The sequence below is a fragment of the Pseudomonas sp. DrBHI1 genome, assembly GCF_002205115.1.
Lineage (GTDB): Bacteria > Pseudomonadota > Gammaproteobacteria > Pseudomonadales > Pseudomonadaceae > Aquipseudomonas > Aquipseudomonas mosselii.
On the sequence record NZ_NIBE01000017.1, the window covers coordinates 1 to 56,289 of the forward strand.

Below are 56,289 nucleotides of genomic sequence, written 5' to 3' on the forward strand. Positions count from 1 at the left end.
ACAGCAGTGCTATGCAGCTGTCTCCAGTAGAGTATGAGAAACGCTATTTTCTGAGCTTGGAGAGTGTCTAGGAAACCAGGGGCGATTCATCATAAAGCCATCACGAAGTCAGCGGTGTCCGGTGCTTCACTCTGTCTGGGGAAAAAGCTATTTGCATTCACACCGTGAACGGACCGGGCGCCGTGAGCGGCGCATGTCTGCTTGAGAGCGGCGCGGTCGGTGGGAGCCGGCTTGCCGGCGATGGGCCGCAACGCGGCCCCGGGATCTAACAGACTGACGCCAGCCAAAGCGGCCAGCGCATTCCTACTCAACCCTCCGACCAACCATCAACCCATGATTCACATCCTGGGCCAGCGCCTTGGCCATGCCGCTGAGGTAGTGCACCGCTGTCAGCAACGTAGGCAGATGATCAGTCTCCACCATCGCCAGATCGCTGATCTTATGCACCGCACACATCAGCACGGTCGCCTGCTCCACGGCATGGTCCAGCGGATGCCCCGCCACCACGCGGAACAGCGGGTCTTGCACACCCACCTCCGCGCCTTCGCCGAAATGCCCGACGCCGGTGGTGGCGAGTTTCTTGATGTGCGGGATTTGCAATTCCTTATCCATACCATTCCTCCTGCGGCCCCGCGAACGGCGCGGGGCCTGATCGGTGAACATCAAGTGCGAGCTCAGGCTCGTCAGGTCAGTGCCGGGATTGCACACGGCTCAGCGCCACTTCCACCAGGGTGCGGGCGCTGTCGATTTCGTGCATGGCGGCGAGGGTCAGCACCTGGCCTGGGGGTTTGGCGTGGAGCAGGACGGTCTGCTGGCTGACGGTCAGGGCGCAGACGAGGTATTCGGAGATCTGGACCAGGAGGTCTTCGAGGGTGTGGGTGGTGTATTTGTCGTGTTGGGGTGGATCGGGGACGATCTTTAGCATGTTGTTTCTCCGTCTCGGTGGAGCCACCACACCCTGCTGTCAAACAGAGGGTGGCAGCTGTACGTGGGTTGACAGACCGAGGAGACGAAGGAAACCCGGCGCACACGAGGTGCCCCACGTACAGCCGCCATAACGGCTTGCTACGAGACTTCGTTCTACCTGCGGCCTGTCAAAGCCGGTCGCTGGGTTTGAAGCGACTTGCCGAGACTAGATGGCGGGTAGACGGGTGGCAACAGGCTGTAAGGGGCTAGGAGTATGTTTCGGAAATGGACTACAGAGAAGAGGGAAATTCCGATTCAGAGCGCATAAAAAGTGTTCTTTTGTCATCTACATAGGGCTGGTTGCGCCCCTGGATGTTCCCGGGCTGTACTACGGGTCAATCTTCTGCCTCGGGCGCCCGAAATGCTTTGCTGTAGTAGCCGGACGAGTCGAAACAGCAAACCTGCTTCTTACCGGTCGCCAGCATATCGCAGGCATCACCTATTCGCTTTTCACGCGTCTTGAGTTGCTTCGCTGAAGTAATCCAGTGGATCCAGTCCACCCGCGCGAGGGTCGTCGTACTGTTCCAAACCTTTTGAGCCTCAGGTGTGCTTGCCAGAGCTTCCTCGAAATCCGTTGGGATATCAGGCTCAGGCTCCTTCTTCACCGGGACTAGTTCGAGGGTAACGATATCGCCAACGACCACATCTGCCGCATCGAGCAAATCGCTACTGACCTTCAGCCAATGGCTCAGCTGACCATCGGGTTCCAGGGTTGCCCGGAAAGGATGCCCATTGATCGTGCCATCAACGGTCGTTCTTCCCCGCCTCGGAAGCCGTTCACTTGCGTCCCTTGGAAGAACTACAAACGCCCACGACCTGTCGTCACCGGGCTTTAACGGACGAAGAAGCTTGGCTTCGAATCGGGACCTCGCATCGTCTGTTGTCATTGCAAGTTCTCCCACCGAGCGCCTAGTTAACCATCACCTCGTCCAGCGCCTGCTCAAGGGTGCTGACCGTACGCTCGATATTGTGCAGCTTTTCCAGCCCGAACAGGCCGATGCGGAAGGTCTGAAAATCGGCCGGTTCGTCGCATTGCAACGGCACGCCGGCGGCAATCTGCAGGCCGTGGCTGACAAACTTCTTTCCACTCTTGATATCGGCATCATCGGTGTAGCTCACCACCACGCCAGGGGCCTGAAAGCCCACTGCGGCCACGCTCTTGATACCTTTGCGGGTCATCATTGCGCGCACCCGATCACCCAGGGCCTGTTGTTCATCGCAGACCTTGTCGAAACCGTAGGCTTGCGTCTCTTTCATCACTTCGTTGAACCGCGCGAGGGCATCGCTGGGCATGGTCGCATGGTAGGCGTGGCCGCCCTGCTCATAGGCCTGCATGATCTGAAGCCACTTCTTCAAGTCGCAAGCGAAGCTGGTGCTTTGCGTCGATTCGATGCGCTCCAGGGCCAAGGCGCTGAACATCACCAGGGCGCAGCAAGGTGAGGCGCTCCAGCCTTTCTGCGGTGCGCTGATCAACAGGTCGACCGCGCATTTGTGCATATCAACCCAGATCGCGCCTGAGGCGATGCAGTCCAGGACGAACAGGCCACCCACCGCATGCACGGCATCGCCCACGGCCCGCAGGTACTCATCGGGCAGGATGATCCCTGATGACGTTTCAACGTGGGGGGCGAAGACAATCTGCGGTTTCTGCGACTCGATGGCCGCCAACACTTCGTCCAGTGGGGCCGGGGCGTAGGCAGCCTGTCGCCCCATCTCAACCGGCCGGGCTTTCAGCACCGTTGTGGCCGCCGGGATGTTGCCCATTTCAAGGATCTGGCTCCAGCGATAACTGAACCAGCCGTTGCGTATCACCAGGCATTGCTGGCCGGTGGCAAACTGCCGTGCCACCGCTTCCATGCCGAATGTGCCACTGCCCGGAACCACCGCAACCGCCTGGGCGTTGTAGACCTGTTTCAAGGTGGTTGAAATGTTCTTCATCACACCTTGAAACGACTGGGACATGTGGTTGAGCGAGCGGTCCGTGTAGACCACCGAATACTCGACCAGCCCTTCGGGATCGATACCGGGATAGATCTTCGACATGGTGCGGTTCCTTTGGCAGAGAGGTCCATGGCATCGACCCTGCCCTAAGCCATTACAAATGACAAGATGCATCAGGCATACCGCATCGTCAGCCCGGCCCCTGCCTGACTCAAATCAGGGAAACGCATACTGGTTGAAGTCTCAACAGCTTCCCCTGCAGCCGAGTCCCGTACTGAACATCAGAGATGCCCACTTCCTTGCCTTGCAAGCAAAACTCCTTGTCTCACTCACCCTGCGGTCCCAGCGACGAAATCGGCGCAGCCAATATCAACCCAGTGGCCATCTACTGACGATCGGGTGCCGCTCACCCCGTCACCACCTCATACCTCACCCGATGCGCCTCCGTCGGCAGCGGCACCTCCCACTTGAACAGCATCCGCCGTATATCGTCATTGCGCAGCGATGTGTCCCGTCGCTGGTTACGCCGCATGATCTCGTCCTCCGGCCGCTCCAGGTAGACGATCTCCACCTGCGCCCCGTAGCCATACAGCAAGTCCAGGGTACGGCTGCGCATCTGCGCCGACAGGTGCGTCGAGTTCCACACAAAGGGCCTGCGCTCGCGCAACAGCGCCTTGGCCCGGTCGATGGCGTAGTGCGCGGCGGCGCCTTCGTTCTGGCCGTGGCGCAGGCCCAGTGCCTGGCGCGCGTCGTCGAACGACACCACCGGCAGGTCCGGGTGGTGTCGGGCGGTCCAGGTGTCCTTGCCGCTGGCCGGAAGACCCGAGAGCATCACCACCTGGGAACCCTGGGGTTCATGCAACGCATAGTCCGGATGCACACGGGCGCCACGCAGGTATTGAATGCGCGTGTAGTCGTCGGCAAACGCCCGTGGGCCGTACAGGCATCCCTCCTCCGCCGCCAGCTCGCGCCACAGTTCGATGGCGGTCAGCACATCGGCCTTGCCGGCATAGTGGCGGCCCTGCATGTCGGCCTCGGCCACCGCGCAGAGCATCCACACCGGCAGCTCCCAGGACAGCTTGTGCAGCAGGAACTCCGCGCTGCGCCCGCTGCGGTCACCCTGCAGGGCAAAGAACGGCAGTTGATGCACGGTGATGATCCGGCAGATCTGTTCGCGCAGCGCGAACGGCACGCCGGCGCGCCACAACAGCAGACGCGCATCCACCGCGCCTCGGCGCGAGTGGCCGGGTTGGCCGATGCGCCCGGTCTGCGGGTCGATCACCGTGGTGTCGGGCTTGGCGATGTCATGCAACAAGGCGGCGAAGAACAGCACGAAGCGCTGCTCGGCGCTGGCGTCGCGGTAGGCGCGCTGCGCCAGCAGCGCCTCGACCACCAGGCGGGTATGGACCCACACATCGCCCTCGGCGTGATAGGTCGGATCCTGCGGGGTGTCGGCCAGGCGTGCCAAGGCCGGAATGGCCGCCAGGCAAGCGGCGCTGTCCATGTCGTGCCCGGGGTCGGGCACCAGTTGTTGCAGTTGTCGAATATCCATTTCAGGAAGCTCCTTCAGTCGCCGCGGCGTACGCCGTGCCAGTCCAGGGACAGGCGCGGCGCGTAGAGATCGACGCCGGCGGCCAGTTGATTGGGTATGTACGGTTGGTTGGCATGGTGCTGGTCGGCGTCGAGGATGGCCTGGACGAAGTCCTGGCGCACCCACTTGAGCCGGCCCAGGGTCTGGCGCTCGTCTTCAAGCTTCAGGTACAGGCCCTCCATGCGGTTCGAGCGATCGCACTGGCGCCAGGCACGGGCCAGGTCGAGGCCTTCGCGGCGCACCACCTGCTCGAACACTTCGCGCCATTGCGCGGTCTTGGCCAGCGAGTCGCCGAGCAATGCCATCAGCTCGGCGTAACGGCGTGGTGCCGGGCCTTCGTACAGCACCGGCACCGACAGCACCGGGCCGTCGGCGAGCAGGCGGCGGCGCGCCGCGGTGGACAGGAACAGCCCCGTGGCGCGGTCCCACACGTCGAACTCGCAGAAAAAATGCGGCAGGTGGTCGTAGAACACCGAGTGCTTCTTGTGCAGCCACTCGCCATACAGCACGAAGCGGTCTTCAAGACGCTCCAGCAACCAGTGCTCGTGGGCGACGGCCCATTGCTTGAACAGGTTGAACTGGCGCTCGCGGCCACCGCCGGTGAGGTAGTGGCCACGCGACTGCAGGCGGAGTTCGCCACCGTTGCTAAAGCTGATGCCGGCGTTGGCGCCGTCGAGTTTCTCTTCCACCACCAGCCATTGGCCGGTCAACGTGCCATAGGCCACCTGGCCGGCATCGCTGTCGCCGTCCTGCAGGCGCGAGCCTTGCAGATGGGGTGTGCGGGGGTATTTGAGCAGTTTGAGGGAATGTGCGTCGGCACGAAAATCCATGTTCATGGGTTTCTCCTTGGAAATAGGGAAAAACCGACGACAGGATCAGGCAGGTACGAGGATGAAGCGCCGCCGCGCGCAGGCGCGGGCAACCATCAGGCACGATGGACCGTCGTCGGTATCAGGCGTGTTTGATGGCGCAGGGCACTGGCTTCACCACTTTGGGAAAAGGTTGCGGGGATTCGAGGGCGCGCATTCAACAGCAGGTGCCGTCAGCAAGTCAAGCCCTCAATGAAAGCAATGTGATAGCATCCGCGCGCCCCTGGAGGGGCAATCTTTTGAAATCCCGCAAGGAATAGGCTTCGTGAAAGACTTCGTCATCAGCGTCAACAACATCGTCCTCTACGTTTCCCTGGCCGTTATCTGGCTCTTCGCGCTCATCACGCTGTTCACCGGCGGGTTCCTGCCTGCCCTGGGTGTGTTCGTGGTCGGCAGCCTCGGCTGGTGCATCGTTTCCGGCTTCTGGTTCGTCCAGTCCGCCACCTACGAAGAGCTGCGCAAGCTCAACGCCAGCAAAGACTGACGCGTCCGGGCGGCGCGGCATCGGGTCTCGCGACCGCCCTACCCTTGCTCCTGCGCCGTGGCGCCGCGAAGCCATGGCAGCGTTGACCCATTCAGTCCGGCGCTGGTCCATTATTGATAAATATCAAGGCCACCCGGCGCGATAGCGTCACCCTGAGTCGTGAGTGCGAGACCAACGGTCCTGCTGGCTAAGCATGTAGACATGCACGAGACGAACCGCCCGTCCTAGAGTTCCTGCGATGCTCACCGTCACGCTGATCAACATGCTGGTCGTGATCCTGGTGGTGATCATCCACTACGAGTGCCTGCTGCGTCTGAATGACTGGCTACCGCGCCTCAAGCTCTGGAGCCGGTTTCGCATCGTGGCGGGCGTATTCGGCGCCCTGTTGGCCCATGCCCTGGAGGTCTGGTGCTTTGCCCTGGCCTACTACCTGATGGTCCATGCCAAAGGCTGGGGCACGCTCAACGGCAATTTCGATGGAAGTCTTCTGGACTGCGTGTACTTCTCCTTTACCACCTACACCACCATCGGCTTCGGTGATGTTGCCCCCAGCGGGCACCTCAAGTACCTCACGGGCCTGCAGGGATTGACCGGCCTGGTGCTGATTACCTGGACCGCTTCATTCCTGTTTCTGGAAATGCAGAAGTACTGGAAAGCCAAATAGCCGCTGGGGCCATTCGGCTAACCAGCCACGCCCCTGCACTCGCTACGTCTTCCTGCTGAAAGTGGCCGCCAGCCGCGCAGTTGACAACGATCAAGTCGGAGCGAGGCTGCGCACCGAAACTGTCTTCCCACTGTTCATTCCAGACGCATGAGGGCATCGCCATGACTCCCGTCAAACCTCCCCATCAACCTGCTGCCTCGGCGTTTCCTACGCCCGTTGGCGAGCACTGGATCGAAGCACTCGACAATGGTACCCATGTGCTTGTCAGGCCCTTGCAAGCCAAGGACCGGCAGCGTGAAAGGGCCTTCATCGAACGCCTGTCACCAGAATCACGGCACTACCGTTTTCTGTGCCAGATCAAGGAGCCTGGTGAGGCAATGCTCGACCAGTTGATGGCGGTCGATCAGGACCGCCAGGCCGCCTTCGTCGCGCTGGCGCATGTGGACGGCGAACTGCAGGAAGTGGGCATTTCCCGTTACGCCGCCTGTGCTGATCACGATGACTGCGAGTGCGCGGTCACCGTACTCGACAGCTGGCAACACCACGGTCTTGGCCGCTTGCTGCTCAAGCACCTGACTGATCAGGCACGGAGCAAAGGTTTCCGGCAAATGTATTCGATCGACTCAGCCGCCAACCAGGCGATGCGTGAGCTGGCCAAGGCCGCAGGATTCACCACGACAACCGACCCCGATGATCCGAGCCAGGTCATCCACCGGCTTGCACTGAGCTGACCTGAAGTCGCGCGCCATGACCCGTCGTGGCGCCGGCCTGGTTCAGGGCGTGCGTGCATGAGGCTCCTCGGGCAGCAGGTCGAACTGCTCGAGACAGCGCTGCTCATCATCGGGCGTGAGCGCTTTCAAACCGGTCACGCCCTGCAGGGGCGTTTCGAACAAGGCCATGCGCAATATCCCATTGCGTGTCATGAACCTTTGCGCCAGGCACGTGCAAACGGGTCTGCCGACCAGCGCGTTGAGCTTTTCATGTTCGGGTGTGTCGACTTGGGCCTGCAGATTGGCCTCGCAGTTCGCTGCGATCTGCGCCACCGAACGCCCCGCCAATCCTAAGGTGCCCGTGCCCAGCAAGGCCAGGCACACCAGCATCACCAGTAGGAGGTTCGATTCCCGGGCCACTGAGCGCAGGAACGCCAAGCGGTCCTGCCAGCCTGTCTCCTGGCCGTTGAAGATAGCCTTGCCGACCGTGCGCCTCACACCCCGCTGCACTGCCCAGCCTAGCGCCACGCTAAGGGCCAGTATGGCCAGCAGTACTGCCGGATCATGCATGATAAGGCGCCAGGTCGGGCTCAGTCCGCGGTAGACCGACGTGGCCAGCAGCAATACAACGATTGCCAGGATCCAGCCCAGGCTCCCCTTGGGACGTTGCATCCATGCCCTGAGCTTTGCCCTTGCTTGAATAGTCATGAGCACCTCCCGCGCCAGGCTAGCGCACAGGGTCGATGGCAACGGTTTCCTGATACTCAGGCACGCACACCTGCCAGCCGAGTTCGAGGCTTATCCGCCGCCGCAACGTGTCGGCAGCGTGGGGCTCGCCATGGATGACATAGGTCTGACGTGGCGGCCGGGTGAACCCGCGCAGCCATTCCATGATCTCATCGGCATCGGCGTGCGCAGACAGGTTCTCCATCGCATGCACCCGTGCACGAATCGGCACATCCTCGCCGTGCAGACGCACGCTGTGGGCACCGGCGACGATATCGGCGCCCCGCGTGCCCCCGGCCTGAAAACCCGAGAACAGGATACTGTTGCGTGGGTTGGGGGCCAGCGCCTTGAGGTGGTGCAGTACCCGCCCACCGGTCGCCATGCCACTGGCGGCGATGATCACCGCAGGCTCGCGCAGTTGGTCAAGGTGCCTGGACTCATCGACCGTGCGGACGATGTGCGTGCTCTTGCACAGGGCGGCGCACTCAGCCGCTGTCAGCCGATGTTCGCTGCAGTACCGTTGGTACAGGACAGTGGCATCGGTGGCCATCGGGCTGTTCAGGTACACCGGGATATCAGGAATCAACCGGTCGCGCTTGAGCGTGTAAAGGTAATGCATGAGCAACTGGGCACGGCCGACGGCGAACGAGGGCACAAGGATGATGCCATGGCGCAGGAGCGTTTCATTGATGACCTTGGCCAGGTACTGCTCGGTCGATTCCGCAGGGTGCTTGCGATCCCCATAGGTAGACTCGACCAACAGCACGTCCGCCGTTCTGACCAGCTCGGGCGCGCGCATGATCGGGTCCTGGGGGCGTCCCAGGTCACCCGAAAACAGCAAGGTCTGGCCTTCGGCGCTGATCTGGACCGTGGCCGCTCCCAGAATGTGTCCGGCGGTACGCAACAGCAGTTCCATGCCCTCGGCGATCGGCGTCGGGTGGTGCAGTTCCACGGGGCGAAACAGTGCCAGGGCCCGTTTGGCATCCTGCTCGGTATAGAGCGGTCGTGCCGGTGAGTGCCTGGAGTAACCGTGGCGGTTGGCATGCTCAGCCTGTTCTTCCTGCAACCGGGCGCTGTCGAGCAAGAGGATTTGCGCCAGGGCGCACGTCGCCGGCGTGGCGTAGATCGGCCCGCTATAGCCTTCCCGGACCAGTACCGGTAGATAGCCGCTATGGTCGAGGTGGGCGTGGGTCAGCACCACCGCCTCCAGCGCCCTCAGTGCCGGCGCCGGTGGCGCCCAGTTGCGCAGGCGCAATTGCTTGAAACCCTGGAAGAGTCCGCAGTCGACCAAGATCCGCGTGCTACCACGGGTCAGCAGGAACTTGCTGCCAGTCACCGTCCCGGTGCCGCCAAGAAAGGTCAGTTGCATGGCCAGGGCTCCCAGGTTTCGGCGACTTGGGGATGAACCGCGAGCACGCTGCACGGTGGACGGCTGACCAGACGTTCGGTGGTGTCGCCCAGTAATTTATCCAGCCCTTTGGGCTGTACCACGCCCATCACCAGGGCATCGATGTCCAGTGCCACGACCTGTTCACGGATCACTTGTACCGGACGGCCCTCAATGAAGTGCCTGCGCTGCGGCGCAACGCCTTCGGCGTCGGCCAGCGCTTCGAAGGGTGCCTGCAGTGCATCGCGCATCTCTTCGATCCAAACCTGGGTGACGTTCATGTCCGAGGCGAATACCCCAGCCAGGCTGTAAGCCGAAAGCAGATGCAACTGCGCGTCACATTGCAATGCCAAAGCCTGGGCAGCACGGATCAGTCCACGGTTGAAGCGGGCCTGGATGTCTGGCGTCTCGCTGAACGCCGTATCCACGGCGATCAGGATACGCCGCGGCACTGCGATGGCAGCCGCCGGCACGAATTGACTGGCACCCTTGAAACCACGCATCAGCGCACAATCCAACGGGATACCGAACAGCCGCCCCCAGGCCGATACAGCTTCGCTGTCCTTGATGACCATGTCCGGCCGCAGCTCACTGATGTAATCGATCGCCTGGCTAAGGACATCCTCTGCATTCAGGCTGTCGACCGTCAGCGCTATTGCGCTGCCGTGATACCGCTCGATCAAGCCTTTCAACTGCACGCGGTAGTGCTCGTATTGGCGCGTGATATCGGCCACATTCAGCCGCTCTTCGCGCAGCAGGTGCTGCTGGTTCGGCGTGAACAAGCCCAACACATGCACGCTGGCACCGCTGAGCTGGGCCAAGGCAAGCCCCCTGCGCAAAGCAGCGGAATGTGGATCGACTTCGGTGAGCAGCACCAGCAGATGTCGATACTGACCCATGGTGAACCTCCGCGCTCGTGGGCATGATGCCTTCAATGTTCCGCGCGAAGGGTCGGTGTTGCTTGATACAGATCAGAAAGCCGCTACCCAGCCTGAACTTGATGATTGTCAGAACCACGCTGGCCCGCCACGTTAAAACGGCTGCAACAGCTACTGATCACGTCATCAGGAGGCACCATGAACGGGCAGCAGGCCGCACAGCCGCAAACAGCTGAACACTGGGTCGAAAAACTCGAGGATGGCTCGGCGGTGCTGATCCGCCCACTACGCGAGGAGGACCACGAAAGGGACAGGCGCTTTCTCAGCACAATTGCTTATGACTCCCGGCGCTTTCGTTTCATTGCCGGACTGAGCGGCTGCTTGCCTGGTGTAAACACGCACTGCATGCCAGTCGATCATCCCCCGTGCATGGCCTATGTCGCCTTGGTGCATGCAAACGGTAAATTGCAACAGATTGGCATCAGCCGTTACGCCGGCATTGCTGGTAGCCAGTATTGCGAATGTGCGGTGGCGGTCAGCGAAGACTGGCAGCGCAAGGGGTTGGGCAGGCGCCTGATGCGACACCTGATCGCGGCAGCACGCCGCGAGGGATTTGAGCGCATGGTATCCAGGGATATGGCGAGCAACTATGCCATGCACCGGCTGGCCAAGGCTCTGGGCTTTACATCATGCTATCCGGGTGGAGATGTGCGCGAGATCCTGCACCAACTGGATTTGCGGCCTTGAGCAGGCGAGGCCCTTGCGGGCCTCGTGCTTCAGCATTGGGAGCGCTCGGGCGAAATTACCAGCACACTGCTGGACAACCGATGCAGAACCCGCTCGGCAGTGCTACCGATGAACCCGCCGACGCCATGATGGTGATAACTGCCCATCACCAGCACATCGATTTCATTGTTATCCATGAACAGCGCCAGGGCCTTTGCCGGGTCACCTATGCGCATGTGGCGGTGTTCGACGGCGATCCCGTTACGTTCAGCAAGCGCCTGGAACGCAACGCTCTGGGCTTCGTGGAGGGTCTGGGCGAGGTTCGAGTCGAACAGGAACGAGTGCTCACGACTACCGTCGACGCCCAGGTACAGGGTGCCCAGGTCGTAGGCGTACAGCAATTCGACCTGGGCACTGCATTGCAAGGCCAGTTTCAACGCTTCACTGATGATCTGATCGTTGAAGCCTTCATATTGTTCTTCCGGCCTGGACAGGTCCACCGCGGCCAGAATCCTGCGTGGCAATGCCTGGCTGGCGTTGTGTACCAGGTGCAAAGGGATTCGCGTTTCGCGTAGCAGCTGAATATCCAGCGAGGTGAACATGGCGCGCATCCACCAGGGCTCATGTTCGAGCGCCTTGATCAGCATGGCGAATGGCTGTTCACGCAAATGCACCAGGATCTCGTCCAAAGGATGCTGCACCCACACCACTTCGGTGGTGACGATGACGCCGTTGCGCCGCATCGACAGTGCCTGGCTTTCCAGCCATTCACGGTGTTGGCGCACGTAGCCCTCACGCATCACCGCCAGCGCCTGGTCGTTCACCAGGCCTGCCGTGGCAAGTCCTTCCAGATAGTCGAATGCCACGATGTGCAGTGCCATCCCCTTGGCCTTGGCCAGGGCCGCTGCACGGTCGTAGACCGGGGTTCGGCGCATCAGGGGCGATGCGATCAGCAGGAGTCTTTGCGGCGTTTGCATGGCTCACCTCCGGGATTGCGCTAGGAAGCAAGAGCATCTACTTCCCACGTCTTGCACGTTTGATGTTTGTCAACTGGAGGCGCCTGCAGACCAACGGCATTACCCAAGACGCGGGACATTGACACGGATCAATGCGGCGAGCGTTCGCTGGCGCACTTTATTCCCATATTCCAGACACATTCAGGTATCCGCAGATACTGCGCTGCGGGTCACGCACCGCTTCCGGCTCGCTGACACTGAGGTTGCCTGCGAAGTGTTCGCTCAACAGCGCGACGGTGTGATCCACGCCCCGCTGCCAGCATGGACGCTTTCATTACCTATCCATGCTTTGGAGGCGCTGATGAACATCCATGTCGAAAAAAGCTCCGAGCCGGAACGCTGGTGGGTGCATATGGATGACTGGCGGGTGGGGTTCAGTACGGCTGCCGAAGCCGAGCAATTTGTCGAGCGGCTCACAGGCCGCCTCGAGGCTCCCCATTCGCTTGACCTGCTGGTTGATTGTTCACCTCGCGGCACCCGCGGCATGCATACTGACGCAGGGGCCCAAGGCGATCAGCGACGAGCGAAGGAGGCCTGAAAATGTACGGCCAATTGAAGGTCAGGTCGCTCGACTCGCCCAACGTTTCGTGTACGACCAATCCCATCCACCTGAAACCCTCGGCGTCCCTGTGCAGGGATTGCCGGGTCAGCGGTCTGTGCCTTCCCACCGGTTTGCCTGTTCACGACAACAGCTGCCTGGGCGCATTGATAGGCCCGCGAATGCGCATGCAAAGGGGCGCCGCGCTGTTCAATGCCAATGACCCGCTGACCCTGCTCTATGCCGTGCGCTGTGGCAGTTTCAAGACCCGCATGAACACCGCCGAGGGCCAGGGTGTGGTGATCAACTTCTGGATGCCGGGTGACGTGCTTGGGCTCGATGCCATTGCCACTGAGCGCCATGTCTGTGACGCGATTGCATTGGAAGACAGCGAAGTCTGCCCGATCCCCTATCACCGCTTGCAAGCCCTGGCGCGCGACTTTCCTTTCCTGCAACAAAGCCTGAATCGCTTGATGAGCCGGGAGATCGTGCGCGAACACAAACGCGTGCTGATGCTGTGCAATCTCACTGCGGAACAACGGCTGGCGGGCTTCCTGGTGGAGTTGTCCGGGCGCTTCGCCTGTCGCGGTTACTCTGCCCATGGCTTCATGCTGCGGATGTCCCGGGAAGACATGGCCTCGTACCTGGGTTTACGCTTGGAAACCGTGTGCCGATCCGTCGCCCGCCTGCGCGCACTGGGTATCGTCGAAATCCATGGCAGGCTGGTGCAGATTCTCAATATGGCCGCACTGATCACGCTGCAACAAGGCGACGGTGAATGGGAGGCCAAGGCCATTATGAAGGCACCATGCTCGATACCGTGAATGTGGGCCACGGTGCCGTGGCATTGGGTATTGGCATGCTGGTGGGCCTTGAGCGCGAACGCAGGAAAGGACGTAACGAACGCCAAGCTGCCGCTGGCTTGCGGACCTTCGCTATCACCGCGTTGCTAGGCTACCTCAGCATGGTACTGGCAGGGGCGGTGCTGGTAGCGGTCGCGAGTCTCGCACTGGTGTTGATGCTCTGTGCGCATTACCGAAAGCATGTCGACAACGATCCTGACATTACCAGTGAAATTGCGCTGCTGCTGGTACTGACACTGGGCGCACTGAGCCTGAATGAACCTGAGCTTGCCGCCGCTGCGGGTGTGGTACTGACCGTGCTGTTGGCGCTGCGACACGAATTGCATCATTTCGTGCTGCAGCAACTGAGCGAAGAAGAGCTGCGCAATGGCTTGATGCTGTCAACGGTGGCATTGGTGGTGCTGCCGTTGACTCCGGACCAGTTTCTAGGCCCCTACAACGTACTCAACCCGCGTACGATCTGTAATCTGGTGGTCTTGCTGATGGCTGTCGGCGCTTTGGGACACATAGCCATGCGCCTGATGGGGCCTCGGTACGGATTGCCCTTGAGCTCAATCGCATCGGGTTTTGCCTCGAGCACTGCCACCATTGCCTTGCTCGCACACCGCGCTCGTCAGCAAGGCTCTGCTGCCAGGTCATTCGCCGGATCTGCCATATTGTCCAATCTCGCCAGCATCACCCAGTTTTCCCTGGTGTTGGGCATCATTGATCGTCGCTTGCTCGAGCCTTTATGGCCTTCGATCTGGCTCGGTGCGCTGGCCACGCTTGTGTATGGGGTACTTCTGCTGGCGCCCTGGCGTTCGACTCATGGCGGGTCGGCGGCGCAGCCGGGGGCTGGTGCGTTCAGTCTCTGGACCGCTATGGCCGTCACCGCTGCCATAACCGGTATCTCATTGTTCTCGGCGTTTCTTCTTCAGCACCTGGGACACTACGGCGCGAACGTCGCGGCGTTCGTCAGCGGGTTGGCCGACGTCCATGCGGCCACTGCCTCGATCGCCTCGCTGGTCATCGCCGGCAGGCTCGGTATTGATGACCTGGTGATATCAGGATTACTTGCATTGACCGCAAACGCGCTGACCAAATGTGCTCTGGCTCTGAGTAACGGCGGTTTCAGTTTTGCTCGATACCTCATTCCCGGCCAGTTGGTCATTCTTGGGGCGGTATGGCTGGGATTACTCTTGTAGATGTTCAGGGGCTATGCGTGTTCAGGTTCAGGGCGCGGGCTCCGGCAGCCGGCGGAAGAACAGCCACAGCTCCCCAGCACCAGGCAGGCGACCAGCAACAGCGCCCTGTACAGGTTCATGATCCTCCTCGGGGCTTGCCGGCCTGGCCGAGCAGCTGCAGGCGCAACTGGGCATCCCGAGCCCGCGGGTCCAGCCAGATGGCGAAGAACGCCCGGGCAAAGGCCGGGTCGGCAAGGGTGCGGGTGGGCAGGTCATCGACATAGAAGCGGCCGCCCTGCCCCGGCTGGTACAAGCCGGTGATGCGCATGCCGGGGCGCACATCCACGAATGCCTCCTGCAGTACCTTGGCCCAGGCTTCGAGCTGTTGCGGCGTCACGCGACCGGCGCCGAGGCGACGCATCTCTTCAAGGCTGGCTTGCACCAGCGTGTCCCGGGACAATGAGCGGTGGTAGGTCAGTTCCAGGGCGAACGGCTGGTTCCAATCATGGCGCGGTCCCTCGGTCCACAGGCGTGCGCTGTACAGCCGCAGGCCGAACCAGGTGAAGTCGCCACTGCCCAATTGCTGGGCCGCCGGCAGCGCTGCACGCCAGTCCGCAATAGCCGCTGGCATCGACGTCAGCAGCAGGCAGAGACAGGCCAAGCGCGCAAGGAATGCCATGACGATTCTGCAAGAAGACTTAACTTATACAAGAATAGTTTTTTGTACATATAAAGCAAATCTTGTATAGATTTAAGCTCACCTGCAGCTTACAGGTAGATTGCCCAATGAGCTTGATCCCCCATCACAATATACCCGCCAACGTGCTGGTCTGCGGCGCCAGCCAAGGCATCGGTCTTGCCCTGTGCTCGCAACTGTTGGCACGTGATGACGTCGGGCTGCTGCTCGCTGTTTCGCGACAGGCAAGCAGCAGCCCTGAGCTGGATGTGCTGGCCCAGACGCATGGCCGCCGTTTGCTTCGCCTCGACTGCGACGCTCGTGATGAACAAGCGCTGCAAGCACTGGCAGATCAGGTCCGTGGCTACTGCGATCAGCTGAACCTGGTCATCAGCACCCTCGGAGTGCTGCAAGCGCCGCCGGCGCGGGCCGAGAAGTCGCTGGCGCAACTGGGTCTGGCGGGGTTGCAGGCCAGTTTCGCCACCAACTGCTTCGCTCCAGTCCTGCTGCTCAAGCACCTGTTGCCGTTGCTACGCCGGCAGCCCGTTACCTTTGCCGCCTTATCAGCAAGGGTCGGGTCGATCAGTGACAACCACCTGGGCGGCTGGTACAGCTATCGCGCCAGCAAAGCCGCACTGAACCAGCTGTTGCGCACGGCAAGCATCGAGCTCAAGCGCCTCAACCCTGCTTCGACAGTCCTGGCCCTGCACCCTGGGACCACTGGTACCCTGCTTTCACGCCCGTTCCAGGGCAATGTGCCGCGCGACAAGCTGTTCGCGCCCGCGTTTGCCGCCAGTTGCATCCTCGAACGCGTTGGCCGACACGGACCGTCAGACACAGGTACGTTCTGGGCTTGGGATGGCAGCCCCGTTCCCTGGTGATCCGCAGGTGCTCCTCAGGGATGAGGCGCGACGGCGGTGGACACCGGGTCAAGGAAAATCAGTTGCAGCGGCTCGGCCAACAGCGGGTCGGCCTGCTCGGCAAAGCGCTGGAAATGCTCGGTGGCCAGGTGTGTGTCCAGGGCCTGCTGGTGGTCGAACGCCTCGCGCATGTAGAACGTCCCGGGCTCATCGCTGCGTTCGAACAGCATGTAGTCGCGGTTGCCGGGTTCCGCCCGGGTCGGCTCGATCAAGGCCAGCAAGGCCGCTTTCAAGGACGCTGCCAGGCCTGGCTTGGCCTTGAGGATGGCAAGGGAAACGAGGGGATGGTCTTGTGGGTTCACATCAAGCTCCTGGTCAATCGCAAGGGGCCGGATCGACCGGCCCGCCGTTGTCTCTCGGATGGGCTCAGAAGCCTTCCAGAACGATCTTGCCGCGCGACTTGCCACTCTCGACCCGCGCATGGGCACGGCGCATGTTGGCGGCATTGATCGCACCGAAATGCTCGCCCAGAGTGGTGCGCAGGATGCCCTGGTCGATCAGCCCGGCCACCCGCTCGAGCAGCTCGTGCTGGCGCACCATGTCGTCGGTCTGGTACAGCGAGCGGGTGAACATCAACTCCCAGTGCAGCGACAGCGACTTGCGCTTGAGCGGCATGACATCCAGGGTCTGCGGGTCGTCGATCACCCCCAGGCGACCTTGTGGCCGCAGCACCTCGACCAGTTGCGCGAAGTGTTGCTCGGTATGGGTAAGGCTGGCGACATGGCTGACCGACTCGATCCCCAGGGCCTGCAGTTGCCCGTGCAACGGCGCGCTGTGGTCGATGACATGATGAGCGCCCAGTTCGCGCACCCAGTCAGCGGTCTCGGCACGGGAAGCCGTGCCAATGACCGTCAGGCGGGTCAGTTGCCGGGCCAGTTGCACCAGCATCGAGCCGACACCGCCGGCGGCGCCGACGATCAGCAGGGCATCGCCCTCCCCGCCGCCTTCGACCAAGCCTAAACGGTCGAACAGCAGTTCCCAGGCGGTGATGGCCGTCAGCGGCAGCGCTGCCGCCTGCGCCGCGCCCAGGCTGCGCGGTTGGTGCCCGACGATACGTTCGTCGACCAGGTGGTATTCGCTGTAGCTGCCGGGCCTGGCGATGGAGCCGGCGTAGTACACCTGGTCGCCTGGCTTGAACAGGGTCACCTGAGGGCCAACTTCACGGACGATGCCGGCCGCGTCCCAGCCAAGTATTTTTGGCTCGGACGTGAAAGTGCCGGCGCGCACCTTGGTGTCGACGGGGTTGACCGACACGGCCTTGACCTCCACCAGGATGTCCCTGGGCCCTGGATTCGGCCTGGGCATGTCGATGTCCTGAAGGGACGCAGGGTCTTCGATGGGCAGGCCGTTCTGGGTGTAACCGATCGCTTTCATAGGCACTCGCTGCTGGATATGGTTTGATTCGTGAATCCAGTCTGGCGTGTTCGGTACTTTGGAAAAACGGGCTGAGCCCGTGAACACTTTCATTGCAGGAGTGAAAATGATCCGTCTCGACGACCTCGGCATCTTTGTGCGCAGCGCCGCGTTGGGCAGCTTTACCGCGGCCGCCCATGAAGCCGAGCTGCTGCCCGGCCAGGCGGCCGAGGCGGTCAAGCGCCTGGAGCGTGAGCTGGACGTACGGCTGTTTGCCCGCACCACGCGCAGCCTGCGCCTGACGGCCGAAGGCGAGCAGTACCTACCCTCGGCCGTGGCCGCCTTGGAAGCCCTCCGGCAAGGGCGGGACAACCTGCAGCGGGAAAGCGCCCAGTTGAGCGGTATTCTGCAGGTGGCCGCGCCGTCCGACCTGGGGCGCAACGTGCTGTTGCCCTGGCTCACGGCGTTTCGCCGCGAACACCCGCAGTTGAACCTGCGCCTGTTTCTCTCCGACCAGATCGCCGATCTGTTCCGCGACCCGGTGGATATCGCCATCCGCTACGGCCTTAACGCCGACGCCAACTACATTGCCCTGCCACTGGCGCCGTGGAACCGCAAGGTGCTGGTGGCTTCGCCCGAGTACCTGGCGCGACAAGGCACGCTGCACACTCCCGAGGAGTTGCGCGAGCACCAGTGCCTGCTGTACATGCAGCAGGGTCGGGTCTACGACAAGTGGCAACTAGGGACGCAGACCGTGCAGGTGCGTGGCGCCCTGTTCTGCGACGATGCCGATATCGCCCGGCGCTGGGCCGTGGCGGGCGAAGGGATCACCTACAAGTCCTGGCTGGATGTGAGTGACGACGTATTGGCGGGACGGCTCGTCGTGCTGTTGCAGGATCACCCCGGGCCGACCATGCCGCTGAGCCTGGTGTGCCCGCACCGCAAGCAGTTGTCGCCTGCGGTGAAACAGTTGCACGCCTGGCTGTCGAGCCGCCTCGCCGCGCTGGAACGCTACTGATCAGACGGCGGCAGCACACCCTGGATCGCCGATACCACCTGCTGCGTCGCCGCTTCGAGGGTGCCTTCATTACGGCACAAGACCCAGCCGTGATCGGCAACCGCTCGCTCGAAAGCTTGCGTGCACACCACATGCTCATGCAGTTCATGCATCACGGTACTGCTTAGCCCACGCGAGCGCGCCGCTGCCCTGCTCCACGAGATTTCGGGGTCGGTGACAACACCCACGTGCAGGTCCGGCACACGCACGCCGTGTTCGATGTTCAGCCGCAAGATCTCGGCAAACGGCACCAGCCGGCGAAATGCGGCTTCGGACGGGTACCAGCGATCGATCAGGATGATGCTGTCCTTGGGCTGCCTGGCCAGCACATGTTGGGTAATCCAGGCCCGGCTCAGCGCAAGGCGCTCACAGACCTTCATCTCCAGATCCCGGCAAGGGTCCCTGACGAACTGGTTGACCAGGGCCATGGTTTCGCCCCGATAAGGATCGCTTTTCTTCTCGCTGATGCGGATCACCTTCCTGTTGTCCGCCCTCAGCGCCTGGGTGACGGATTCCAGCAGCGTGGTCTTGCCGGTGCCCTTGGGCCCGTCGAGGGAAATGAACAGCGAATGATTCATGCGTCACACAACGGTTGGATTTCCTTCATCGACAGGCATTGGCTTACATCAGGCAGTAGAACTCGCTGACCTCTGCGACGATCTCCCGGGCGGCATTGTACAGCCTTGCCTCAGGTGTCAGGGCCATGGAGCGGGCTTCGAGCAGATAACGCTGGCCGGCCTGGAAGTGGGCGTAGTCGAGGGTCAGATAGCATTGGCGGACGGTGGTGCCGCCCATCATGCTCAACCCGCCTCCGCCACTCGTTTCGTAGTCGAACCTGACGACCAGTTGATGACTGCCGGGAGTGACCTGGAAGAAGCGGCCCTCCTCCAGGCGCTGCTTGTCCAGGCGTTCGGCCAGCAGCACGCGGTCGTTGGGGAATGGCAGCGAAAGGTCGACCCAGGCCATCTCGGGGTTGGCGGCTGGCATGGGGGCCTGGCAGCCCGGGATGGCGGTGATCAGCAACAGCAGTAGCAGCCGGCGCATGATGGGTAATCCTTTGGGGAATGGTCAAAGAATAGCGCTGGGGGGGGGCAGGCTGTTAATCGTCTGGTTCGAGGCCTGGGATGACGACTGATGTGAAGGAAGGAATAAAACTCAGGCCCGCCGGGATGAACCCGGACAGGCCTGAGGAAGGGAAAACTGTCGAATGCTACGCGCTACAGACTCTCGTCAAGAAACTTCACCACAGTCCCCATGCACGCCACCCGCTCTTCCACATGAGGCATGTGGCTCGAGTTTTCGAACAGCGCCCAACGGATTCCGGGGATCAGGTCGAGGTACGGTTTGACCACCAGCGGCGTCGCCTCGTCATAGCGCCCGGAAATCAGCAGGCTTGGCACGTTGATCTGCGGCAGGCGGTCGACGATGGTCCAGTCCTTGGTGCTGCCGATGATATGGAACTCGTTTGGACCGGTCATGGCGTGGTACACGGTCGGGTCGGCATCCACCTGGGCGAAGGTGCGCGCCACCTCTTCAGGCCAGGGTTTGAGCCGGCACACATGACGGTCGTAGAACACCCGGGTGGCGGCGATGTAGTCGGCGGCGGTGTAGTCGCCGACGGCCTCGTGGCGCAGCAGGGTGTCCTGGACGTCCTTGGGCAGCTCTTCGCGCAGGCGGTTGGCCTCGCGCACCCAGGTGCGCATGTCCGCCGGCGAGTTGGCGATCACCAGGCAACGCAGGCCCCGCGGCTGGCGCACCGCGTGCTCGCTGGCCAGCATGCCGCCCCAGGACTGCCCCAGCAGCGCGTAGCGCTCGGTGATGCCCAGGTGCTCCAGCAGGTTGTCGAGCTCCTCGAGGAACAGCTTGACCGTCCAGAACGACGCCGGCATGTGTGGCAGGTGGGTCGAGCGGCCATTGCCCAGTTGGTCGTAGTGAATGACCGGGTAGCCACCAGCCGCGACGTCCTTGTAGGCGTCGACATAATCAAAGGTGCAACCTGGGCCGCCGTGCAGGATAACCAGCGGGGTGCGGCCGCAATCCAAGTCACCGGTGACGCGGTACCAGGTCTGGTAGTCGCCGAAAGGGGCAAAACCTTCACGCGATTGGGTGAGTTCCATGTCATCCGGCTCCGTGCGAATCATGGTGCACACAATAACCCTACGCGTGGCGCGGCATAACTAGAGAGTTCTCTAGGTTTTCGACCTTTTTTGTGTCTTCACTGATCAAGCAGGCGGTAATGCACCGCCCGGGCGACCGCCTGGACACGGTTTTTCGCCCCCAGTTTGTGCATGGCCGAGGTCAGGTGCAGGGAAATCGTCGCCAGCGAGCGGTTAAGCTTCTCGGCGATCTCCCCCGCCGTCAGGCCTTCGGCGGCCCAGCGCAGGCATTCGACCTCGCGGCGGGTCAGGCGGATGACGCGGGTGGCGGACTCCTTGGCCAGCAAGGGATAGGCCGCCTCCTGCAAGGCATGGGCGATCAGGCTGAAATCGCCCAGGTGCTCCCGGGCGTCGTCCAGGTCGCGTTGGCTGGCCTGGGGGCGCAGGCCGGTCAGGGTCGCCAGCCCGCCCCGTGGCAGGTGGATGGGCACGGTCACGCCGCAAGTCAGCTGTGCGTCGTGCAGGTAACCGACCACCGGAGCGTGGCGCTGGTCGATGTGGCGCTGCAGAACGGTCTCGCCCTTGGGCAGGTACGACCAGACGAAGGGGGCGATGGAGGACACCGCCACCTGCTGCACCGGGTCGATCTGGTAAAAGCCCTCGGAACACCATAGGTCCTGCCAGTCCTTCGGGGTCTGGCGCAGCCGGACCACGCTCGGGGTGATCAGCTCGCCGACATGATCCAGCGGCACCGGGCTGTAGTCGTACACCAGGGCATCGAAGCCCAGTTCCGCCGCCAGTTCGGCGACGCTGTCCATCTGCTCATCGAGGCTATCGTCCGACGCCAGACGCGCATTGAGTTCAGCCACCTTGGCCTGCATACCTGACACTCCCTGTGATTCCTTTTGGATTTCCATCTCGAAGTCCGGCACGTAGAATGCCACGGCTTGGCGCGGGACTGCCATACGAAACCTATAGGAAACACTAGCTTGTAGGCGACGAAAACTCCTGCGCTAGTTATAGCTGCAAGCCATGGCCAACAGGAGAGTAGCGATGTGGCGTGAGATGCAACCTGACCAGCAGTTCAACGTATCGGTCGATGGCCACAATCTCGTGGTGTACAGCTTTGGTGAAGGGGACGAGGTGCTGTTGTGCCTCAATGGTGGGCCGGGGCTGCCCTGCGACTACCTGCGCGACGCCCATGCCTGGCTCAAGGACAAGGGTATCCGCGTGGTCGCCTTCGACCAGCTGGGCACCGGCGCCTCCGACCGCCCCGATGACGACAGTCTGTGGAATATCACCCGCTACGTGGCCGAGGTCGAGCAGGTGCGCCAGGCCCTGGACCTGGGCCGTGTACACATGCTCGGGCATTCCTGGGGCGGCTGGCTGGCGATCGAGTACGCCATTCATCACCCGCAGTCGCTGAAAAGTCTGATTCTCGAGAATACCGTCGGCGACATCCCGCACCTGATCACCGAGCTGGAACGCCTGCGCGGCGCCCTGGGCAGCGAAACAGTGGCGATGATGCAGCGCCATGAGGCCATGGGTACCCTCGACCACCCGCAGTACCAGGCCGCCATCACCCTGCTCAACTACCGCCACGTCTGCCGGCTCGATGAATGGCCGGCGCCGATCCAGCGTTCGCTGGGCGACTGGAACATGGGCCCCTACAGCACCATGCAGGGCCCCAACGAGTTCCTCTATATCGGCAACCTCAAGGACTGGAACCGCCTCGAGCAGATGGGCGCGTTCCGCATGCCGGTGCTGATCACCACCGGCCAACACGACGAACTGACCCCGGCCTGCGCCATGCGCATGAAGCTGGCGCTGCATGATCGTGCCGAGCTGCATGTGTTCCCCAACAGCAGCCATATGCCGTTCTACGAAGAGCCCCAGGCCTATTTCCCGGTGTTGCTGGATTTCCTGCAACGCAACCGGGGTTGATCGATGAGCCTGGCACGCTACCGGTTCGTCCTCATCCGTCCGTTACAACTGCTGCCGGTGCTGCTGGGCATCAGCATCATCACCTTCGTGCTGGTGCGCTCGATCCCCGGGGATCCGGCGCGGGTGCTGCTGGGCGCGCGCAGCACCCCGGACGCGATCCAGAAGATCCGCGCGCAATTCGGCCTCGATGAGCCGATCTGGGCGCAGTACCTGTACTTCCTCAAGAACCTGCTCAATGGCGACCTGGGCAAGTCGCTGCTGTACAAGGTCGACGCCCTGCCGCTGATCGCCAGCCGCATCGAGCCGACCCTGATGCTGGTGCTGGGCAGCGTGGCCCTGGCGCTGCTGATCGCCGTGCCGCTGGCCATCCTCGCCGCCCGCCACAAGGGCGGCTGGGCCGACAACCTGATCCGCCTGTTCACCACCGCCGGCCTCGGCTTGCCGGCTTTCTGGCTGGGGTTGATGCTGATCCTGTTGTTCAGCGTGCACTGGGGGCTGTTCCCGGTATCCGGCTATGGCCGCACCTGGGCCGAGAAGCTGCACCACCTGGTGCTGCCCTGCCTGACCATCGCCCTGGCGCTCTCGGCGGTACTGGTGCGCAACCTGCGCGCCAGCATCCTGCTGGAGATGCGGGCCGACCATGTCACCGCCGCCCGTGCCCGGGGCCTGGGCGAAGGGGCGATCCTGCGCCGGCATGTCCTGCCCAACTCCATGGTGCCGACCATCAACCTGCTGGCGGTCAACATCGGCTGGCTGATCAGCGGCACGGTGGTGATCGAGAGCCTGTTCTCCCTGCCGGGCGTCGGCCAGTTGCTGGTGCGCGGCATCTTTACCCGCGACTACATGGTGGTCCAGGGCGTGGCCATGGTGCTGGCCTGCGCCACGGTGGCGGTGAACTTCCTCGCCGACGTGGCGACTACCGTCCTCGATCCGCGGGTGAAGATCCAATGAGCGCCATCGTCGCCCTGCGCGCACGCCTGGCCTGGAACCTGGGCGATGGCCGCCTGACCCTGTACTGCGGCCTGGCCATCGTCTTCGGCTGGTGCCTGCTGGCGCTGTGCGCGCCGTGGGTCGCGCCGTTCGATCCGCTGCTGCAGAACGGCGACCTGCGCCTGGCCGCGCCCAGCCTGGCGCACCCTTTCGGCACCGACAACTTCGGCCGCGATGTGCTCTCGCGGGTAATCTGGGGCGCCCGCGTCGACCTGCAGATGGCCTTGATCGGGGTGATCTTCCCGTTCCTGCTCGGCACCTGCATCGGCGCGGTGTCCGGCTACGTCGGCGGTTGGCTGGACAACGCCTGCATGCGCCTGATCGACATCGTCCTGGCCTTCCCGTTCCTGGTGCTGATGCTGGCGATCATGGCCATCCTCGGTCCGGGCCTGGGCAGCTTCTATATCGCCATGGCCCTGGTCGGCTGGGTGTCCTATGCGCGGCTGATCCGCTCGCAGATCCTCGTGCTCAAGCAGAGCGACTTCGCCCTGGCCGCCAGGAGCCTGGGTTTCAGCCACCGGCGCACGCTGTTCGGCCACCTGCTGCCCAACGCGCTGTTCGGCTCGGTGGTGTTCTGCATGTCCGACGCCGTGCTGGTGCTGCTCAACGGCGCCGCCGTCAGCTACCTGGGCCTCGGTGTGCAGCCGCCGACCCCGGAATGGGGCACCATGGTCGCCGAGGGGCAGAGCTTCATCACCAGCGCCTGGTGGATCTGCACCTTCCCGGGCCTGGCGGTGGTGACCCTGGCCATGGGCTTCAGCCTGCTGGCCGACGGTGTCGCCGAACGCCTGGGAGACCGCTCATGACCACGCCCCTGCTCCAGGTTCGCGGGCTGAGCGTCATCGCCCGCGCCGGCCAACGGGATATCACCCTGGTCGATCGGCTGTCCTTCGACCTCGGCGAAGGCGAGATCCTCGGCCTGGTGGGCGAAAGCGGCTCGGGCAAGACCCTGGCCTGCCGGGGCCTGATGCGCCTGCTGCCAGCAACGAACCTGCGGGTCGAAGGCCAGGCCGTGCGCCTGGCGGGCCATGACCTGCTGCGGCTGGACGAAGCTGGCATGCGCCGCCTGCGCGGCCGTGAGCTGGGGATGATCTTCCAGAACCCCAGCAGCCACCTGGACCCGCTGATGCGCATCGGCGAGCAGATCGCCGAAGGTATCCGCCTGCACCAGGGCGCGTCTCGCCGCGAGGCCCGCGCCGAAGCCATCGAGGTGCTGCGCCAGGTCGGTATCCCCGACCCGAAGTCCCGGGTCGACAACTATCCCCATGAGTTTTCCGGCGGCATGCGCCAACGGGCGATGATCGCCGTGGCCCTGGGCTGCAACCCCAAGGTGCTGATCGCCGACGAGCCGACCACGGCCCTGGATGTCACCGTGCAGGCGCAGATCCTGCGCCTGCTGCTGGAGCTGCGCGACCGCCGCGGCCTGGCGATGATCCTGATCAGCCACGACCTGGGCGTGGTGGCGCAGACCTGCGACAACATTGCCGTGATGTACGCCGGGCGCCTCTGCGAGCACGGCGCCAAGCACGAGATGCTGGCCCGGCCCAAGCATCCCTACAGCGCCGGGCTGCTGGCCTGCCATCCTGCCGCGCAGCCTGAGGCATCACGCATGACCACCATCGCTGGGCAGCCACCGCTGCTTGATGACCTGCCGCCAGGCTGCCGTTTCGAATCGCGTTGCCCACAGGCCATGCCGCTCTGCCGGCAACAACTGCCCGAACTGCTGGAATCAAGCCCCGGCCACCGCCTGGCCTGTCATACCCCGCTGCTGGCCGGAGGCCCGTCATGACCACGTTGTTGCAGGTCAAGGACCTGCAGGTGCAGTTTCCCGCCGCAGGCAGCGGCCTGCTCAACCTGCGCCCGCGCAAGGTCAGCGCGGTCAACGGCGCCTCGCTGAATCTGGCTGCCGGCGAAACCCTTGGCCTGGTGGGCGAGTCAGGCTGCGGCAAGAGTACCCTGGCCCGGGCCATCCTCCAGCTCACCCAGAGCTGCGGCGGCCAGGTGCTGTACGACGGCACCGACATGAATCAGGGCAGCCCGGCGGATATCGCCCGCCTGCGCCACGAGACCGCGATGATCTTCCAGGACCCGTACAGCGCGCTCAACCCACACCAACGCATCGGCCAGATCCTCGCCGAGGTGCTGCAGGTGCAGCGCAAGGTGCCCGCCGCGCGGATTCCGGCCCGGGTCGGCGAACTGCTTGAACTGGTCGGTCTGCGCGCCGAGCTGGCCGAGCGCCGGCCCGGTTCGCTGAGCGGTGGCCAGTGCCAGCGGGTCGGCATCGCCCGGGCCCTGGCCGTCGAACCCCGGCTGATCGTCGCCGACGAATGCGTCGCCGCGCTGGACGTGTCGATCCAGGGGCAGATCATCAACCTGCTGCTGGAGTTGCGCGAGCGCATGGGCCTGGCGCTGCTGTTCATCACCCACGACCTGGGCGTGGTGCGCCGCCTGTGCGACCGGGTGGCGGTGATGTACCTGGGGCAGATCGTCGAGGAAGGCCCGGTGCATGAAGTCTTTACCGCCCCGCGCCACCCCTACACCGCCGCGCTGATCCAGTCCATCGCCGACATCGACCCGGCCCGGCGCCTGCCGCAGGACCCGCTGGCCGGCGAGCCGCCAAGCCCGCTGCACCTGCCCTCCGGCTGCGCCTTCCATCCCCGTTGCCGGCACGCGCTGCCCGGCTGCGCTGAAACCACGCCACCCGAGCATATCCAGGGCGCCCGGCGCCACGCCTGCGTGCATTCGCAACTGCCCTGCTGACATCACCACCATGACCATCAAACGGAGCTTGAGCATGAAACCCGCCGCATTGAAACTTCTCACCGCCGCCATACTGGCCGCCAGCACCCTGGCCAGCGGCATGGCCCAGGCAGCCGGCGTGCTGACCATCGGCTGTCGAGAGGAAAGCACCACCTTCGACCCGATCAAGAGTGCGCAGAACCGCGACAGCTGGGTGTTCGCCAACGTCTATGACGTGCTGATCCGCGTCGACAACAGCGGCACCCAACTCGTGCCGGGCCTGGCCGAAAGCTGGAAGGTCTCGGACGACGGCCTGACCTACACCTTCAAGATGCGCAACGCCAAGTTCTCCGACGGCTCGCCGATCACCGCCGAGGACGCCGCCTTCTCCCTGCTGCGCATCCGCGACAACCCAGGTTCGCTCTGGGCCGACTCGTACAAGATCATCGACACCGCCAAGGCCGCCGACCCGCATACCCTGGTGGTGACCCTGCACAGCAAGTCGGTGCCGTTCCTGGCCCAGCTCGCCACCGCCAACATCTCGATCCTGTCGAAAAAGGCCATGGACAAGCTCGGCGAGGAGGAATACGCACAGAACCCGGTGGTGTCCGGGGCTTTCAAACTCAAGGAATGGCTGCGGGGCGACCGGGTGATCCTGGAGAAGAACCCCGAGTTCTGGCAGGCCGACAAGGTCAGCCTGGATGGCGTGGAGTGGATCTCCATCCCGGATGATCGCACGCGCATGATGAAGGTCCAGGCCGGCGAACTGGACTCGGCGATCTTTGTGCCGTTCACCCAGGTGGACGAGTTGCAGAAGGACAAGAAGATCACTATCCATATCGACCCCTCGACCCGTGAAGACCACCTGCTGATCAACCACTCCAAGGGGCTGCTGGGCAAACGGGAAGTGCGTGAGGCGATCGACCTGGCGATCGACAAGAAGGCGCTGGTGGACACGGTCACCTTCGGTCACGGCGAAATGGCCTACTCCTACATTCCCAAGGGTGCGCTCTACCACAACGCCAACAACCCACAGCGCCCGTTCGACCCGGCCAAGGCCCGCGAGCTGCTGAAAAAAGCCGGCGCCGAGGGGCTGAAGGTCAACTACGTGGTCAACGCCGGCAACGAGGCCGACGAGCAGATCGCCGTGCTGGTGCAGAAGCAACTGGCCGATGTCGGCATCACTGCCAACCTGCAGAAGGTCGACCCTACCCAGAGCTGGCAGATGCTGGTCGACGGCGACTACGACCTGTCGGTGATGTACTGGACCAACGACGTGCTCGACCCGGACCAGAAGACCACCTTCGTGCTGGGCCACGACACCAACATGAACTACATGACCCGCTACCACAACGACAAGGTCAAGGACCTGGTGGCCGCGGCCCGTGTCGAGACCGACCCGGTCAAGCGCAAGCAGATGTATGAGGAGCTGCAGAAACTGGCCAAGCAGGACGTGCACTGGATCGACCTGTACTACAGCCCGTACATCAACATCTCGCGCAGCAATATCCAGAACTTCCTGCAGAACCCGCTGGGGCGTTTCACCCTGGAGGAGACGGTGAAGCTGGAAGCCGGGCAGAAGACCGCGCAGAACTGACGGCGGTTTATCGAGCGCCGCCCTCGCGGCGCTCGATCTCATTTCAAGCCTTTGCCTTGCGCCGCCGCATCCACGCCCAGGCAACCCCCGCCAGCACCACCAACCCCACCGGCAGTACCTGCGCCTTGTACGGCCGCAACGCCGTGCGCACGCTATCGAGCTTCTCGGTCAGGTAGCGCTTGTTGGCCTGGTCGAACCGGGGCTCCTCGCATTGCTTGCCGAAATCCTCCGCCCACTGCACGAACGGCCCCTGCTGGACGTAGCGCCTGTACAGCGCGCTTTCCTGTTCGCTGCCGGGCACCCAGCCGGCCGCGATGCACAGCACTGCGGCGAAGGCCTGGCTGCTGCGTGGCAGTTGGTCAGCGGCCTGGTTGGCCAGGTCGGCGGCGACATAGCGGTAGTGGTATCGCTGATCGGGCTTGGCCTCGGTCGCCCGTTGGCGCTGCACCTCGCCAGCAGCCAGGAACGGCCCTGGCTGCACTTCGGCGCTGCCCAGGCTGTAGCTGCCGCCCAACCAGGCGTAGTCGGGCGCCATTTCATAACCGAGGATCTCCATGCCCGCGCTGCGCGCCAGGGTTGCCGCAGCGTACAGCGCCTCGGCGCGGCCAGTGGGCGTCCAGCGCGAGACGGCATCCTGGCGGTGCTGGCCATAAGCCTTGGCGTCGGCCTGCAATTGCGGCGTGGCGAAGTAGCCGGGCGCTTCGTCGTAGCGTCCTTCGCGCAGCAAGCGTCGCCCCAGCAGCTCGCGCAACTGGGTCGCCACCGGGCGCGGCACATAGCCGCCCTCTTCCACCTTGGGCGCTGGCGGCGCTGGCACATGAGCATCGACATAGCCTTTGAGCTCATCCAGGGTCAGCACGCGGTCAGCCACGTTGGCCGTGTCCTGCCAGTAGATTTCCTGACTGCGGTACAGCAGGTCGAAGGCCTGCAGGTAATCGCCGCGCTCCAGCGCCAGGATCGCGCCCTCGCCTTCGACCCGGCAGCCGGGTTTAACGCTCTCATAGTCCCAATCGGGTGTCTGCCGCGAACCCCACGACTCTTCGCGGGGGAACGCGGCCGCGGCCTTGGCATAGGCAGCCGCCGCCTGGCTCTTGTCACCGTCGCGCAAGGCCAGCTTGGCGCGCAGCCACCAGGCAAGGCCGGTGTCGCCGGCCTGCTGCAGATAGCTTCTGGTCGCGGCATAGTTGCCTTGCTGGTAGGTCAACGCGGCCAGGCGGTCGGCGTCTTCGAGCTTGCCGCCAACACTGGCCTGCAGCAGCGCGGGCAGGCGTCGGACCTGGGTCGGCGGCTGGCCGTCGTAGTCCCAGCCGACATGGCTGAGCAGGTAGGCGGTGAGCAGCTTGCGCGGCATTGGCTGCGCCAGCAGCGCCTTCAATTGCTCATCCGGCAGGCTCACCAGTTCGTCGGCAAGCTGTCTGAGCGAGCTGTAGCCGCTGCCCGAGCCCAGGCGGCTCTGGCTGGCATACAACTGAATGGCGCTGTTCCAGTCGCCGGCGAGCTTGGCCAGGCGGGCCTCCTCGCCAAGGCTGGCCACCCCAAGCTCCAATGGGTCGCTGAAGCCTTCGGCGCTGAGCGCGCGGGCCTGGTGGAAGGCCTCGCGGGCCCGGGCTTGCAGGGCCTGTGGCGTCTGTTGCGGATCGTCGCTGGCCTCGAAGCTGCGGGCCGTCAAGGCCCGCCCCAGCGAGTAGGCCGCCCAGGTGCTGCGCAGCTTGCGTTGTTCGCCAGGCAGGGCCAGCACCTTGGCGAAATAGTCCGCCGCCAGGGCGTGATCGTCGGCATCGAAGGCCACTGCGCCGGCAATGTACAGGCGCAGTTCATCCGGCAGTTCGGCGCCCTGCTTCAGCACTTGCTGCGGATCGGCCAGTGCACGCAGTTGCGCGACCTTCTCGCGCAGCGACTCCGGCAACTCGCTGGCCTCGATACGGCTGCGCTGCTCACGGTACGGTCGGTCGTTGTCGTCACCGTCCCAGTAAGGGGTCAAGGTCATCTCGGTGGTGGGCTTGAGGCCTGCCAACTGTTCGCCGAGGCGATTGACCTCGAAGCCGAAATTGCCTTCTGGCAGCTCGGCCAGGGTTTGCGCCCGGTCGTCCAGCAGGCGCATCGGGAAGTCCGGGCCACAGGCCAGCGCCGTGCCGACCGGTACGCTCAGGGACAGGCACAGCAAACGGCGGGTCCAGTCAGGGGTAGACATTCCAGGCTCCTTGTTCGATTCCATGGCAGCGCGCCCAACCAAGGACGCGCCGGCCGCCAGCGGCCACACGCACGCTGGACTGGCGGTTGAAGACGAGGTGTTGCGGGGATTGCTGCAGGCGGTAGCCGTTGAGCCCGTCCGCGGCATCGCAAGACTCAACGTTCAGTTCCACCCGCGCGGGTACCGGCAGGTCGAGATTGCCGACGTTGACCAGGCTGATGTCGTAGAGCCCGGCCTGCCCGGACAGTTCGAGCCGCCATTGACTGGCGAGCGCGTCGCCGCGCGCCACCGCCTTTAAGGTGGTCAGGCTCCAGGCCCGACGGTCGCTGGGCAACGGCAGGCGGAACCAGATAAGCCCGGCCAGGTGGGCGGGCGGTTTGTCGCGCAGTTGCCTGCCCAGGTCCGCCAGTTGCTGCGGATCGGCCAGCAGCTCGTGGCGCTCGCCGGCACGGTTAAGCGGGGTTTCGCTTTCCACCACCGGCGCGCCGCCGGTGTCCGGCAGCAGCGCGACGCCATAGGCGGGCAAGGCCAGGTAGAACGGTCTGTCGCTGACGCGACTCCAGCGCTCGGCCCAGGTCTTCGCCTGGAGCGGATCGAACAGACCGCGCCGCGGATCGCTCACCGCGTGCACCTGCAGCACGCTGCTGTCCACCGCCTGCAACAGCGCCGCCAGGTGCGGGCTGTCCAGCCAGGCGGGCAGCGCGGTGATGCTCAGTTTTATACCCTGTGGAAGTTGCTCACGCAGTTTCAGAAGGAACTGGGTGTAGCCCGGCAGGCGCGCACTGCCACTGTCGTGGTCGATCTCAAGTCCACTCGGGTTCACGCCAGCCGCCTGCCAGTCGGCCAGCAATTGGGCGATATGGGTACCGGCCGCCTGTACGTCGAGCGCGGGCAACTGGCCATCAAGACGCACCACGGCGATCACCGGGCGGCCATCGCTCCTGAGCTTGGGCAACTCGACCAGCGCCCTGCTCCAGCCGGCCTTGGGCTGGGCTTGCAAAGCCAGCACACGCAGGGTGGAGAAGTCGGCACGGCTTTCGGCCAAGGCCTGTTCATGGGCCGGCCGCCACTGGCGTTGCCAAATGTACAGTTGCTGGTCGAGGGGCGGTGCAGGTTCGGGCTGGCAGCCGGTGAGCGTTGCAAGAACGGCGGATAGGAACAGACGCCGAAGCGTGGCGGTGGCGGGCATACAATCCTTTGTCTGACGGGTTTGAGCGCCGGGAACAGGTAGGAATTTTACCTCAATGCAAGATCCAGCGGACACCCCTGAAAGGGCGTCGAACCAGGAAGAGTACAAATGTTTCCTTGCCCGCCTCCGGTAGCCGTGGTGCCTGCGCCCAAAAGTTTCTGCCGGTCTTCGCTGTTTAAAGAGACTTATATATGCAGGCTGCAACTTTTATAAACAGGGCACCAACGATGATCAGGTTTCGAGATTACCAGACCTTGACGCAACCACCCTCTCGCACACTAGCGATTCTCATTAGAGATCAAACCCGTTATCGAAGCCATAAAAAATAATTAATCAAAAGGATTTAATCAAAAACAATAATTCGCAAAGCTTCTAATGTCGTGGCGCAGCCCCAGCGTTTCATCTAATGATTACGGGCCTTTTGCCCTTGCAAAAGCGACGCGACCGACTAGTTTTGTGATTGTCTTTGCCAACACTACAACTACAACACGACCGCCCCTCAGAGCAGGAGAATCTATTCTTCCAGGCGACGCCTGCCGCTGCATGTAGTTACTGAAACGGAACTCAGTCAAAACAACAAGAGGGACGCTTGATGAAGCGCAGCCATGGCTATCGTGTGCTCTTTGAAAAAGGGCCGGCCGCACATTTCTGGTTGTCACTGCTGTGTTTCTCAGGGCTGGTGATTACCAGTTTCCTGTTGTTCGAACAGCAGATCCAGGGTTTCCTCACCCATCTTGACCTGTATCGCCCTTCAACCCCCGTCCAGATGTTCAACCTGGCACTGCTGCTGATCGCCTTGCTGGCCCTGGACGTGGTGCTGCCCGTACCTTCAAGCATGGTCGCGCTGCTGGCCGTGGCCACCCTGGGCAGCGTCGGCGGTTACCTGACGATCTTCATTGGCCTGTGCCTGGGCGCAGGTCTGGGGTACGCGTTGGGTGCCGGGTATCTGCGGATGTTGTCCAGCCGCCTCGGCCTGCACCAACGCCAGCCGGGGCAACTGGCGTACCGCCTGGGCACGCTGTCGCTGATCTGTCTGCGCGGCGTGCCGGTGCTGGCGGAAACCTCGGTGGTGGCCGCCGGCATGCAGCGCTATCCGATGCGCGCTTTCGTGCTGGTCACCACCTTGGCCAACGCGGGCCTGGCCTTGGCTTACAGCGCCATCGGCAGCTTCCTCGTCGAGCAGAACGCGTTGCTGGTGACGATTCTCGCCAGCATGATTCTGCCCGGCCTGTTCATTGCCGGGTACAGCCTGGTCAAGGCCTTGCGCAGGCGTGAACCCTCACGGCCACTGCGCGGGCGCTTCACGGTCAGCTACGACTATCCGGTGCTGTTCACCGACCACCTGTTCGACCCGCTCAATCCCTGCCTGCATCGCCAGCTCACCGTCCAGCGCAATGGCCGGGTGACGGTGCTGATCTTCGCCGATGAGCAGCTGCTGCGCTGCGCACCGCACCTGCCGGGCCAGATCGACGCGTACTTCGCCGCCTACGGTGACGACCTGCACCTGAAGGCGGCGCCGATCGCCGTGCCGGCCGGCGAGCTGAGCAAGGACGCCCAGGTGCTGCAACAGCTGTATGCCGACATGCTGGCCCATGGGCTGGACCGCCACTGCTGCGTCATCGCCCTGGGCGGTGGCGCGGTGCTGGACGCGGTGGGCTATGCCTGCGCCACCTTCCATCGCGGCATGCGCCTGATTCGCCTGCCTAGCACGGTGCTGGCGCAGAATGACGCCGGCATCGGGGTGAAAAACGGTATCAATGCCTTCGGCCAGAAAAACCTGCTGGGCGCCTTCTATCCCGCCACCGCGGTGATCAACGACTTCCAGTTGCTGACCACCCTGGGTCACCGCGACCAGATCGCCGGGCTCGCCGAGGCGGTCAAGGTGGCGCTGATCAAGGACCGTTCCTTCTTCGAGTGGATGGAGCGCCAGGCCGACGCCCTCGCCCGCTTCGACCACCCGGCCAGCCGCCATGCCATCCGCCGCTGCGCCGAGCTGCACCTGGGGCATATCACCGGCGCCGGCGACCCTTTCGAGCGCGGCAACGGTCGTCCACTGGACTACGGCCACTGGGCGGCGCATCGGTTGGAGAACCTCAGCCAGCATCGACTGCGTCATGGCGAGGCCGTGGCGGTGGGCATGGCCCTGGACGGGTTGTATGCCAATGCCCTGGGGCTGTTGAACGATATCGACAGCGAGCGGATCTTGAGCCTGTTGCTCAGGCTTGGCTTCAACCTGTGCCCTGCGGAGCTGAACCTGAAGGATGACCAGGGACGTTCTCGAGTGCTGCTGGGGCTGGAGGAGTTCCGCCAGCATCTGGGCGGCCAGCTGTCCATCCCCATGCTCAGCGGCATCGGCGCATCGGTCGACCTCCACGAGATCGACGACGGCCTGATGGAACAGGCGCTGCTGCGCCTCGGTAGCTATCGCGGCAATCTGCTCGCCCTCGGCGAGGGCTGTGCGCAATGAGCCAGATGAAGACCTGGATGACCGTCGGCCGCGTTTCCAACCTGCCCACGGTATGGACCAACACCCTGGCCGCCGCATTGTTGGCCAGCAGCGCCGGAGCCCTGGCGCCACCTTCCTCGCTGGTGTGGATCCTGCTGCTGGCCATGCTGTCGCTGCTGTACCTGGCGGGCATGCTGCTCAACGACTTGCTGGATGCCGACTGGGACCAGCAGCACCACAACCCACGACCCATCACCCTGGGCCTGGTCAGCCGTCGGCAGGTGCGCCTGGCCACCTGGCTGGCGTTGCTGCTGGCGGCCGCCGCAGCCCTGGGCTTGAGCCGGTTGATCGAGCAACCGCATTGGCTGCTGGCCAGCGTCACCCTGCTGGTGGGCTGCATCCTCGGCTACAACCTGCTGCACAAGAAATACGCCCACAGCGTCTGGTTGATGGGCGCCTGCCGCTCGGCCCTCTACCTCACCGCGGCGGCCAGCCTGGCGATGCCGACCCAGCCCATCTGGCTGTGCGCCTTGCTGCTTGGCGTGTACATCAGCGGCCTGACCTACCTGGCGCGCCAGGAGCACCTCAACCAACTGCTCAGCCGCCTGCCGCTGGTGTTGATGCTGAGCCCCCTGGCCCTGGCGGCCTACGCCGACACCCTGTGGTTCTGGCCGGTGCTGCTGCTGTGGCTGGGCTGGCTGGGCTGGCACTACTGGCTGCACCTGGCCGATCCGCGCCGCCGCCAGGTGCGCGCCTTCATCGGCGCGGGGCTGGCGGCCCTGCCGCTGTTCGATGCCCTGGTGCTGGCAGTGGCCGACCAGCCCCTGGGCAGCCTGCTGTGCGTCCTGGTGTTCTTCCTGCTTCCACACCTACAGCGCTGGATCAAACCGACATGAACAGTGATATCGCTACGTCGACAACAGCGGCGCTCAAGATGCGCCACGACTGCCTGGCCGCACGGCACCAGGCCCTGGCCGCGCAACTCGAACCGATCGAGTTGCAGTGGTGGCACGAGGCCCAAGAGCGCCTCGGGCAGTCACCGGATGCCAACACCGCGGCACTGCTGAGCGGCCAGTGCAAGCGCAGGATCCACGAACAGGCCATGCGTGACGATGAGCACTGCAGCCAGTTGCAACTGGCGCGCGCCTTGCTGCTGGCCCAGGTCCTCGGGCAACAGCCGCAGGACGGTCAGTTGCCCTTGCTGCGCCAACTGTTCCTGTGGGGCGACGACCAGGAAAAAGTCGCGCTGCTCAAGGCCCTCGACTGGATCGACAGCTCGGGGCTGTGCGTACCGCTGGCCCTGCAGGCCGGGCGCACCAGCAACAGCGAGGTATTCGCCGCCCTCGCCCTGGACACCCCCTACCCATCCCGCCACTACCCGGAGCGTGCCTTTCACCAACTGGTGCTCAAAACGCTCGGCATGGGGCTGGACGTGCGGCGGCTGGTCGGCCTGGCGCAGCGTCACGGCGTCTCCTTGAACCAGCTGGCCCTCGACCTGCTGGACGAACAGCTTGCGGCAGCACGCACGATTTCGCCCGGTTTGCACCTGGCCATCGCCTTCGACCTGCTCAGCCCGGCGCAATGCCAGCGCCTGCTCGGCCTTCACCAGCAAGAACGCCTGCCGTCGGCGTGGCATGAACACCTGACCGACCGCCGCGAGACCTGAAGCCTTCCCCTGAAGAGGATTCACCATGCCCAAGTATTTCGACCCGCATATCCACATGGTCAGCCGCACTACCGACGACTACCAGAACATGGCCGCCGCCGGTATCACCGGGGTGATCGAGCCGGCGTTCTGGCAAGGCCAGGCGCGTACCAGCGTCGGCAGTTTCGTCGACTACTTCGATACCCTGCTGGGCTGGGAACGCTTTCGCGCCAGCATGTTCGGCATCCATCATTTCTGCACCATCGGCCTGAATCCCAAGGAAGCCAACGACCTGTCGGTGGCCAACGAAGTGCTGGAGATTCTGCCGCGCTACCTGGTCAAGGACGGCGTGGTTGCCGTCGGCGAGATCGGTTATGACGACATCACACCGGAAGAAGACCGCTTTCTCGCGCTACAGCTGGAGCTGGCCCGGCAGTTCAACCTGCCGGTGCTGGTACACACCCCGCACCGCGACAAGATCGGCGGCACCAAGCGCACCCTGGCGGTGATTCGCGAAGTGGGGATTGCCGAGCACCTGGTGATCATCGACCACCTCAACGAACTGACCCTGCCGCTGGTGCTCGACAGCGACTGCTGGCGCGGCCACTCCATCTACCCCAACACCAAGATGTCGGAGCAGCGCATGGTGGCCCTGCTCAAGGAATACGGCACCGAGAAGATGGTGGTCAACAGCGCCGCCGACTGGGGCATCAGCGATCCGCTGAAGGTGCCCAAGACCGGTCAGGCCATGCTGGCCGCCGGTTTCAGCGAGGCCCAGGTGGAACAGGTGCTGTTCGACAACCCGGTGGACTTCTTCGCCCAGAGCGGCCAGATGGACAAGGCCCAGGTCGCCACGCCGCTGCCCATCGACCAGCGCCGCCGCTGGCAGGAAAACTCGGCCCTGCGTGGCCAGGATCCGGTGATCAAATGACCTTGGGCCTTGGTTGGACCGCCGCGCAGCTCGGCTACTGCGCCAATGTGCACCCGGCCCGCGACCTGCCCGCGCTGCGCGTTGCCATCGACCGGCACTTCCAGGGCGTGCGCAGGCTGCGCGGGCTCGACCAGCAGGACAGCGGGCTGTGGATCAGCGCAGCAGCCGCAACCGAACTGCGAGAGCCGCCGAAACGGCGGGCGTTTTTCGATCTGCTGCGGCGCAGCGGGCTATGCCTGACCTCGCTCAACGGCTTTCCCTATGGGCAGTTCCATGAGGGCACGGTAAAAGCCGCCGTGTACCTGCCCAACTGGGCCGAGCCGCAACGGCTGGCGTACAGCCTGGACCTGGCGCGGCTGCTGGCCGAGGCCCTGCCGCCGGCGTGCCCGCAGGGGGCGATCTCCAGCGTGCCGCTGGGCTACGCCGCCCACTGGAACCCGACGCTGCAGCACCAGGCCGAGGAACACCTGCGCCAGCTCACGGCGGCACTGGCCCGGCTGCACCAGGAAACCGGCAAGAGGATCGTGATGTGCCTGGAAATGGAGCCGGACTGCGTGCTGCAGACCACCGACCAGGCCATCGCCTTCTTCCACCACTGGCAAGCCAGCGACCCGCATCATGAGTACCTGGCGCTGTGCTTCGACGTCTGCCACCAGGCGGTGATGTTCGAGGACTGCCGGCAGTCTCTGGAAAGCCTGCGCCAGGCCGGGGTGCCCATCGGCAAGATCCAGCTGTCGAACGCGATGATCTGCCGCCTGCCGACCGACGACCCGAGCCGCTGCGTACAGGTTCTCGACGTGCTGGGCAGCTTTGCCGAAGCCACCTACCTGCACCAGGTGCAGGCGCGCGACGTCCGGGGCGGCATCCAATGCTGGGCGGACCTGCCGGCCGCGCTCGCCGCCTGTGCGTCGCAGCCTGGACGCTACCCGGAGTTGAGGGTTCATTTCCACATTCCGCTGTTCAGCGAACACCTGCTGCTGCCCGAACTCGGCGGCAGCCAGATGGCCCTGGCGCAGACCTTCGATTTCCTGGCCACGCACGAGGATGCGCGCCCGGTGCTTGAGGTGGAGACCTACAGCTGGGGCGTACTGCCCGCGCCAGTGCGACCCAGCGACGAACAGGCCCAGCACCGGGGCATCCGCGACGAGCTGCGTTGGGTCGAGGACCAACTGCGCCAGCGCCGCCTGCTGCGACCCCAGGCTTGGGAGGTACATGCCGATGCCCTCTGACTCGCCACGTCAACCGTTGCTGCTGATCAACGTGGTCGGCCTGACGCCCGCGCTGCTCGGCGCGGCAACGCCGCACATCAACCGGTTGCTGCAATCGGCCAGGATGGCCAGCCTGCAACCGACGTTTCCCGCCGTCACCTCCACGGTGCAGGCCTCGATCCTCACCGGCCTGTCACCGGCCGAGCACGGCATCGTCGGCAACGGCTGGTATTTTCGCGACCAGGCCGAGGTGCGCTTCTGGTTGCAGCCCAACGCCCTGATCCAGGGCGAGAAGGTCTGGCAGACGCTCAAGCGCGAGCTGCCGGGCTTTCGCTGCAGCCAGTTGTTCTGGTGGTACAACATGTACGCGGACGTGGACGCCGCCATCACCCCGCGCCCGCACTACCCGGCCGATGGCCGCAAGCTTTTCGGGCTGTACTCGTCACCGGCAACGTTGCATGCGCGGATCGAGGCGCAGATCGGCGCGTTTCCGTTCCCGGCGTTCTGGGGGCCGGCCGCCGGCATTGCCTCCAGCCGCTGGATCGTCGACTGCGCCATCGCCGAGTTCCAACTCGATCACCCGGACCTGCAACTGGTCTACCTGCCGCACCTGGACTACTGCCTGCAACGGCTGGGGCCGGATCATCCGTCGATCGCCGACGAGGTGCGGGCCATCGACCACGAGGTCGGGCGCCTGCTGCGCTTCGCCGAGGAACAAGGTGCGGCGGTGATGCTGCTGTCCGAATACGGCATCGAGGCGGTCAGCCAATCGGTGTCCATTAATCGCCTGCTGCGCGCCGAAGGTCTGCTGCAGGTGCGTCAGTCATTGACCTGGGAACTGCTCGACCCCGGTGCCAGCGATGCCTTCGCCGTCGTCGATCACCAGATCGCACACATCTATGTGCGCCAGTCCGTGGACATCGCCAGGGTCAAGGCACTGTTGCAGCGCCAACCCGGCATCGAGCGGGTACTGGACAAGACCGAGCAGCGGGCCTGGCAGCTGGACCACCCGCGCAGCGGCGAGCTGGTGGCCGTGGCCGCCGCCGGTCACTGGTTCGACTATCACTACTGGCTCGACGCGCGCAAGGCACCGGACTTCGCCCGCACCGTGGACATCCATCGCAAGCCCGGCTACGACCCGCTGGAGCTGTTCATCGACCCGGCCATCCGCTTCCCCCGCTTGAGGGTGGCGCGCCGCCTGCTGCAGAAAAAGCTCGGCTTTCGTTACTACATGGACCTCATCCCGCTGGACACCACGCTGGTGCGCGGCAGCCATGGCCGGCTGCCCGCCAGTGAGCGGGAAGGCCCGCTGCTCATCACCAATTGTGACCTGCCGTTGCCGCAGCGCCTTGCGGCAACGGCGGTGAAACAACTGCTCCTGCAGCATTTCCTGGGGCATCCACACACCGACCTGGCCAATGCCAAGGAGCATACATGCGGCGAGCCCTCTCAATAACCGTCCTCAGCGCACTGGCCGGACTGGCCCAGGCCGAAGGCACCAACAGCTTCGATTGCAACCAGTTCATGCAGTTCGGCGGCAACGTCGACCAGACCCGCCAGGCGTTCGCCCAGGGGCCTGAAACCATGAGCTGGAACTGGTTCGTCTGCCTGAACCAGCCGGTCGAGTCCAACAGCCCCAACCGGGTCTGGGAAACCCTCAAGCCTTCGGATCAGGTCTACCTGAGCAATGGCGCCGCGCCGCTGCCCTGGGGCCAGAGCCAGCCGGTGCCGGCTCCGGTGTTGCTAGCGGCCCAAGCACAGGGCCTTGACCTCAACCGCACGTTCCATAACCTCAACGCCGTCCAGCAGGTGGATGGCCTGATCCTCGAGATGGGCGGCGCGGTACCGACCGCGCAACAGGGCCAGCCGGTGCGCTTCCAATTGTTGATGGGCGAGGACACCTTCGACTACATCGTGCAGAAGCAGGTGTACAACGTGAACGGCCAGGCCGCCCTGACCAGCAACCTGGACTTTCCTTCCACCGCCTGGGAGCTCAAGGCCGCCTGGCTGTGGATCGGCAACGACCCGAGCTACCAGCAGCAACTGCAAGACGATGGCTACTACATCGCCCAGGCCTACTACCAGCAGGACAACGGCCAGTACCAGGTCGGCTACGCCGCGCTCAGCGGCCTGCACGTGGTCAACAAGCTGAACCCGCAATGGGTCTGGACCACCTTCGAGAATCGCAACAACGGCAAGTACACCGTGACCAACGCGATTCCGCCCACCCCGATGAGCAACAGCACCGGGCCGACGCCGGCGGCGCAGACGGCCAATACCGCCTTCCAGGCGCAGTACCCGCAGCTTGCCCAGTACGAACTGATCGGCACCCAGTCCGAGACCAATCCGACCCTGCTCGCCAACTCCCAGCTCGAGTCGGCCTTCCAGAGCCAGTCGTCCTGCTTCGCCTGCCACGGCACGGCGGCGTACTCCAAGACCAAGGGCTACTTCAACTTCGCCCAGAAGCAGCAGGACGGCATCGTCTACCCCACGGCCCCGGTACCGGCGTCCGAATTCGCCGGATACAACAAACTGGACTTTGTCTGGTCGCTGAAACGCGCCCAGTGGCAACGCTAAGGAGCAAGACATGAGCGTACTGAACTTTCCGCGCATCTACCTGGGCGGCCACCTGTACTGGAACCCGCCGACCGCCAACAACAACGACATGTTTCCACTCTACGACGCCTCGAAGATGCGCCTGAACTGGCGCTTCCTCGAGTACTACGGGATCAACCCGGCGAATGCCGCCAGCAAGCTGATGCCGTGGGTGATCGCCCCGCAGATTCTGCTCGAGGCCCCCGAGTATGTCACCCAGGTGCCGGGCAACGTCGCGCAGAACCCCAGTGTGATGATCCCCGGCGAATGGAACCTGTTCGGTGACAACGCCTGCGGCACGGTCAACTACACCCCAACCGACCCCACCATCCCGGCGACGGCCTCCGTCATCACCGGCGGTGAACTGCCCGGCGGGGGTTACGTCAGCCAGGACCCGTTGATCAACCAGACCTACAACCTGTTCGGCAACCCGTTCGGCAGCGACGCGCCCACCCCGGCCCGCTTCGTCGACGTCAGCCCTTGGCAGAACACCTTCACGGCGCTGTATTTCGACCGGCTGGTGCTGGGCGATGCCCAGTGCGGCCTGACCCTCAAGCGCCAGCACCGCATGCTCGACCGTTTCCTGAACTTCAACTGGGCAAGCCTGGGTGGCCTGATCTACGTGACCACCACCTGGCAGACCTGCTTCCCGAAAGAGAACCTGAGCTGGGTGATCGGCAACTCGCAACTGCTGCAGAACCTGCAGCAACAAATGGAACAGCAGAACGCCAAGGGGCTGATGTTCCGCTTCTCCACCTACCTGACCTGCTACGACAAGAACGGTGTCTTCAACGACCAACCGCCCATCAATACCCATTCCACCACACCGGCGGATCTGGCCAATGTTCAGCAGATGTACCAGAAGGGCCTGGACAATGTCGGCAGCATCTTCTTCAACCCTGCCTACAGCCGCACCGCGGGCACCCTGGGCTTGTGGTTCGACGACGAGTTTCCCACGGCGCCGGCCGGGCGGCGGCTGGTTCCTTGCACGCCGGTGCAGTTGCAGAAGGACGGCGTGGATTTCAAAGCCATGACATTGGGCGTGATCTCTGCGCAGGTGCATGACAACACCCTGTCTCTGGACCTGCTCAACGGGTTCCCCAGCTATGCGCTTGATGCCCAGGCCAAGATACCGGTAGCGGCGAAGTTCAACGCTGGCAACTACCAGCTGGGGATACGCCAAGGCGGGCAGTTCACGCCGCTGGCCAGTTTCGGCTACGACGACTACCAGCAGGCAGCCTTTGACAAACGCTCGGGGATTCTCGACCTGCCGCTGAGCGCCGAGGCGCAAAAACAGCTGCAAAGCGGCGCCCTGGAGCTGCAGCAGCAAGGCGCGACGCCTGTGCAGGCGGCGACCCAGCAGATGTGGACCGCCGAGGTGGTCGAGAGTGCCAGCTTCATCGACGTCGGCGACAGCAAGACCTTGCAGATCATGGTGCAGTACGACGGCCTGCCCGCGCCGGCCGGCACCGTGCTGACGGTGGCCGAGTACAACAACGCCTACATGATGTGCACCACCGACTACTACCTGGCGTTCAGCAACCAGGCTGATTTCACGCTGTTTTTCGACGATCCGGACAACCGCGCCAACAATACTCCCAACCTGCCACAGTTTGTCGGTACGCCGTCACTCACCCGCCAGCTGAGCGAAGGCACGGGGCGTCGGCTCACAGCGATCCACCCCGCCGACTCGACCGTCGGCATGAAGCCGGTGAGCTACCAGCAGTACCTGCCCACGCCAGGCTCGGTGGCCCTGAGTCCCAGCCTGGCGTTCGCCAACCCCATCCAGGGCCAGGGCTCGCTGAAGGATGAGCCAAAGGGCAACGTGCAGTACAGCACCACGCAGATCACCACCGACGCCAACGGGATTGCCCTGCTGACCGTCAAGGCCGTGGCACCCGGCTTCCCGACCCTGCGCTTCTTCGTGCATGAGGGCGGGCAGGCGCCGCAGGTTCCGTTCAGCTTCAAGTTGTCACAGGCCTATACCGACTTCCTGGCGCCGCTGCGCGTGCTGCCGCAGGAGCCGGACATGCAGCAGGCGTTCGTCGATGCCTGGAACCTGGTCTACCAGCAGCAGGATGCCGGCCAGCAGATCTGGCAGCGCTTCATCTACCCGTTCATCCTGCAGCCGTTCTTCTACATGTACCCGATCATGAACAAGTACATGCCGCTGAACTCGCTGGCGCGCATAGAAGGCGCCGTGGACCAGCTCATCGTGCTGATCAGCAAGCAGTACCAGGAAGAGAGCACCCTGGCGATGCCGATCACCCGCGACATGCCGCAAAGCCGCCGGGCGGTGCTGGAGCTCTGGGCGCAGGCCCTGGTGAAACGCAACTACCCGCCCATCCCGCTGAGCATGAGCGACTACCCGCAGGCTTGACCACAAGGACCGCCGGGTGACGGGGCTGTCACCCGGCATACTTCACAGGAGTGTCCAATGAACAAGCGCATCCTCGACCGACTGTTGCTGCTGATCCTGCTGCTGTGCCCTGCGCTGGTCGCCCAGGCGGACGACAGCGCCGTCTACTTCACCATGGGGGTGCACAACTCTCTGGGCTGCGATGCGAGCAACGGCAATTGCATCGCCAAGCGCGCACCGAGCGACCCGTCCGATCCGTTCTTTCCGGCGTACTGGATCAGCGACTGGACCATGTACCGGGTCATGCGCAACTACCAGAACAACCCGCCGCCCTACAGCAACCCGCCCGCCACCCTGAGTCCGGCGGACTACACGGTCTCTCGCGGCACCAGCTACTACGACACCACCTACATTCCGCCGGACGGCGACGGCTTCGGCGCCATGATGGAGCACTACGAGAAGTACTGCCTGCCGATCTTCCCTATCCGCAACAACAATTACACCTGCTCGTTCATCTCGCTGGGCAACAAGGCGTACTTCCTGACCTACCCGCAGGACCGTCCCAAGGACATGCCGGCCTGCTGCCTGTTCTCGCCGATGAACCATCCGCCGCGCCAGGACTTCATCAAGCACCTGCCCTACAGCGCCGCGCGCAGCCAGCACCTGGGCGCCAGCGTGCAGGCCTACGCCCTGGACCTGGACTCGCCCCAGGGGCCGATCCTGTTCGGTTATGCCTTCTACCGCAAAGCCTCGGGACAACCGCCCTACCGGCAACCGCAGTCGTTCTACTTTTCCGGCGACGCCAGCGTCGCCAATGCGCCGATCGTCAGCCAGAACTACACCGGTTTTCGCATGGTCAAGCCCGACCCGGCCCAGACCTGGGCGCGTGTCGGCGCCATGTGCCCGGCAAACCCGCCGCCCTGCCAGCTGTTCGAGCCACCCGCCGCGCAAAGCAACGGCCACAAGGCGCAGTGGAACCAGCTGATGCAACGCAAACCTTGAGCCATGCGAGGGATCGCCATGAAACCGATGATGCGTTTTTCCGTGCTGCTGCTGGGCCTGGCCTGCCTGCCGGCGCTGGCCAGGGAACAGGCCTTGCCAGCGCCCCTGGCCACCCAGCTCAACTGCCAGCCACCGGCCAATGCGCCGGCCCCCACGGCCGGCCAGGCGCAGTTCGACCAGTACAGCTGGCAACTGTTCATTGCCCTGAACTGGCCCGCCCAGGACCGCCGACGCGGCAATCCGGACTGCACCCGGCAACCCGGGGACGCCGGCTACACCGTCTGGCAGACCTACAAGACCGTCGACGAGATCTTCCTGCCGGGAGGGGCCGATCCCGGCCCCTGGAACAGCCCGCTGGGCCCTCGAAGCCTGGGCATCATCAACATCGCCGCGCTGAAGAACAGCTCGCTGGTCAACGCCATCGACCAGGCCGTCGGCGGCTGGCTGATCGACCAGGCCGGCAACCCGACCTACTACGACATCTCGGCCAACGAGGCGTCCTACAACTACATCGTCGGCAACCGCTTCTATAACGCCGATATCGTCTCCCGGGCGCGCACCATCCAGTTCCCCTACGGGGTCATCGAGATCAAGTCGAGCTGGCGCATTCTCGGGCCCCGGGACAACGCCAGCCGCTACCTGACCATGCTGGCGCGGATCGCCACTTTCGACAACCAGGGCCGGCGCAACGGGGTCACCGAGGCCTTCCTCGGGCTGGTGGGCCTGCACGTCATCACCAAGGCCAAGGGTTATCCGCAGTGGATCTGGTCGACCTTCGAGCAGGTCGACAACGTGCCGCCCAAGGCGCTGGTGAACGGCCAGTGGGTCGACCAGCCGGTGCCTGGCACCGCCTACGCCTACTTCAACCCCGCAGCGCCCGCCGCCAGCCTCAACCAGTCGCCCTGCAACTGGCAAACCCAGGGTACGCAACTGGTCTGCGTGCCCCGTCCCGGCACCACCTTCAAGACCCCGAACCCGCTGAACCGGGTCACCCCGATCGCCGACGTCACCCAGCAGGTCAACGCCAGCTACCGCGCCGCTCCAGGGCTGCAACGCAGCGTGCTGAAGTACTACCAGCTGATCACCACCCAGCGTCCGCTGATGCCCGACAACCCCGGCAACCCGCTGGGCCAGCCGACGCCCGCGTTGTCGGCCAACGTCACCATGGAAAGCTACATCCAGCCCAACAGCAGCTGCATGAACTGCCACTCCATGGCGACGCCGGTGAAGAGCCCCTACAAGTCCGACTACTCCTACCTGTTCAAATTCGCCCATTCCCCCCTGGGCAAACCCATCAAGGACGAGGATTGAACCATGAGCATCCTGAATGGCCCGCGCCTGAACTTCTGGGGTGGCATCCGTACCGATGTCAGCCTGCCGAACAACTCGCCCACCATTCCCTACGAGGGCAACGATGAGTGGCCGATCTTCGACCTGACCACCTCGACCCTGGCCCCGGGTGCCCAGTCCTTCACCGACGATCAGTTGAACGCGATGCTCAATGCGCCGACGGGTGATTACTACACCGCCGGCGGCTGGAACCACTACGGGCAGCATGTCGTCGACCTGCAGAACACCTTGATCAGCTCCCAGGGCAGCCCGGGCAATGTCGGCACCACCGGCGACCTGGTGGGGCAGCCGGTGTACCTGCTCGGCTCGGTGGACCCGGTGACCGGGCAGGCGCCGGTCTCCGGGCCGATGATGGTGGATCTGGACCCGACCTCGACCACCACCACGCAGATATTCGTCGGTGGCCTGCAGATCGGCGCCAGCAGCAATATCCAGCTGCTGATCCACGGCAACACCGTCTGCAGCAGCCTGGATGTGAAGAAGCGCGTGCTGCTGCCCACGTCCATGGATGCACCAGGCTCGTTCCGCCTGAGCGGAACCTTTCAGCTGACCTTCCCGCTCACCAGCATCGTCAGCTGGAACCGCAACAGCCCGGGCCTGCGGGCGATCATCCAGGCGCCCGGAGCAACCGGGATCGTGCTGCGCTTCGTGATGTTCGAGATGTGCCCGGCCATGACCACCGCGCAACTGGACGCCGACTATGCCGCCGGTCGCTATACCCCCAACCCGAGCATCGGGCGGGTCATCGGCACCCTGGCCCCGGCCTTCGCCAATGAACCGCTCAATTGCCAGCCCGGTCGCCAGCTGGTGAACCAGAGCACCGGCAGTACGGCCTATGCCGAGCTGGGCGGCAATGGCCTGCTGAGCATCGACATGGTCAACCTGATTCCGAAGCAGACCTTCAGGGCCGTGCGCGATGACATCACCAGCCCCATTGGGCCCAACGCCAACTACGGGCCGGTCACCCTGACCGCCGGCGCGGTTCCCTTGGCCACCCTCGACCCGAACAGCAATCCGCTGTTCAACTACTACGTGTATGGCGGTATCGTCGACCTGCCGCTCAACCCCAGCCAGCAACAGGCAGCGAAATCCTCGGTCCTGCACGTCGATGCGCCCGGCGCGGTCGCCGGGACCCTGCTGCATGCGTGCGAGTCGGTCTATCGGGTCTACGCCGACCAGCGCAATGTCTACACCGAGGACTACCCCAATGGCCTGTCGATCACGTTGCAGGTCCGCTACCTGGGCGGTCCGGTGACCACGCCCTGCAAGATCAACCTTGGCACCGCGCCCTCGGGCCCGTCATACGGCTCGCCGCAGAACTGGGACTTCCTCGATGTTCCCGACTCGCTGCCCGTCAATCCCGGCCAGCTCACGGTCAGCGTGCCCGTCAAGGTCAGGCCCGGCACCGCTGGGCAGGCCGGTTTCGTCGCCCTGAGCTACAGCGTCAACGGCCTGGCCGCCGGCGGCTACTTCACCAATTTCCGCAAATTCGCCCAGACCGACTTCGGCATCCCCAGGGGTAGCCGTGTCACCTGGCAGCAGGTGTACCCCAACGTGCTGCGGTTCCACTACCTGGCCTTCCCCGCCATGTCCCGCTACGTCCCGCTGAACCAGCCCGACGCGATCATGGCCGCCAAGGCGCCGATCCTCGCCCGCACCGCGGACGCCTACAAGAACACCACGCTGTTCATGCCGGTGGTGCGCTCGATGTCGCCCAGCCAGCGGGCGCTGCTGCGTGCCTATCTGACCGGTGAGCCTTGGCAGCCGCCACAGCAGCCGCACTGACCTATTGTTCACGGAGAGCTCCCATGCCTGTGCTTGTCCCGATACATCCTGAGGAAACCCTGCGGTCCAGCACGTTCATCGCCGAGGGCCTGCTCAACCCCCGCGGCGTCTGCCTGCAGGCCGATGGCAGCCTGCTGCTGGCAGAAGCCGGCTCGGGCCTGGCCGCACAGGCCTTCAGCGGCCGCATCAGCCGGCTGCGACCGGACCCGCGCGCCCCCGGCGCCTACCTGCCCCGGGAAACCGTGGCCCAAGGCTTTCGCGCCATGAACATGCAGGCACGCATGTGGCGCGACGAAATCATGGGCCTGTCTGACATCGCCTGCGGTGATGGCCGTTGCCTGGCCAGCCAGACCGACTACGTCGGCGGCTCGCGGCTGCTGGACCTGCGGTTCACGCCGCCCGAGCCGGTGTTTCACAGCCACGGCAACCTCAATGCGCTGTGCTACCACCCGACCCGTCGCAGCTGGCTGGCGGTGAAGCCCGACAGCAACCAGCTGGTGGAGTTCGCCGACGGCCAGCAGGAGCATGTGCTGGTGGCATTGCCCGAACTGGACCAAGGCCAGGAGGCCGTGCCTGTCACGCTGGTGTACGAGCCGGCCACCGACGCGGTGCTGATCAGCCTGTTCTCCGGCGAGCTGCACGATGATCCAGGTCGCCGGGGCATCGACTTCGCCGACAAGGCAGGCCAGGTGATCCGGGTTTGGCCGGACAGTGGCCGGATCGACATCGTGATCGCTGGCCTGCAGCTGCCCACCGGCCTGGCGTTGGACCGCGACGGCAACCTGCTGGTGCTGGAGCTCTGCGACAGCCTGCAGCAACCCTTGACGCCCGACTGGCAAGGCGAGCCGCGGCATGGCGGTTTTACCCGTTTCAGCGGGCGGCTCCTGCATTGCAATCTGCAAACGCAGCAGGTGACCGTGCTAGCCCGTGACCTGGACACCCCTTCCAACTTGTGCCTGGTAAAGGATGCTGTGCTGGTGAGCGAAGGCATGGGGCTGGTGGGGCGGGCACTGCCGACACCGGGAGGCGAGGTGGTGCCGTTGACTGGCAGGCTTCGGCGGGTGCAGTTGCAAGTGGCTGCATCGGCCTCCTGACCGCGGCCGATTGACCGCTGTATCTCAGGCTCCATCCTGAGCCTGAGATACGGTGCCATGTGATCTTCGAGCCTCAGTGACGCACCGCACGAAAGCGTTCGACGTCGAGCATGCACGTGCACCATGCGCCGGGAAGACGGAGCGCTTTTAAATCATACTATTTAGCGAAAATATCGTACAAAACCTGCACTCAGGCCTGAAATATATGATCAAAAGTGCTTTCATACATGGCACGTAGTACACAATCCATTCTGCAAGAACACCTGCGCCATCAGCATTGAAGGCGGCAATGTGAACGCCGCCTACCGCCTGGCCGCGATCACCGGACCGGACGTGCTGCTGGCCATCGCCGACTCCCCGGCCTCGCCGCTAAGGCCTGGTGGCCGGGGTCATGGCGCGCAACAAGGAGGCGGTGAAACTGGCCACCAACCTCACTGAAAGCGTGCTGTCGTATTTGCATGTGCCAGGCGACAAGTTCACCAGAAAGTAAGCCGCGCCGGGCAGCATGGTCGTCGTGCGGGAGCGGACGTACCGGTTAGCCCGATACATCCGTTTTTGCAGCTTCAAATCAAAGGACCTGCGCAGCAATGGCCGTTCAGTCCTTGAGCTTCGCCGCCAACTCCCGGACCCGCTCGAGGTCGGCCTTGGCCACCTTGGCCAGGCCAGCCCCGTAGTCCGCATCCGCCTTGTAGAAGAACGACAGCATGATGTAGCGGCTCTGCTCGTCCGCCGTCGCCAGTGCCTGGCCGAGGCTGTTGATCAGGTCGGTCTGGTCCTTCTTGCCGTAGGAACGGAACAGCTCGCCCGCCTGCTTGAAGTTCTGCTCGCGCTGGATCTTCGCCTGCTGGGTGCTGCCGCTCAGCGGGGTCTGCACGTAACGCGCGTCGGCCTGCTCGTCACGCGGCTGGCGGCGGCTCGGCTGGTAGTTCACGCCGCTGTCGGTGTGCCCGGCGTTCATCGCGCCATCCTGGTTGACGGTGTTGACCTCGGCACGCGGGCGGTTCACCGGCAGGCTCAGGCCATTGGCGCCGATACGGTACATCTGGGTATCGGCGTAGGCGAACAGGCGCCCCTGGAGCAGGCGATCCTCGGATGGCTCGATGCCCGGCACCAGGTTCGACGGCGCCATGGCCACCTGCTCAGTCTCCTGGAAGAAGTTGTCGACGTTGCGGTCGAGCACCATCTGGCCGATCTTGCGCTCCGGCACGTCGGGCCAGATCTTGGTCGCGTCCAGCGGGTCGAAGTCGAACTTGGCCAGCTCCTCGGGCTTGAGCACCTGGATGTACAGGTCCCATTTCGGCAGCTTGCCCTGGTTGATCGCACTGACCAGGTCGTGGGTCATATGGCTGTAGTCGCGACTCTGGACCTCGGCGACCTGTTTCGGGTCGAGGTTCTTCTGCCCTTGCAGGCTCTTCCAGTGGAACTTGACGTAGTGCACCTGGCCCTTGGCGTTGACCAGCTTGTAGGCGTGCACGCTGTTGCCGTCCATCTCGCGGTAGCTGGCCGGCGTGCCTTCGTTGGAGTACAGCAGGGTCAGGGTGCGGGTGGCTTCCGGTACATGGGAGAAGAAGTCGAAGCGGCGCGAATCGTCATCGAGGTTGTTACGCGGGTCCGGCTTGAAGGCGTGGACCATGTCCGGGAACTTGATCGCGTCACGGATGAAGAAGGTCGGGAAGTTGTTGCCGACCAGATCCCAATTGCCGTCGGCGGTGTAGAACTTGGTGGCGAAGCCGCGCGGGTCACGCAGGGTTTCCGGCGAGTGGTTGCCGTGCACCACCGAGGAAAAGCGCACGAACACCGGGGTCTTCTCGCCGGGGCGGAACACCTTGGCCATGCTCAGGTCGCTGATGTCGGCACTGGCGGTGAACTGGCCATGGGCGCCGGTGCCGCGAGCATGCACCACGCGCTCGGGAATGCGCTCACGGTCGAAACGCTGCAGCTTCTGCAGCAGCTGCACGTCCTGCAGCAGCACCGAGCCGTTGGGGCCGGCGGTCTGCGAATTCTGGTTGTCGCCCACCGGCGCGCCGTTGTCACGGGTCAGGGTGGCGGCCTGCACGGACAGCGACAGCAGACTGGCGGCGAGGCTGCCCGCCACCAGCAGGCGACCGGGTTGGAACAGCTTGAGCAAAGGGATCATGGGGTACTCCTAAGGGTTCTTTTCAGGCGTCTTGATGCGCCTCGAAAAGGGTAAGGAGCCTGTCACCGATCACTAAATTGATCCTGCTCATCAGGGCAATGGGTAATTTCAATCCTGTTTTTTATTCGTGAATGCTATAGGCAGGCAAAGCAGGCCTGGCCAAGTTCGCTAGAAGTCCACCTTGCCGCGCCCCGCCTTGATCGTGCCGCGCCTGGACTTCGAATCGAGGCGGCGGGTCTTCGAACCGAGGGTCGGCTTGGTCGGCCGGCGCTTCTTCTCGACCTTGCCGGCACCGATGATCAGCTCGGCCAGACGCTCCAGCGCGTCCATGCGGTTCTGTTCCTGGGTACGGTACTGCTGGGCCTTGATGATCAGCACGCCGTCACCGGTAATGCGGCTGTCGCGCAGCGCCAGCAGCCGCTCCTTGTAGAACGCGGGCAGCGACGAGGCCGGAATGTCGAAGCGCAGGTGCACGGCGCTGGAGACCTTGTTGACGTTCTGCCCGCCGGCGCCCTGGGCGCGGATGTAGGTCAGTTCGATCTCGGCATCCGGCAGATGCACGTTGTTGGAGATGGTCAGCATGGTGCGCCTCTAGTGATAGCGCGGCCATTATCGCATCTCCTTGGCGCCCTGGGGTGTCAGGCCTGTGCCATGCGCCGCCGGTACTGCCTGGCGCGAATGGCATCGGTCCATTGCTGGCGCAGCAGTGCCCACCAAGGCGAAACCCCGGGTTCGGGCGCCTTGGCCTCGCTCAGCCTGCGCAGCTGGAACTTGACCATGGCCATGTTGCCCAGCGAAGCCAGCGCCTTGTTCTTCCAGGTGATCGGGCGCAGTTCCGGCACCACCACCTGCCCCGCCTGCCACGCACGGGGCAAGGCCGGCGCGATGGCCAGGGCGGTGCCGATGCCGACCATCTCGACGCCGCTCTGCATCACCTGCTCGGCAACCGGTCGACGGCGAATACCGCCGGTGACCATTACCGGCATCTTCGCCACCGTGCGGATGTCCCGGGCGAACTCCAGGAAGTAAGCTTCACGCGCAAGCGTGCGGCCATCCCGGGCCTGGCCCTGCATCGCCGGCGCCTCGTAGCTGCCACCGGACAGCTCCACCAGGTCGACCGCCAGCTCATTGAGCAGGCGCACCACCTGCCGGGCATCGTCAGCACTGAAGCCGCCGCGCTGGAAGTCCGCCGAGTTGAGCTTGACCGCCACGGCAAAGCCCGGCGACACCACCGCGCGCACCGCCTTGACGATCTCCAGAAGCAGCCGCGCGCGGTTGTCCAGGGAGCCGCCCCACTGGTCGGTGCGCTGGTTGCTCAACGGCGAAAGGAACTGGCTGAGCAGGTAGCCATGGGCCGCGTGGATTTGCACGCCGCTGAAGCCGGCCTGCTCGGCAAGCCGTGCGGAGTTGGCGAAGCGCCGGATCACCTCGTCGATCATCTCCGGGAGCATCGCCCGCGGGGTGGCGAAATGCCTGGACATGTTGCCCAGGTCCAACGCCACGGCCGAGGGGGCCCAGGTCTGCTGCCCGAGGCTCGCCGGCATCTGCCGGCCGGGGTGGTTGATCTGCAACCAGAACTGCGCCCCCTTAGAGCGGCCAACGGCGGCCCACTGGCGAAAACGCTCCAAGTGCCGGTCATCCTCCAGCACCACGCCGCCGGGGCCGGTCATGGCGCGCTGGTCGACCATGACGTTGCCGCTGATGAGCAGTCCGGCGCCACCCTGCGCCCAGGCCTGGTAAAGGCGCATCAGCCGATCCGATGGCGCATGCTCGGCATCGGCCATGTTTTCCTCCATGGCGGCCTTGGCGATGCGGTTGGGGACGACCGCGCCATTGGGCAGGGTCAGGGGGGAGAACACGTCCATCGGCAATACCTCGAGAAAGTGGCGTTGCGCAGACGTTAGCCTTGAAGCCAACTTTAAGGTCAAGCCCTGGATTGGCGAACATTTGAGCATTGACTCTCAAGTTGAGTTGAACGTTAGGGTGATTGCGCAGCGACTGCCTCTACCCACCCCTGGAGATACCGCACCGTGAAACTCGCAAGCGCAACCGCCTTGGCCAGTGCCCTGCTGATGCCCGTCGCCCACGCCGCCAATGGCCTCCCTGAACACGCCGAAACCACGCAGATCGACATTGCAGGGCGCTCGGTGCCGGTGCTCAAGGGCGGGCTGTACGACCGCTACCGTTCCAACCCGCCGCTGGCCGTGATCCAGGCCGAGGCGCCGGGCATCGACCTGAGCTGGTTCAAGGGCCTGGAAAAGACCCGGGTCGACATGGGCTTTACCTCCTATTCGCCGAACTTCTACTACAGGAACAGCCGCGTCACCGCCGTCTATACCGCCGACCTGAACCGCCTGCGCGCCCTGATGCCCGCCGAAGTGCTGGAACACGTGCAGCCGTTGCAGGTGTGGCCGGGGCGCGGGCTGGTGGCGTTTACCGCCTACACCTATGACTACTGCGACAACGACAGCTACAACGAGATCGCCCTGTCGATCATCACCAGCAAACCCGGCAAGGCGAATCTCGGGCCCTTCTCCCTGATCGGCCAGTCGATGTCCAAGGATTTCTGGGGTTATGTGCTCAAGCTGCCGGTCAATACCGAGCTGGCGCGGGTGCGCGGCGTGGTGGGCTACAACCTGCCCAAGTGGCTGACCGCGATCGACCGCCGCGAGGATGCGCGGGCTGTGATCTACGACATTGGCGATGCGCAGAGTGGCAAGGTGGATGTGATCTTCAGGGCGAAGAAGCTCGACGGGCTGTCCGATGAACCGGGCCTGGTGACCAACAGTTTCACCAACCTCGACCACCAGGGCCAGCTGGCCTACGGCTATGCCACCTCGCGCCAGACCCTGCATGCCTCGAGCATGAGCGGGGATTCGGCGCAGCTGGTGCTGGGGGATGGCGAGCTGTCGCGCTATATCCGCGATCTGCGGCTGGGGCGGATGGTCAAGTACGAGTACGTACCCGAGTTCCAGAGCGCGTTGTATGCGCCCAAGCCGTTGGCGGCGCTGGCCTCGGGCGACTGAGACGGAACTGACGGTGATCGCCTCATGTAGGAGATTCCTCAGCCCTGCGGACTACGCTGTCGCGCAGGGAACTGTTATCCCTGTGGGAGCGGCCTTGCGTCGCGAAAGGGCGCGCAGCGACCCCAGGTTCTGAGCCACCATCAAAATTGCCGGGGCTGCTGCGCAGCCCTTTCGCGACGCAAGGCCGCTCCCACAAGGATCGCGCCAGCATCTAAAAATTGAGCAAGACAGTTGCTCCCACAGGGATGACAGCTCCCTGCGCGACAGCGCAGCCCAAAGGGCTGGGCGAGCGCCTACACGTCAGTAGCTCGCCGCGCCTTGTCCTGGGCGAGCTCCTCGCGCAACCGCTCCAGCACCCGTTGCGAATTGTCCACGCAAGGCATGCCCTCGGGCTTGCTCTCGATCCCCTCGATCACCAGCAGCAGCTGCGCCTTGTTGCGCGCCAGGCGCTCCTGCAGCCGCTCGATCTCCTCGACCTTGCGCTTGAGCCCGCCCAGCAGTTCGTCATGCTGCCAGCCCTTGGCCTTGGCCGGCAGCAGCTGGCGGATTTCCTCCAGCGAGAATCCCGCAGCCTGGGCGTTAGTGATCATTTCCAGCACCCACACCGCGTCGGCGTCGTAGTCGCGATAACCATTGGCCTTGCGTTCGACCGAGCTGATCAGCCCGCTGGCCTCGTAAAAACGGATACGCGACGCAGCCAACCCTGTGAGTTTGGCCAGCTCTCCTATTCTCATGCGGCACCTTTGAAATTGTATTGACCTTCAAGCGCACTTTAATCCTAGAGTTGTCCGGTGGCCAAGTGAACCGTCACCGGCCTGCCCGCTCCACACCCTGGAAAAAGGAGAAGCACAATGGGATACGTCACAAGCAAAGACGGTGTCGAAATCTTCTACAAGGACTGGGGGCCGCGTAACGCCCAGGTGATTTTCTTCCACCACGGCTGGCCGCTCAGCGCCGATGACTGGGACGCCCAGCTGCTGTTCTTCGTCGCCGAAGGCTATCGCGTGGTCGCCCACGACCGCCGTGGCCATGGCCGCTCGAGCCAGGTCTGGGATGGCCACGACATGGACCACTATGCCGACGATGTGGCCGCAGTGGTCAAGCACCTGGGCGTCGAGGGCGCGATCCATGTCGGCCACTCCACCGGCGGCGGCGAGGTGATCCACTACATGGCCCGCCATCCCGAAGACAAGGTGCCCAAGGCCGCGATCATCGCTGCGGTTCCTCCCTTGATGGTCAAGACCGACAGCAACCCCGGCGGGCTGCCCAAGTCGGTATTCGATGACCTGCAGGCCCAGCTCAAGGCCAACCGGGCGCAGTTCTATCACGACATTCCGGCGGGTCCGTTCTACGGCTACAACCGCCCCGGAGCCAAGGCGGACCAGGGGGTGATCCTCAACTGGTGGCGCCAGGGCATGATGGGTGGCGCCCAGGCGCACTACGACGGCATTGTCGCATTCTCCCAGACGGACTTCACCGAGTCGCTGAAGAAAGTCAACGTCCCGGTGCTGGTGATGCATGGTGACGACGACCAGATCGTGCCCTACGACAATTCAGGGCCACTGTCGGCCAAGTTGCTGCCCCAGGGCATCCTGAAGACCTACAAGGGCTACCCCCACGGCATGCCGACCACCCACGCGCAAGTCATCAACCAGGATCTGCTGGCGTTCTTCCGCGCCTAACCGACGGGTCAACGTCCGACGTCGATCCTGAGATCGGACGTTGGCCCGAATGAACCTGTCCCGTCTCCCGACGCTCTGAGCTTTTAACCCCCAAGGCCAAGGTGCGCCATGGAGCTGATCGTCGCCCGCCCCGAGGGCCTCTACTGCCCTCCCGGTGATTTCTACATCGACCCGTGGCGCCCGGTGGACCGGGCGGTCATCACCCATGCCCATGGCGACCATGCCCACCGGGGCAATCGTCACTACCTGGCAGCCGCGCCCGGCGCGGGCATACTGCGCGCCCGACTGGGCGAGGACATCGACCTGCAGACCCTGCCCTACGGCGCCCGCCTGGAGCACCGTGGCGTTACCCTGAGCCTGCACCCGGCCGGCCATGTGCTCGGCTCGGCCCAGGTGCGCCTGGAGTACCATGGCGAAGTATGGGTCGCCTCGGGCGACTACAAGGTCGAAGCGGACGGTACCTGCGAGCCCTTCGAGCCGGTGCGCTGCCACACCTTCATCAGCGAATCGACCTTCGGCCTGCCGATCTATCGCTGGCAAGCCCAAGCCCGCCTGTTCGCCGACATCGATGCCTGGTGGCGCGCCAATGCCGCCGCCGGACGCGCCAGCGTGCTGTTCGCCTATGCCTTCGGCAAGGCACAGCGAGTTCTGCATGGCATCGATGCCAGTATCGGCCCGCTGCTGGTGCACGGCGCCGTCGAACCGCTGAACCGTGTCTACCGCGAGGCCGGCATACACCTGCCCGATACCTTGTCCGCCACCGCGACCACCCGGGGGGATCCGCTGCTGCGCCAGGCATTGGTGCTCGCCCCGCCGTCGGCCGCCGGCAGCACCTGGCTGCGACGGTTTGGCGACTACAGCGATGGCTTCGCCAGCGGCTGGATGCTGCTGCGCGGCGCCCGGAGGCGGCGCGGCGTGGACCGCGGCTTCGTGCTCTCCGACCATGCCGACTGGCCCGGCCTGCTCTGGGCCATCGAGCAGAGCGGGGCCGAACGGGTGATGGTCACCCACGGCCAGGTCAACGTGCTGGTCCGTTACCTCGGTGAACGTGGCTTGGATGCCCGCGCCTTCCAGACCGAGTACGGCGAGGAAGACGACACTGGGGAGGCGCCGGTGCCATGAAAGCCTTCGCCGACCTCTACACCCGGCTCGACGCCACGACTTCGAGCAATGCCAAGCTTGCCGCGCTTCAGCAATACTTCGCCAGCGCCCCACCGGCCGACGCCGCCTGGGCGGTTTACTTCCTGGCCGGCGGACGCCCGCGGCAAGTGGTGCCGACCCGTCTGCTGCGCGAGCTGGCCATTCAGCGCTGCCAGTTGCCCGAGTGGCTGTTCGAGGAAAGTTACCAGGCGGTCGGCGACCTGGCCGAAACCATCTCGCTGCTGTTGCCCGAGTCGCCTCAGGCTTCGGAGCACAGCCTGGTATGGTGGCTGGAGCAGTTGCTGCCGCTACGCGGGCTGCCTCCGCAAGCACTGGGCGAACGCCTGCAGCAGCTTTGGGCGCTGCTTGACCGCCAGGGCCTGATGGTCAGCCTGAAGCTGCTCACCGGCGCGTTTCGCGTCGGCGTCTCGAAACTGCTGGTGACCCGGGCGCTGGCCAGCCTGGCCGGGGTCGACGCCAAGCGCGTGGCGCAGCGCATGGTGGGCTATACCGACCTTTCGCACCGGCCGACGCCGCAGCGCTACCTGGCCCTGATTGCCCCTGAATCCCACGAGGAGCACACCCAGCGTGGCGGCCAGCCCTACCCGTTCTTCC

54 protein-coding genes and 1 pseudogene (1 of these 55 only partly in view) are annotated in these 56,289 nt (G+C 64.1%); 32 read left to right on the top strand and 23 right to left on the bottom strand.

Features of this window, described 5'->3' with window-relative positions:
- Positions 1–303 precede the first annotated feature (303 nt).
- From CC207_RS02755 to CC207_RS02780, 6 genes are all read right to left on the bottom strand, one after another.
- Positions 304–612, bottom strand: a complete 309-nt coding sequence (locus CC207_RS02755; protein ID WP_158216130.1) for a DUF3077 domain-containing protein — start codon at positions 610–612, stop codon at positions 304–306.
- A 76-nt stretch (positions 613–688) separates the two neighbouring features.
- Positions 689–925 carry a hypothetical protein gene (locus CC207_RS02760; RefSeq protein ID WP_069017822.1) on the bottom strand — a complete coding sequence of 79 codons (237 nt, stop codon included), beginning with the start codon at positions 923–925 and terminating at the stop codon, positions 689–691.
- A 376-nt stretch (positions 926–1,301) separates the two neighbouring features.
- The gene (locus CC207_RS02765) at positions 1,302–1,853 is read right to left on the bottom strand and encodes a YdeI/OmpD-associated family protein (protein ID WP_088851534.1); all 552 of its coding nucleotides are present in this window, start codon (positions 1,851–1,853) and stop codon (positions 1,302–1,304) included.
- 22 nt (positions 1,854–1,875) lie between these two features.
- Positions 1,876–3,009 carry an aminotransferase class V-fold PLP-dependent enzyme gene (locus CC207_RS02770; RefSeq protein ID WP_088851535.1) on the bottom strand — a complete coding sequence of 378 codons (1,134 nt, stop codon included), beginning with the start codon at positions 3,007–3,009 and terminating at the stop codon, positions 1,876–1,878.
- A 304-nt stretch (positions 3,010–3,313) separates the two neighbouring features.
- Positions 3,314–4,459: an AAA family ATPase gene (locus CC207_RS02775; protein WP_088851536.1), complete on the bottom strand. Its 1,146-nt coding sequence runs from the start codon at positions 4,457–4,459 to the stop codon at positions 3,314–3,316.
- Between the two features lie 14 nt (positions 4,460–4,473).
- Positions 4,474–5,334: an RNA ligase family protein gene (locus CC207_RS02780; RefSeq protein WP_088851537.1), complete on the bottom strand. Its 861-nt coding sequence runs from the start codon at positions 5,332–5,334 to the stop codon at positions 4,474–4,476.
- A 298-nt stretch (positions 5,335–5,632) separates the two neighbouring features.
- Between CC207_RS02780 and CC207_RS02785 the strand changes: the two genes are divergently transcribed.
- The 3 genes from CC207_RS02785 to CC207_RS02795 all read left to right on the top strand — a co-directional run bounded on the left by CC207_RS02785 (position 5,633) and on the right by CC207_RS02795 (position 7,246).
- On the top strand, positions 5,633–5,851 hold the full coding sequence (locus CC207_RS02785) for a hypothetical protein (RefSeq protein ID WP_023630431.1): 219 nt from the start codon (positions 5,633–5,635) through the stop codon (positions 5,849–5,851).
- A 238-nt stretch (positions 5,852–6,089) separates the two neighbouring features.
- The gene (locus CC207_RS02790) at positions 6,090–6,515 is read left to right on the top strand and encodes a potassium channel family protein (RefSeq protein WP_028688838.1); all 426 of its coding nucleotides are present in this window, start codon (positions 6,090–6,092) and stop codon (positions 6,513–6,515) included.
- Between the two features lie 161 nt (positions 6,516–6,676).
- A complete protein-coding gene (locus tag CC207_RS02795) occupies positions 6,677–7,246 on the top strand; it encodes a GNAT family N-acetyltransferase (RefSeq protein WP_088851538.1) in 570 nt (189 codons plus the stop codon).
- Between the two features lie 42 nt (positions 7,247–7,288).
- On the opposite strand, the gene CC207_RS02800 is transcribed toward CC207_RS02795, so the two are convergent.
- Genes CC207_RS02800 through CC207_RS02810 form a run of 3 tightly spaced genes read right to left on the bottom strand, consistent with a single transcriptional unit; the run spans position 7,289 to position 10,237 of the window.
- Positions 7,289–7,933 carry a hypothetical protein gene (locus CC207_RS02800; RefSeq protein ID WP_256581980.1) on the bottom strand — a complete coding sequence of 215 codons (645 nt, stop codon included), beginning with the start codon at positions 7,931–7,933 and terminating at the stop codon, positions 7,289–7,291.
- A gap of 19 nt (positions 7,934–7,952) precedes the next feature.
- Positions 7,953–9,320, bottom strand: coding sequence for an MBL fold metallo-hydrolase RNA specificity domain-containing protein (locus CC207_RS02805; protein ID WP_088851539.1), 1,368 nt, complete (start codon positions 9,318–9,320; stop codon positions 7,953–7,955).
- Positions 9,311–10,237, bottom strand: coding sequence for a universal stress protein (locus CC207_RS02810; protein ID WP_088851540.1), 927 nt, complete (start codon positions 10,235–10,237; stop codon positions 9,311–9,313). The genes CC207_RS02805 and CC207_RS02810 overlap by 10 nt, the downstream gene beginning before the upstream one ends.
- 177 nt (positions 10,238–10,414) lie before the next feature.
- On the opposite strand from CC207_RS02810, the gene CC207_RS02815 reads away from it, so the two are divergent.
- Positions 10,415–10,963, top strand: a complete 549-nt coding sequence (locus tag CC207_RS02815; protein WP_062362315.1) for a GNAT family N-acetyltransferase — start codon at positions 10,415–10,417, stop codon at positions 10,961–10,963.
- Between the two features lie 29 nt (positions 10,964–10,992).
- On the opposite strand, the gene CC207_RS02820 is transcribed toward CC207_RS02815, so the two are convergent.
- Positions 10,993–11,919, bottom strand: coding sequence for a universal stress protein (locus CC207_RS02820; protein ID WP_088851541.1), 927 nt, complete (start codon positions 11,917–11,919; stop codon positions 10,993–10,995).
- 118 nt (positions 11,920–12,037) lie between these two features.
- Between CC207_RS02820 and CC207_RS27365 the strand changes: the two genes are divergently transcribed.
- From CC207_RS27365 to CC207_RS02835, 3 genes are read left to right on the top strand one after another with little or no spacing between them, the layout of a single operon-like run.
- Positions 12,038–12,496, top strand: a complete 459-nt coding sequence (locus CC207_RS27365) for a hypothetical protein (protein WP_256581982.1) — start codon at positions 12,038–12,040, stop codon at positions 12,494–12,496.
- A gap of 2 nt (positions 12,497–12,498) precedes the next feature.
- Positions 12,499–13,320 (top strand): helix-turn-helix domain-containing protein, encoded by an 822-nt coding sequence (locus tag CC207_RS02830; protein WP_088851543.1) that lies wholly within the window; start codon positions 12,499–12,501, stop codon positions 13,318–13,320.
- Positions 13,305–14,543 (top strand): DUF4010 domain-containing protein, encoded by a 1,239-nt coding sequence (locus tag CC207_RS02835; RefSeq protein WP_028688829.1) that lies wholly within the window; start codon positions 13,305–13,307, stop codon positions 14,541–14,543. Before CC207_RS02830 ends, CC207_RS02835 begins: the two co-directional genes overlap by 16 nt.
- Before the next feature lie 115 nt (positions 14,544–14,658).
- On the opposite strand, the gene CC207_RS02840 is transcribed toward CC207_RS02835, so the two are convergent.
- Positions 14,659–15,201 carry a chalcone isomerase family protein gene (locus tag CC207_RS02840; protein WP_069016888.1) on the bottom strand — a complete coding sequence of 181 codons (543 nt, stop codon included), beginning with the start codon at positions 15,199–15,201 and terminating at the stop codon, positions 14,659–14,661.
- 107 nt (positions 15,202–15,308) lie between these two features.
- On the opposite strand from CC207_RS02840, the gene CC207_RS02845 reads away from it, so the two are divergent.
- Positions 15,309–16,079 carry an SDR family NAD(P)-dependent oxidoreductase gene (locus CC207_RS02845; protein WP_088851544.1) on the top strand — a complete coding sequence of 257 codons (771 nt, stop codon included), beginning with the start codon at positions 15,309–15,311 and terminating at the stop codon, positions 16,077–16,079.
- Positions 16,080–16,093: 14 nt separating this feature from the next.
- Here CC207_RS02845 and CC207_RS02850 read toward each other — a convergent pair whose 3' ends face one another.
- Both CC207_RS02850 and CC207_RS02855 read right to left on the bottom strand, forming a co-directional pair.
- Positions 16,094–16,420 carry a putative quinol monooxygenase gene (locus CC207_RS02850; protein ID WP_028688826.1) on the bottom strand — a complete coding sequence of 109 codons (327 nt, stop codon included), beginning with the start codon at positions 16,418–16,420 and terminating at the stop codon, positions 16,094–16,096.
- A 64-nt stretch (positions 16,421–16,484) separates the two neighbouring features.
- Positions 16,485–17,492 (bottom strand): zinc-binding alcohol dehydrogenase family protein, encoded by a 1,008-nt coding sequence (locus CC207_RS02855; RefSeq protein WP_062362312.1) that lies wholly within the window; start codon positions 17,490–17,492, stop codon positions 16,485–16,487.
- Positions 17,493–17,598: 106 nt separating this feature from the next.
- Between CC207_RS02855 and CC207_RS02860 the strand changes: the two genes are divergently transcribed.
- Positions 17,599–18,489, top strand: a complete 891-nt coding sequence (locus CC207_RS02860) for a LysR family transcriptional regulator (protein ID WP_088851545.1) — start codon at positions 17,599–17,601, stop codon at positions 18,487–18,489.
- Here CC207_RS02860 and CC207_RS02865 read toward each other — a convergent pair.
- The 4 genes from CC207_RS02865 to CC207_RS02880 form a co-directional block, all read right to left on the bottom strand.
- Entirely contained in the window at positions 18,483–19,106 is a 624-nt protein-coding gene (locus CC207_RS02865; protein WP_088851546.1) for a dTMP kinase, read from the bottom strand. The genes CC207_RS02860 and CC207_RS02865 overlap by 7 nt on opposite strands.
- A 43-nt stretch (positions 19,107–19,149) precedes the next feature.
- Entirely contained in the window at positions 19,150–19,572 is a 423-nt protein-coding gene (locus tag CC207_RS02870) for a hypothetical protein (RefSeq protein ID WP_088851547.1), read from the bottom strand.
- A gap of 173 nt (positions 19,573–19,745) precedes the next feature.
- Entirely contained in the window at positions 19,746–20,645 is a 900-nt protein-coding gene (locus CC207_RS02875) for a proline iminopeptidase-family hydrolase (protein ID WP_028688821.1), read from the bottom strand.
- Between the two features lie 98 nt (positions 20,646–20,743).
- On the bottom strand, positions 20,744–21,505 hold the full coding sequence (locus tag CC207_RS02880) for a LuxR family transcriptional regulator (protein WP_062362299.1): 762 nt from the start codon (positions 21,503–21,505) through the stop codon (positions 20,744–20,746).
- Positions 21,506–21,677: 172 nt separating this feature from the next.
- Between CC207_RS02880 and CC207_RS02885 the strand changes: the two genes are divergently transcribed.
- The 6 genes from CC207_RS02885 to CC207_RS02910 are packed head-to-tail and all read left to right on the top strand — an operon-like array spanning position 21,678 to position 27,894.
- On the top strand, positions 21,678–22,568 hold the full coding sequence (locus CC207_RS02885; protein ID WP_028688819.1) for a proline iminopeptidase-family hydrolase: 891 nt from the start codon (positions 21,678–21,680) through the stop codon (positions 22,566–22,568).
- Between the two features lie 3 nt (positions 22,569–22,571).
- On the top strand, positions 22,572–23,519 hold the full coding sequence (locus tag CC207_RS02890) for an ABC transporter permease (RefSeq protein WP_088851548.1): 948 nt from the start codon (positions 22,572–22,574) through the stop codon (positions 23,517–23,519).
- Entirely contained in the window at positions 23,516–24,364 is an 849-nt protein-coding gene (locus CC207_RS02895) for an ABC transporter permease (RefSeq protein ID WP_088851549.1), read from the top strand. Before CC207_RS02890 ends, CC207_RS02895 begins: the two co-directional genes overlap by 4 nt.
- Entirely contained in the window at positions 24,361–25,347 is a 987-nt protein-coding gene (locus CC207_RS02900) for an ABC transporter ATP-binding protein (RefSeq protein WP_088851550.1), read from the top strand. Before CC207_RS02895 ends, CC207_RS02900 begins: the two co-directional genes overlap by 4 nt.
- The gene (locus CC207_RS02905; protein WP_088851551.1) at positions 25,344–26,318 is read left to right on the top strand and encodes an ABC transporter ATP-binding protein; all 975 of its coding nucleotides are present in this window, start codon (positions 25,344–25,346) and stop codon (positions 26,316–26,318) included. Before CC207_RS02900 ends, CC207_RS02905 begins: the two co-directional genes overlap by 4 nt.
- A gap of 34 nt (positions 26,319–26,352) precedes the next feature.
- Positions 26,353–27,894: an ABC transporter substrate-binding protein gene (locus tag CC207_RS02910; RefSeq protein WP_028688814.1), complete on the top strand. Its 1,542-nt coding sequence runs from the start codon at positions 26,353–26,355 to the stop codon at positions 27,892–27,894.
- Positions 27,895–27,937: 43 nt separating this feature from the next.
- On the opposite strand, the gene CC207_RS02915 is transcribed toward CC207_RS02910, so the two are convergent.
- Positions 27,938–30,085: a hypothetical protein gene (locus tag CC207_RS02915; RefSeq protein WP_088851552.1), complete on the bottom strand. Its 2,148-nt coding sequence runs from the start codon at positions 30,083–30,085 to the stop codon at positions 27,938–27,940.
- Complete coding sequence (locus CC207_RS02920) at positions 30,072–31,274, bottom strand: DUF3142 domain-containing protein (protein ID WP_088851553.1); 1,203 nt, start codon at positions 31,272–31,274, stop codon at positions 30,072–30,074. Before CC207_RS02920 ends, CC207_RS02915 begins: the two co-directional genes overlap by 14 nt.
- Before the next feature lie 592 nt (positions 31,275–31,866).
- On the opposite strand from CC207_RS02920, the gene CC207_RS02925 reads away from it, so the two are divergent.
- The 13 genes and pseudogenes from CC207_RS02925 to CC207_RS02985 all read left to right on the top strand — a co-directional run.
- Positions 31,867–33,741 (top strand): 3-dehydroquinate synthase, encoded by a 1,875-nt coding sequence (locus tag CC207_RS02925; RefSeq protein WP_028688811.1) that lies wholly within the window; start codon positions 31,867–31,869, stop codon positions 33,739–33,741.
- A gap of 5 nt (positions 33,742–33,746) precedes the next feature.
- A complete protein-coding gene (locus CC207_RS02930) occupies positions 33,747–34,616 on the top strand; it encodes a UbiA family prenyltransferase (protein ID WP_371877797.1) in 870 nt (289 codons plus the stop codon).
- Positions 34,613–35,386: an EboA domain-containing protein gene (locus tag CC207_RS02935; RefSeq protein ID WP_028688809.1), complete on the top strand. Its 774-nt coding sequence runs from the start codon at positions 34,613–34,615 to the stop codon at positions 35,384–35,386. The genes CC207_RS02930 and CC207_RS02935 overlap by 4 nt, the downstream gene beginning before the upstream one ends.
- Positions 35,387–35,411: 25 nt before the next feature.
- Positions 35,412–36,296 (top strand): TatD family hydrolase, encoded by an 885-nt coding sequence (locus CC207_RS02940; RefSeq protein ID WP_088851554.1) that lies wholly within the window; start codon positions 35,412–35,414, stop codon positions 36,294–36,296.
- Entirely contained in the window at positions 36,293–37,525 is a 1,233-nt protein-coding gene (eboE, locus tag CC207_RS02945) for a metabolite traffic protein EboE (RefSeq protein ID WP_088851555.1), read from the top strand. The genes CC207_RS02940 and eboE overlap by 4 nt, the downstream gene beginning before the upstream one ends.
- A complete protein-coding gene (locus tag CC207_RS02950; protein WP_088851565.1) occupies positions 37,515–38,960 on the top strand; it encodes an alkaline phosphatase family protein in 1,446 nt (481 codons plus the stop codon). The genes eboE and CC207_RS02950 overlap by 11 nt, the downstream gene beginning before the upstream one ends.
- Entirely contained in the window at positions 38,939–40,081 is a 1,143-nt protein-coding gene (locus tag CC207_RS02955) for a hypothetical protein (protein ID WP_088851556.1), read from the top strand. The genes CC207_RS02950 and CC207_RS02955 overlap by 22 nt, the downstream gene beginning before the upstream one ends.
- Positions 40,082–40,091: 10 nt before the next feature.
- The gene (locus tag CC207_RS02960; RefSeq protein WP_088851557.1) at positions 40,092–42,479 is read left to right on the top strand and encodes a hypothetical protein; all 2,388 of its coding nucleotides are present in this window, start codon (positions 40,092–40,094) and stop codon (positions 42,477–42,479) included.
- A 57-nt stretch (positions 42,480–42,536) separates the two neighbouring features.
- Positions 42,537–43,460, top strand: coding sequence for a hypothetical protein (locus tag CC207_RS02965; protein ID WP_088851558.1), 924 nt, complete (start codon positions 42,537–42,539; stop codon positions 43,458–43,460).
- A gap of 18 nt (positions 43,461–43,478) precedes the next feature.
- Complete coding sequence (locus CC207_RS02970; RefSeq protein WP_088851559.1) at positions 43,479–44,771, top strand: hypothetical protein; 1,293 nt, start codon at positions 43,479–43,481, stop codon at positions 44,769–44,771.
- 3 nt (positions 44,772–44,774) lie between these two features.
- Complete coding sequence (locus CC207_RS02975) at positions 44,775–46,595, top strand: hypothetical protein (RefSeq protein ID WP_088851560.1); 1,821 nt, start codon at positions 44,775–44,777, stop codon at positions 46,593–46,595.
- 23 nt (positions 46,596–46,618) lie between these two features.
- Entirely contained in the window at positions 46,619–47,689 is a 1,071-nt protein-coding gene (locus tag CC207_RS02980) for a hypothetical protein (protein ID WP_028688800.1), read from the top strand.
- 246 nt (positions 47,690–47,935) lie between these two features.
- Positions 47,936–48,179 (top strand): annotated as a pseudogene (locus tag CC207_RS02985) (MurR/RpiR family transcriptional regulator); the annotation flags it as partial.
- A 105-nt stretch (positions 48,180–48,284) separates the two neighbouring features.
- Here CC207_RS02985 and katB read toward each other — a convergent pair.
- The 3 genes from katB to CC207_RS03000 all read right to left on the bottom strand — a co-directional run bounded on the left by katB (position 48,285) and on the right by CC207_RS03000 (position 51,691).
- Positions 48,285–49,826 (bottom strand): catalase KatB, encoded by a 1,542-nt coding sequence (katB, locus tag CC207_RS02990; protein WP_028688799.1) that lies wholly within the window; start codon positions 49,824–49,826, stop codon positions 48,285–48,287.
- 168 nt (positions 49,827–49,994) lie between these two features.
- A complete protein-coding gene (gene arfB, locus CC207_RS02995; protein WP_062573989.1) occupies positions 49,995–50,408 on the bottom strand; it encodes an alternative ribosome rescue aminoacyl-tRNA hydrolase ArfB in 414 nt (137 codons plus the stop codon).
- Positions 50,409–50,464: 56 nt separating this feature from the next.
- Positions 50,465–51,691 carry an NADH:flavin oxidoreductase/NADH oxidase family protein gene (locus tag CC207_RS03000; protein WP_088851561.1) on the bottom strand — a complete coding sequence of 409 codons (1,227 nt, stop codon included), beginning with the start codon at positions 51,689–51,691 and terminating at the stop codon, positions 50,465–50,467.
- Positions 51,692–51,898: 207 nt separating this feature from the next.
- Between CC207_RS03000 and CC207_RS03005 the strand changes: the two genes are divergently transcribed.
- Positions 51,899–52,852: an acetoacetate decarboxylase (ADC) gene (locus CC207_RS03005; protein ID WP_088851566.1), complete on the top strand. Its 954-nt coding sequence runs from the start codon at positions 51,899–51,901 to the stop codon at positions 52,850–52,852.
- Positions 52,853–53,145: 293 nt separating this feature from the next.
- Here the strand turns inward: CC207_RS03005 and CC207_RS03010 are convergent, their stop codons facing one another.
- Positions 53,146–53,586: a MerR family transcriptional regulator gene (locus tag CC207_RS03010; protein WP_036985708.1), complete on the bottom strand. Its 441-nt coding sequence runs from the start codon at positions 53,584–53,586 to the stop codon at positions 53,146–53,148.
- Between the two features lie 117 nt (positions 53,587–53,703).
- Between CC207_RS03010 and CC207_RS03015 the strand changes: the two genes are divergently transcribed.
- The 3 genes from CC207_RS03015 to CC207_RS03025 all read left to right on the top strand — a co-directional run.
- A complete protein-coding gene (locus tag CC207_RS03015) occupies positions 53,704–54,534 on the top strand; it encodes an alpha/beta fold hydrolase (protein ID WP_028688795.1) in 831 nt (276 codons plus the stop codon).
- A 108-nt stretch (positions 54,535–54,642) separates the two neighbouring features.
- Positions 54,643–55,656 carry a ligase-associated DNA damage response exonuclease gene (locus CC207_RS03020; protein WP_062362238.1) on the top strand — a complete coding sequence of 338 codons (1,014 nt, stop codon included), beginning with the start codon at positions 54,643–54,645 and terminating at the stop codon, positions 55,654–55,656.
- A protein-coding gene (locus CC207_RS03025; RefSeq protein WP_088851562.1) for an ATP-dependent DNA ligase crosses the window boundary here: on the top strand, positions 55,653–56,289 show its start. Its footprint extends 1,010 nt past the window's final position; only the first 637 of its 1,647 coding nucleotides appear in the window; its start codon is at positions 55,653–55,655; its stop codon lies off the right edge, out of view. The genes CC207_RS03020 and CC207_RS03025 overlap by 4 nt, the downstream gene beginning before the upstream one ends.

Coding starts and splice junctions, on each gene's coding strand:
- CC207_RS02800 (WP_256581980.1), bottom strand. CDS start 7,933: ATGACTATTCAAGCAAGGGCAAAGCTCAGGGCATGGATGCAACGTCCC.
- CC207_RS02835 (WP_028688829.1), top strand. CDS start 13,305: ATGCTCGATACCGTGAATGTGGGCCACGGTGCCGTGGCATTGGGTATT.
- CC207_RS02890 (WP_088851548.1), top strand. CDS start 22,572: ATGAGCCTGGCACGCTACCGGTTCGTCCTCATCCGTCCGTTACAACTG.
- CC207_RS02770 (WP_088851535.1), bottom strand. CDS start 3,009: ATGTCGAAGATCTATCCCGGTATCGATCCCGAAGGGCTGGTCGAGTAT.
- CC207_RS02805 (WP_088851539.1), bottom strand. CDS start 9,320: ATGCAACTGACCTTTCTTGGCGGCACCGGGACGGTGACTGGCAGCAAG.
- CC207_RS02880 (WP_062362299.1), bottom strand. CDS start 21,505: ATGCAGGCCAAGGTGGCTGAACTCAATGCGCGTCTGGCGTCGGACGAT.
- CC207_RS02955 (WP_088851556.1), top strand. CDS start 38,939: ATGCGGCGAGCCCTCTCAATAACCGTCCTCAGCGCACTGGCCGGACTG.
- CC207_RS02870 (WP_088851547.1), bottom strand. CDS start 19,572: ATGCGCCGGCTGCTACTGCTGTTGCTGATCACCGCCATCCCGGGCTGC.
- CC207_RS02830 (WP_088851543.1), top strand. CDS start 12,499: ATGTACGGCCAATTGAAGGTCAGGTCGCTCGACTCGCCCAACGTTTCG.
- CC207_RS02840 (WP_069016888.1), bottom strand. CDS start 15,201: ATGGCATTCCTTGCGCGCTTGGCCTGTCTCTGCCTGCTGCTGACGTCG.
- katB (WP_028688799.1), bottom strand. CDS start 49,826: ATGATCCCTTTGCTCAAGCTGTTCCAACCCGGTCGCCTGCTGGTGGCG.
- CC207_RS02980 (WP_028688800.1), top strand. CDS start 46,619: ATGCCTGTGCTTGTCCCGATACATCCTGAGGAAACCCTGCGGTCCAGC.
- CC207_RS02950 (WP_088851565.1), top strand. CDS start 37,515: ATGCCCTCTGACTCGCCACGTCAACCGTTGCTGCTGATCAACGTGGTC.
- CC207_RS02860 (WP_088851545.1), top strand. CDS start 17,599: ATGATCCGTCTCGACGACCTCGGCATCTTTGTGCGCAGCGCCGCGTTG.
- CC207_RS02935 (WP_028688809.1), top strand. CDS start 34,613: ATGAACAGTGATATCGCTACGTCGACAACAGCGGCGCTCAAGATGCGC.
- CC207_RS02875 (WP_028688821.1), bottom strand. CDS start 20,645: ATGGAACTCACCCAATCGCGTGAAGGTTTTGCCCCTTTCGGCGACTAC.
- CC207_RS03020 (WP_062362238.1), top strand. CDS start 54,643: ATGGAGCTGATCGTCGCCCGCCCCGAGGGCCTCTACTGCCCTCCCGGT.
- CC207_RS02820 (WP_088851541.1), bottom strand. CDS start 11,919: ATGCAAACGCCGCAAAGACTCCTGCTGATCGCATCGCCCCTGATGCGC.
- CC207_RS02790 (WP_028688838.1), top strand. CDS start 6,090: ATGCTCACCGTCACGCTGATCAACATGCTGGTCGTGATCCTGGTGGTG.
- CC207_RS02810 (WP_088851540.1), bottom strand. CDS start 10,237: ATGGGTCAGTATCGACATCTGCTGGTGCTGCTCACCGAAGTCGATCCA.
- CC207_RS03015 (WP_028688795.1), top strand. CDS start 53,704: ATGGGATACGTCACAAGCAAAGACGGTGTCGAAATCTTCTACAAGGAC.
- CC207_RS02885 (WP_028688819.1), top strand. CDS start 21,678: ATGTGGCGTGAGATGCAACCTGACCAGCAGTTCAACGTATCGGTCGAT.
- CC207_RS02930 (WP_371877797.1), top strand. CDS start 33,747: ATGAAGACCTGGATGACCGTCGGCCGCGTTTCCAACCTGCCCACGGTA.
- CC207_RS02925 (WP_028688811.1), top strand. CDS start 31,867: ATGAAGCGCAGCCATGGCTATCGTGTGCTCTTTGAAAAAGGGCCGGCC.
- CC207_RS02915 (WP_088851552.1), bottom strand. CDS start 30,085: ATGTCTACCCCTGACTGGACCCGCCGTTTGCTGTGCCTGTCCCTGAGC.
- CC207_RS02960 (WP_088851557.1), top strand. CDS start 40,092: ATGAGCGTACTGAACTTTCCGCGCATCTACCTGGGCGGCCACCTGTAC.
- CC207_RS02910 (WP_028688814.1), top strand. CDS start 26,353: ATGAAACCCGCCGCATTGAAACTTCTCACCGCCGCCATACTGGCCGCC.
- CC207_RS02940 (WP_088851554.1), top strand. CDS start 35,412: ATGCCCAAGTATTTCGACCCGCATATCCACATGGTCAGCCGCACTACC.
- CC207_RS02755 (WP_158216130.1), bottom strand. CDS start 612: ATGGATAAGGAATTGCAAATCCCGCACATCAAGAAACTCGCCACCACC.
- CC207_RS02780 (WP_088851537.1), bottom strand. CDS start 5,334: ATGAACATGGATTTTCGTGCCGACGCACATTCCCTCAAACTGCTCAAA.
- CC207_RS02760 (WP_069017822.1), bottom strand. CDS start 925: ATGCTAAAGATCGTCCCCGATCCACCCCAACACGACAAATACACCACC.
- CC207_RS02970 (WP_088851559.1), top strand. CDS start 43,479: ATGAAACCGATGATGCGTTTTTCCGTGCTGCTGCTGGGCCTGGCCTGC.
- CC207_RS02965 (WP_088851558.1), top strand. CDS start 42,537: ATGAACAAGCGCATCCTCGACCGACTGTTGCTGCTGATCCTGCTGCTG.
- CC207_RS02855 (WP_062362312.1), bottom strand. CDS start 17,492: ATGAAAGCGATCGGTTACACCCAGAACGGCCTGCCCATCGAAGACCCT.
- eboE (WP_088851555.1), top strand. CDS start 36,293: ATGACCTTGGGCCTTGGTTGGACCGCCGCGCAGCTCGGCTACTGCGCC.
- CC207_RS03010 (WP_036985708.1), bottom strand. CDS start 53,586: ATGAGAATAGGAGAGCTGGCCAAACTCACAGGGTTGGCTGCGTCGCGT.
- CC207_RS02845 (WP_088851544.1), top strand. CDS start 15,309: ATGAGCTTGATCCCCCATCACAATATACCCGCCAACGTGCTGGTCTGC.
- arfB (WP_062573989.1), bottom strand. CDS start 50,408: ATGCTGACCATCTCCAACAACGTGCATCTGCCGGATGCCGAGATCGAA.
- CC207_RS02900 (WP_088851550.1), top strand. CDS start 24,361: ATGACCACGCCCCTGCTCCAGGTTCGCGGGCTGAGCGTCATCGCCCGC.
- CC207_RS03005 (WP_088851566.1), top strand. CDS start 51,899: ATGCCCGTCGCCCACGCCGCCAATGGCCTCCCTGAACACGCCGAAACC.
- CC207_RS02895 (WP_088851549.1), top strand. CDS start 23,516: ATGAGCGCCATCGTCGCCCTGCGCGCACGCCTGGCCTGGAACCTGGGC.
- CC207_RS02765 (WP_088851534.1), bottom strand. CDS start 1,853: ATGACAACAGACGATGCGAGGTCCCGATTCGAAGCCAAGCTTCTTCGT.
- CC207_RS02920 (WP_088851553.1), bottom strand. CDS start 31,274: ATGCCCGCCACCGCCACGCTTCGGCGTCTGTTCCTATCCGCCGTTCTT.
- CC207_RS02795 (WP_088851538.1), top strand. CDS start 6,677: ATGACTCCCGTCAAACCTCCCCATCAACCTGCTGCCTCGGCGTTTCCT.
- CC207_RS02865 (WP_088851546.1), bottom strand. CDS start 19,106: ATGAATCATTCGCTGTTCATTTCCCTCGACGGGCCCAAGGGCACCGGC.
- CC207_RS02975 (WP_088851560.1), top strand. CDS start 44,775: ATGAGCATCCTGAATGGCCCGCGCCTGAACTTCTGGGGTGGCATCCGT.
- CC207_RS02815 (WP_062362315.1), top strand. CDS start 10,415: ATGAACGGGCAGCAGGCCGCACAGCCGCAAACAGCTGAACACTGGGTC.
- CC207_RS03000 (WP_088851561.1), bottom strand. CDS start 51,691: ATGGACGTGTTCTCCCCCCTGACCCTGCCCAATGGCGCGGTCGTCCCC.
- CC207_RS02905 (WP_088851551.1), top strand. CDS start 25,344: ATGACCACGTTGTTGCAGGTCAAGGACCTGCAGGTGCAGTTTCCCGCC.
- CC207_RS02775 (WP_088851536.1), bottom strand. CDS start 4,459: ATGGATATTCGACAACTGCAACAACTGGTGCCCGACCCCGGGCACGAC.